Origin of the sequence: Nocardia sp. NPDC006044 (assembly GCF_042871115.1) — a bacterium.
GTDB lineage: Bacteria > Actinomycetota > Actinomycetes > Mycobacteriales > Mycobacteriaceae > Nocardia.
Window position 1 is genome coordinate 506,922 of the sequence record NZ_JBIAID010000002.1, and the last position, 57,671, is coordinate 564,592.

Genomic DNA, 57,671 nt, shown 5'->3' on the forward strand with positions numbered 1-57,671 from the left:
GTGCGCGGCGCGGCGATGATCTCCCCGATCAGGCGCGCGAACCGATCGACGAAGCCCTGCACCGTGTCCCGCTCGAACATGTCGGTGGCGTAGGTGAAGAACCCGGTGATGCCCTCGGGCTCGCCGGCGTCGCTGTATCGGTCGGTCGCGATCAGGTGTAGATCGAACTGCGAGAGCGCCGTGTCGATGTCCAGGCCGGCCACGGTCAGCCCCGGCAGTTCCAGCCCGGCCTGCGCCAGGTTCTGGAACGAAAGACCCACCTGGAACAGCGGATGCCGCGCCGTGGAGCGCACCGGGTTGAGCACCTCGACCAGACGCTCGAACGGCACATCCGCGTTGGCGAACGCCTGGATGTCGGTCTCGCGTTGCCGCGCAAGCAGTTCGGTGAACGGCTCGCCCGCATCGATCCTGCTGCGGAACACCAGCGTGTTGACGAACATGCCGATCAGGTCGTCCAGCACGGCCTCGCCACGGCCCGCCATCGGCGTGCCGATGGCGATGTCGTCGGTGCCCGAGAGCCGGGCCAGCAGCACCGCGAGCGCGGTGTGCACGACCATGAACAGCGTCGCGCCCTCGGTGCGGGCCAGCTCGATCAGCGCCTGATGGGTCTGCGCGTCGATGCGCAGCTCGACCTTGCCGCCGGCGAAGGACTGCACCGCGGGACGCGGCCGATCCGACGGCAGATCCAACTGATCCGGCAGTTCCGCCAGCGCGTCGCGCCAGTAGGCGACCTGCTTGGACGCCAGCGACTCCGGATCGTCCTCGCTGCCGAGCAGCTCGCGCTGCCAGATGCTGTAGTCCGCGTACTGCACCTCGAGCGGCGCCCAGTTCGGTGCCTCGCCGGCCGAGCGGGCGGCGTAGGCGATCATCAAATCGCGGGTCAGCGGGCCGACCGACGAGCCGTCACCGGAGATGTGGTGCACCACCATGGCGAGGACGTATTCCACGTCCGGTGTCCCGGGAGCGGAGCCTGCGGAGCGACCCGAAGAGCCGGCCTCCGATTCCGCTGTCTCCCCGGCGATCTGGAACAGCGCGACCTTCATCGGCACCTCGGTGGTGACGTCGAACATCGTCGACGTCAGTGCCACCACGGCGGATTCGATCTGCGCGGGCGCGACCACGCGCACCTCCAGCCGCGGCACGGCCTGGGCCGGCGGCAGGATCACCTGCACCGGACCGCTGTCGGTCTGCGGGTAGATGGTGCGCAGGATCTCGTGCCTGCTGACCAGGTCCGCGATCGCGGCACGCAGCGCGGCCACGTCCAGGGCACCGGTGAGCCGCACCGCGATCGGCACGTTGTAGGCCGCCGACTGGGTGTCGAACCGGTTGAGGAACCACATGCGCTGCTGCGCGAGCGAGAGCGGAATGTGGTCCGGCCGCTGGCCTGCCGTGAGCGCCCTGCGGCCGCCCGCGTCGGCGTGCTGCTCGACCCGGACCGCCAGCGCGGCGACGGTCGAGGCCTCGAACATCAACCGGACCGGCACCCGCGTGTTCAGCGCCTCACCGAGACGCGCCGCGACCTGCGTGGCCAGCAGCGAGTTACCGCCCCAGGCGAAGAAGTCGTCGTCGAGGCCGAGTCGCTTCGATTCCGCCCCTTCGCGATCCGAGATCCGCAGCACGTCGGCGAAGGTGTTCGCGACGATCTGCTCGATCGGCGTGACCGGCGCGCGGAACACCGCCTTCTCGAAGGTGGGCTGCGGCAACGCCTTACGGTCCAGCTTGCCGTTGGCGTTGAGCGGCAACGCGTCCAGCTGAACCAGCACCGAGGGCACCATGTACGACGGCAGCTCGGCGGCGAGCGCGGCCTGCAGTCCGCGCTTGTCGAGCTGGCCGGACCGCGGCACCACGTAGGCCACCAGGCGGTCGCCGATGCTCGGATCGGTGTGCGCGAGCACGGCGGCCGCGGTGATCGCCGGCTGCCGCAGCAGCGCGGCCTCGATCTCGCCGAGCTCGATGCGGAAGCCGCGGATCTTCACCTGGAAGTCGGTGCGGCCACGGTAATCCAGCTCCCCGGAGGCGTCCCACGCCACCAGGTCGCCGGTGCGGTACATGCGCTCGCCCGCCGCGCCGAACGGATCGGCGACGAACCGGTCGGCGGTCAGCTCGGGCTTGCCGAAGTAGCCGCGCGCCAATTGCGCACCGGCCAGGTACAACTCGCCGGAGACCCCGACCGGCACCGGCCGCAGCCTGGCGTCGAGTACATAGACGCGGCTGTTCCATTCCGGCGCGCCGATCGACACCGACAGCTCGTCGGCGTCGGTGACCAGGTGGCTGGTGATGGACACCGCGGCTTCGGTCGGGCCGTACAGGTTGAAGAGCTCGGCGTCGTTGTCGCGGCGGAACCGCTGCGCGGTCGCGGCCGGCAGCGCCTCACCGATGGCCAGCACCCGGCGCAGCGAAGGCGTCAGGCGGCCTGCGGATTCGGTGAGCAGCGAGTCCAGCATCGACGGCACCACGTGCAGCGTGGTGACGCCGGTCGAGCGCATCAACTCGTTGAGGTAGGCCGGATCGCGATGGCCGTCGGCCGCCGAGATCACCAGGCGCCCACCGGATGCGGCGGCGGTCCAGAACTCCCACACCGAGAGGTCGAACGTGGCCGCGGTCTTCAGCAGGATCGCGTCGTCCGCGCCGAGGCCGAAGGTCGCGATCTCCCACTGCAATTGGTTAGCGATCGCGGCGTGCGGCACCGCGACACCCTTGGGCTGACCGGTCGAGCCGGAGGTGAAGATCACGTACGCGGTGTTCGCCGGGGTCAGCGTGCCGCGGCGTTCGGTCGCGGTCACCGGGCTCGGCGCGAGCACGGTCAGGTCGAGCGCGTCGATCTGCACGGTTTCGGTTGCGGCGGTACGGAATCCGTCCCGGCCGGTGGTCAGCACGCAGACCGGTGCCGCGGTAGCCAGGATGTAGTCGGTGCGCTCGGCCGGCTGATCCGGATCGATCGGCACATACGCCGCACCGGATTTCGCCACCGCGTACATGGCGACCACGAGATCGGCGGACCGGCGGATGGCCAGCGCCACCCGGTCCTCCGGGCCGACGCCGCGCTGGATCAGGTAGCGGGCCAGGCGATTCACCCTGGCGTCCAGCTCGGCGTAGGCGAGCTCCTGCTGACCGGTGGGCTCGTCGGCGACGAGCGCGACCGCGTCCGGCGTCGCGGCCACCGCGGCGTCGAGCAGCGACACCAGCGTCGCGGCCCGGTCGACCTCGTGTGCGGTGTCGTTCCAGGTGCCGAGGATGCGGGTGTGCTCGTCCTCGGCCAGCAGGTCGATCTCGCCCACCGGCAGGGTGGCGTCGGCGACCACGGCGTCGAGCACGCGCACGAAGCGATCCGCGAAGCCCTGGACCGTGTCCTCGTCGAACAGGTCGATGGCGTAACCGAATTCGGTGATGATCTCGGCCGGCGTACCGTCCTCGGCGTAGCGGTCGTACAGCGTGACGTGCAGGTCGGTCTTGGCCAGCTGCGAGTCGAAGTTGACCGCGCTCACCGACAGACCCGGCAGTTCGAAGGTGGTCTCGGCCAGGTTCTGGAACGAAAGACCCACCTGGAACAGCGGATTGCGCGCGGTGGAGCGGACCGGGTTGAGCACCTCGACCAGGCGCTCGAACGGCACGTCGGCGTTGGCGAACGCCTCCAGGTCGCGTTCCTTCACGTCGGCGAGCAGGTCGGCGAACCGGTCGCCCGGCGCCACCCTGGTCCGGAAGACCAAGGTATTCACGAACATACCGATCAGGTCGTCGAGTTCACGCTCGCCGCGACCCGCGATCGGGGTGCCGACCGCGATGTCGTCGGTGCCGGACAGCCGCGAGAGCAGCACGGCGAGTGCGGCGTGCACCACCATGAACAGCGATGCGTTGTTGGCCCGCGCCAGCTCGTGCAGGCGGGCGTGCCGTTCCGGGGAGATCTCGAAGCGAATCGCCTTGCCGTGGAACGACTGCGCCGGTGGGCGCGGCCGGTCGGCGGGCAGTTCCAGCTGATCCGGCAGCCCGGCCAGCGCGCTCTGCCAGTAGGCGACCTGCTGGGCGGCCAGGGATTGCGGGTCGTCCTCGGAACCGAGCACCGCGCGCTGCCACAGCGCGTAGTCGGCGTACTGCACCGGCAGCGGAAGCCACTGCGGCACATCGCCTTGCACGCGCGCCACATAGGCGGCCATCACGTCGCGGGCCAGCGGGCCCATCGAGGAGCCGTCGGCCGCCACGTGGTGCACGGTGAACGCGAGCACGTGCTCGTCCGCGCTGATCCGGAACAGCGCCACTGCGAGCGGCACCTCGACGGTGACGTCGAAGGTGGTCAGCGCGAACGCGATGACCGCGTTGAGCAGATCGGCCTCGGTGACATCGACCGGGGTGAGCGCGGCCGCGGACTGCGCCGCGGGGCGGATCACCTGGTGCGGCCCCTCGGCGGAACGCGGGTAGGTGGTGCGCAGCACCTCGTGCCTGCCGAACACATCGCCGATCGCCTGCTCCAGCGCCGCGACATCCAGCGCGCCGGACAACCGCACGGCCAGCGGGATGTTGTCGACCGCCGAAGTGGTCGTGTCGAACTGGTTGAGGAACCAGTAGCGCTGCTGGGCCGGCGACAGCGGGATCCGCGCGGGGCGCTCCCCCGTCTCCAGCTTCGGCCGCTGCCTGCCGGACCCGGCATTGCGCTCGACCTGGGTGGCCAGCGCGGCCACCGTCGACGCCTCGAACAGGTCGCGGACCGCCAGGCGGGTGTCCAGCGCGGCGCCGAGCCGCGCCGTCACCTGGGTGGCCAGCAGCGAGTTACCGCCGAGTTCGAAGAAGTCGTCATCCAGGCCGACCCTGGCTACGCCGAGCACGTCGCCGAAGGTGCCTGCGACGATCTCCTCGATCGGGGTGGACGGCGCGCGGAACACCTTGGCCTCGAACACCGGCGCGGGCAGCGCCTTGCGGTCGAGCTTGCCGGAGGCGTTGAGCGGGAACGCTTCGAGCACCACCAGGGCCGACGGCACCATGTACGCGGGCAGCTCGCCGCCGAGTTCGGCGCGCACGCCGTCGAGGTCGATCGCCTGACCCGCGGTGGGGACGACATAGCCGACCAGCTGGTCGCCGAGGCGGTCGTCCGAGCGCACCACCACCACGGCCTGTGCGATGGAATCCAGTGTGGTGAGCGCGTTCTCGATCTCACCGAGCTCGATCCGCAGGCCACGCAGCTTCACCTGGAAGTCGGTGCGGCCCAGGTACTCCAGCTCACCTGTCGCGGTCCAGGTGACGAGGTCACCGGTGCGGTACATGCGCTCACCATCGGCGCCGAACGGATTGGCCACGAACCGATCCGCGGTCAGCTCCGGACGCGCGACATAGCCGCGAGCCAGTTGCGCGCCGGCGAGGTACAGCTCACCGGCGACACCGACCGGCACCGGGTGCAGGCGCGAATCCAGCACGTACACCTGGGTGTTGAACACCGGGGCGCCGATCGGCACGGACACCGCGTCGGCCTCGTCCACCTCGTGGAAGGTGACGTCGACGGCGGCCTCGGTCGGGCCGTACAGGTTGTGCAGGCGCGCGCCGGTCAGCTCCTGCATCCGCTGCGCGGTGGCCGCGGGCAGCGCCTCACCGGAGGCGAAAACGTTGACCAGACTGGTGCATTCGTCCGCGCGCTGCTCGGCGACGAACACCGAGAGCATGGACGGCACGAAGTGCGCGGTGGTGACTGCTTGCTCGGTGATCACCTGCACCAGGTAGCCGGGATCACGGTGACCGTCCGGCTTCGCGACGACCAGGCGGGCGCCGACCTGCAAGGGCCAGAAGAACTCCCACACCGACACATCGAACGTGGCGGGCGTCTTCTGTAGCACCACATCGGTACGTTGCAAGTCATACTCGGCCTGCATCCACACCAGGCGGTTGACGATCGCGCCGTGGCTCACCGCCACACCCTTCGGCCGACCAGTCGAGCCAGAAGTGAAGATGACATACGCGGTATTGGACGGGCGCAACGGCGCACGACGATCCGCATCGGTCACCGGCGAATCCGAGTACTTCGACAGGTCCAGGCCATCGATCTCAACGGCAGCCGTCTGACCCGCATCGAACTCATCGCGCGCGGTGGTCAACACGCAGACCGGTCGCGCGGTCTCGAGCACGTAGTGGGTGCGTTCAGCCGGGTGGTCGGGATCCAGCGGCACGTAGGCACCGCCGGCGACGCTGACCGCGTACATACCGACGACCAGGTCGATCGAACGCCGCATACCGAGAGCGACCATCGCGTCCGGGCCGACACCCAGCGAGATCAAATGCCGCGCAAGACGATTCACCCGCGCCGAGAACTCGGCATAGGACAGACCCGTCCCCTCGAACGTCAACGCGGTCGCGTCCGGCGTCCGCGCGACCTGCGCCTCGAACATCGACACCAACGTCGCCGACTCATCCACCGCGTGCGCGGTGTCGTTCCAACGCGCAACGACCTGTGCGTGCTCGGCCGAGTCCAGCAGTTCGACATCGCCGATCGCCACGGACGGATCCGCGACGACGGCGGTGAGCAGCCGGACGAGCCGTTCCGCGACCCGGGCGATCGTGTCCGCGTCGAACATGTCCGTCGCGTAGGCGAATTCGGCGGTCATGCCGTCGGCCGAGCCCTCGGCGTCGAACCGGTCGGACAGGCTCAGGTGCAGATCGAACTTGGCCGTCACCACGTCCAGCGGCACCCCGGCGACCTCGAGACCGGGCAGCTCGAACGAGGCCTCCCCGGTGTTCTGGAACGACAGCATGACCTGGAACAGCGGGTGTCTGGCCTGCGAGCGGGCCGGGTTGAGGATCTCGACCAGACGCTCGAACGGCAGGTCCGCGTGCCCGAAGGCGGCCAGGTCGCGATCCTTCGTGCGGGCGACCAGGCCGGCGAACGTGGCCGCGGGATCGACCTCGGTACGCAGCACGAGGGTGTTGACGAACATGCCGATGGCGTCGTCGAGCACGGCCTCGCCGCGACCCGCGACCGCGGTGCCGATGGCGATGTCGTCGCTGCCGGACAACCGGGCGAGCAGCGCGGCGAACGCGGCGTGCACCACCATGAACAGGCTCGCGCCGTGCTCTCTGGCCAGCGCGTTCAGCTCACGCAACAGCTGCGCGTCGAGCGAGAACTCGTACACCCCACCGCGATTGGACGCGACGGCGGGCCGTGAGCGGTCCGACGGCAGGTCGAGCTGATCAGGCAGCCCGGCCAGGCCGGCGGACCAGTAGGCGACCTGCTGCGCGATCAGCGAGGACGGATCGTCCTCGGAGCCGAGGGTTTCCCGCTGCCACAGCGCGTAGTCGGCGTACTGCACCGGCAGTGGCGGCCAGGCCGGGGCGTCGCCGCGCGAGCGGGCCGCATAGGCGATCATCACGTCGCGGGCCAGCGGCCGGACCGACCAGCCGTCGCCGGAGATGTGGTGCACCACGAAGACCAGCACGTGCGTATCGGGCTGCGAGCCGTCCATCGACCCGGCCACCCGGAACAGCTGGGCGCGCACCGGCACCTCGGCGGTGACGTCGAAGCCGGTCAGCACCAATTCGCTGACCCGGTCCTGGATTTCGGTCTCGGACACCTCGATCGGGGTCAGGTCGATGGTTTCCTGCCCGGCGGGCAGCACGACCTGAACGCCTTGGCCGTCGGCGGTTTCCGGGTAGACAGTGCGCAGCACCTCGTGCCGGTCGACCACGTCGGCGACCGCTTGACGCAGCGCGTCGGTGTCGAGCGAGCCGGTGAGCCGCACGGCCAGCGGGATGTTGTTGACCGCCGAGTCGGTGTCGAACCGGTTGAGGAACCACATCCGCTGCTGGGAGAGCGACAGCGGAATCCGGGCCGGACGCGGTCCTGCGACGAGTTCGCGGCGACGCCCGGTGCCCTGGTGCACCTCCATCCGGGCGGCCAGCGATGCCACGGTCGGCGCCTCGAACAGCATCCGCACCGGGACGCGGGTGTCCAGTGCCGCGCCGAGCCGGGCGACCACCTGGGTGGCGATGAGCGAGTTGCCGCCCAGTTCGAAGAAGTCGTCGTCGATGCCGACGGCGCGTTCGCCATCGGTGCCGGTGAGGCCGAGCACCTCGGCGAAGGTGTTCGCCACGATCTCTTCGATCGGGGTGGACGGGGCGCGGAATTCCCTTGCCTCGAAGGCGGGTTCGGGCAGCGCGCGCCGATCCAGCTTGCCGTTCGGGTTGAGCGGCATGGCGTCGAGCACCACGAGCGCGGCCGGGACCATGTAGGACGGCAGGCGGCCGGACAGGTGGGCGCGCAGCTCGTCCACGTCCACCGTCGCGCCGCCGGCCGGCACCACATAGCCGACCAGCTGGTCGCCGGTATGCGCGTCCGAGCGCACCATGGCCACCGACTGGGCCACCGAATCGTGTGCGGTGAGCGCGGTTTCGATCTCGCCGAGTTCGATTCGCAGGCCGCGCAGCTTCACCTGGAAGTCGGTGCGGCCGATGTAGACGATGGCGCCGGTGTCGTCGCGGGTGACCAGGTCACCGGTGCGGTACATCCGGGCGCCGCCGGCGCCGAACGGGTTGGCCACGAAGCGATCCGCGGTCAGGTCGGCGCGGCCGAAGTAGCCGCGCGCCAGCTGTGCGCCGGCCAGATACAGCTCACCGGCGACACCGGAGGGCACCGGCTTCAGCCGGGCATCCAGCACGTAGGCCTGGGCGTTCCATACCGGAAGACCGATGGGCACCGCGCCGGTGACGTCCTCGGCCACCGGGCCGTGCGTGGCGTGCACGGTGAATTCCGTCGGACCGTAGAGGTTGTACAGCTCCGCCGAACTGACCCGCCGGATCGCCTCGACCGCCTCGGCGGTGAACGCCTCACCGGCCACGAACAGCGTCCGCAGCGAGGCGAGCGCGTCGCTGCCACCGGTGACGTCGACATTGCCGGCGAACACGGTGAGCATCGACGGCACGAACGAGGTCATGGTGACGCGTTCGGCGGCGATCACGTCCGCGAGGTACTGCGGATCGCGATGCCCGTCCGCACTCGCGACCACGATGCGGCCGCCGGTGGTCATCGGACCGAACAGCTCCCACACCGACACGTCGAACGTGGCGGGCGTCTTGAACAGCACGATGTCGTCGGCGCCGATGCCGTATTCGCCGGTGATCCAGCGGATCTGGTTGACCACGGCGGCGTGCGGCACCGCGACGCCCTTCGGGCGACCGGTCGAGCCGGACGTGAAGATCACATACGCCGGATGCTGCGGCAGCAGCGGCGCGATCCGATCAGCGTCGGTGACCGGCTCGTCCGAGTAGCCGGACAGGTCCAGCTCGTCGATCGACAGCACGGTCCGCCCGTCGGCCTCGAACGCGTCGCGGGACGTGGTCAGCACACACACCGGATCCGCTGAATCCAGTACGTAATTCACCCGATCGGCGGGCTGGTCGAGGTCGAGCGGCACGTAACCGCCGCCGGCCTCGTGCACGGCGTACGCGGCGACCACCAGGTCGACCGAGCGCCGCAGGCCGAGGGCGACCAGCGACTCGGGGCCGACGCCGGCCTCGATCAGCTTGTGCGCCAACCGATGCACGCGAGCGCTGAACTCGGCGTAAGTAAGCGAGCTGCCGGTCGGATCTACGACCGCGATGGTGTCCGGGGTGGCCGCGGCCTGGTTCGCGAACTCGGCGACCAGTGTGCTCGGCGCACCGAGATCACGCGCGGTGTCGTTCCAGGCGCGCAGCGCCTGCTCGGTCTCCCGCTCGTCCAGCAGCGTGATATCGCCGATCGGCCGATCCGGTTCCGCCGCAAGCGCTCCCAGCAGGCGGGTGAACCGCTGTCCGAGCTCCGCCATCGTCTCCGGATCGAAAAGATCCGTGGCGTAGATGAATTCGGCGCTGATCCCGGCCGGCGCCGCGTGCGCGCCGTTCGCCGCGTGCGTCGCGTTCTTCTCCGACAGCGTCAGTTGCAGATCGAACTTCGCGGTGTCGATCGGCAATTCGACGCCGCTGACCGTCAGCCCCGGCAGTTCGAGGCTGTTCTGGCCGAGGTTCTGGAACGAGAGCAGCACCTGGAACAGCGGATGCCGCGCCTGCGAGCGGGCCGGGTTCAGGATCTCGACCAGCCGCTCGAACGGCAGGTCGGCGTGTCCGAACGCCGCGATATCGGTGGCGCGCACCGTGCGCAGCAGGTCGGTGAACGTCGCGCCGCTGTCGATCGGGGTGCGCAGCACCAGCGTGTTGACGAACATGCCGATCAGGTCGTCGAGCGCGCGCTCGCCACGACCGGCCACCGGGGTACCGATGGCGATGTCGTCCTCGCCGGAGAGGCGGGCCAGCAGCACGGCCAGCGCGGTATGCGTGACCATGAACAGCGTCGCGCCCCGGGTGCGGGCGAGTTCGGTGAGCCTGGCGTGGGTTTCGGCGTCGATCTCGAAGCTGTGCGTCGCGCCGCGACCGGAGGCGACCGCGGGCCGTGGCCGGTCGGTCGGCAGGTCGAGCTGATCGGGCAGTCCGGCCAGCGAGTTCGACCAGTACGCGATCTGCTGGGCGATCACCGATTCCGGATCGTCCTCGTCGCCGAGGACGGCACGCTGCCACAGCGCGAAGTCGGCGTACTGCACTTCCAGTGGCCGCCAAGCGGGTTCGCCGCCCTCGACGCGAGCGCCGTAGGCGGTCATCACATCCCGGGTGAGCGGGCCCATGGAGAAGCCGTCGGCCGAGATGTGGTGCACCACCAGGGCGAGAATGTGCTCGGTCGGGCTGACCTCGAACAATCTGGCCCGGAACGGGACCTCGGTGGTGACGTCGAACGCAGTCAGCACCAGCTCGGAAAGCCGTTGCGGCAGTTCGGCCTCGGTCACGTCGAAGGGCGCGAGATCCGGGATCACCTTGGCGGTGGGCACGGTCACCTGATGCGCGGCCCCGTCCACCTCCGGGTAGAAGGTGCGCAGCGACTCGTGCCTGGCCAGCACGTCGGCGACGGCGATCTGCAACGCCTGCCGGTCCAGCAGACCGGACAGCCGCACCGCGGCCGGGATGTTGTCCACCGCCGAGTCCGGATCGAACCGGTTGAGGAACCACATGCGCTGCTGCGCCAGCGACAGCGGCACCCGGTCGGGTCGCTGCTGCGGCGCGAGGGCCGCCCGCGCACCGGCGCCGGTATGGGTCTCCGCCCGGGCCGCGAGCGCGACCACCGTGGACGCCTCGAACAATTCCCGGACCCCGAGGTCGGCGTCCAGCGCGGCGGACAGCCGCGCGGCGACCTGGGTGGCGGTCAGCGAGTTACCGCCGAGCGCGAAGAAATCGTCGTCCAGGCCGACCCGATCCAGGCCGAGCACCTCGGCGAAGGTCGCCGCGACGATCTCCTCGACCGGCGTGGTCGGCGCGCGGAACACCGCGGCCTCGAACACCGGCGCGGGCAGCGCCTTGCGGTCGAGCTTGCCGGAGGCGTTGAGCGGGAACGCGTCGAGCACCAGCACCACCGACGGCACCATGTACGCGGGCAGCCGCTCGGCCAGGTCCTCGCGCAGGAGCTCGGTGTCCACCCGGACGTTCGGCGCGGGAACGACATACGCGACGAGCTGATCGCCGGTGTGCTGATCGCCGCGGACCACCACCACCGACTGGGCGACCTCGTCCAGCGCCGTCAGCGCCGTCTCGATCTCACCGAGCTCGATCCGCAGACCACGCAGCTTCACCTGGAAGTCGGTGCGGCCCAGGTACTCCAGCTCGCCCGTCGCGCTCCACGCGACCAGGTCACCGGTGCGGTACATGCGCTCGCCGGTGGCACCGTACGGGTTGGCCACGAACCGGTCGCTGGTCAGATCCGGGCGCGCGACATACCCGCGGGCCAGCTGAGTGCCCGCCAGATACAGCTCACCCGCGACGCCCACCGGAACCGGCCGCAGCCGCGAATCCAGCACGTACACCTGGGTGTTGAACACCGGCGCACCGATCGGCACCGTGTCGGTGTCGGAGTCGATGACCTCGTGGAACGTGACGTCGACCGCGGCCTCGGTCGGACCGTAGAGGTTGTGCAGCGCCGCACCGGTCAGCTCCCGCAGGCGATGCGCCGGCTTGGGCGGCAGCGCCTCACCGGAGGCGAACACCAACCGCAGCGAATCGCACTGCGCCGCAGCACCATCGGCGACGAACACGGCGAGCATCGACGGCACGAAGTGGGTGACGGTGATCCGCTCGCCACTGATGACCTCGGCCAGGTACGCCGGATCCCGATGCCCGTCGGGCTTCGCGACCACCAGTCGCGCACCGATCTGCAAGGGCCAGAAGAACTCCCACACCGACACGTCGAACGTGGCCGGGGTCTTCTGCAACACCGCGTCCGCGGCGTTCAGCTGGTAAGCGGACTGCATCCATACCAGGCGGTTGACGATCGCCGCGTGCGCGACGCCGACGCCTTTGGGCCGACCGGTCGAACCGGAGGTGAAGATCACGTACGCGGTGTTCGACGGGCGCAACGGCGACCGGCGATCCGCGTCGGTGATCGCGGCCTCGGACAACCCGCTCAGATCGAGCAGGTCGATCCGCACCTGTGCGGTATCGATGTCCAGGTCGGTACCCGAGGTCAGCACGCACACCGGATCTGCCGTGGCCAGAATGTATTCCGTGCGCTCGGCCGGATGATCCGGATCCAGCGGCACGTACGCGCCACCGGCGACGGCGACCGCGTACATGCCGACGACGAGATCGATCGAGCGCCGCATACCGAGCGCCACATACGATTCCGCGCCCACACCGCGGGCGATCAGCCAGCGGGCCAGCTGGTTCACCCGACCGGCGAACTCGTCGTAGGACAGATGTGTCCCCTCGAAGCTCAGCGCGGTCGCCTCGGGTGTGCGCGCGACCTGGTCGTAGAACATCGAGACCAGCGTCGCGGCCGAATCCACCTCGTGCGCGGTGTCGTTCCAACCGGCCACCACCAGCTCGCGCTCGGTGGCGTCGAGCAGCTCGATATCGCCCACCGGCACCGTCGGTTCGGTGGTGATCGCGGTCAGCACCCGGATCAGGCGATCGGCGATGCGCCGCACGGTCTGCTCGTCGAACAGGTCACGCAGGTAGCCCGCGCGGACCCGCAGCTTCGAGTCCAGCTGGGCGATCAGCGTCAGCGGGTAGTGCGTGGCATCGGCCGCGTCGAGGCCGACGACCGCCATGCCGTCGATGTCGGAGGCCTGCGCTTGCAGCCCCTCGGCATCCACCGGGTAGGACTCGAACACCACGAGCGTGTCGAACAGCCCGCCGATACCCGCGGCGGACTGGATGTCGGCGAGGCCGACGTAGTGGTGATCGAGCAGATCCGCCTGCTCGCCCTGGGTCCGGGCGAGCAGCTGCTGCGCGGACTCGGCCGGGTCGAAGCGCACCCGCACCGGCACGGTGTTGATGAACAGGCCGACCATCGACTCCACGCCGGACAGATCCGCCGGGCGCCCGGACACCGTGGTACCGAACAGCACGTCGTCGCGGCCGGTCATCCGGCCGATCAGGATGCCCCACGCGGTCTGCAGCACGGTGTTCGGCGTGACGCCGAGCGAACCGGCCAGCGCGGTGAGCCGCGCGGTGGCCTGCTCGCCGAGCTCGAAGAAGTACTCCCCGGACAGCGCGGTGATCTCACGTCCGGCATCCGGCCGGGCCAGCAGTGTCGGCTCGGTGACCCCGCGCAGCGCGTTCGCCCACGCCGCGACCGAGGCCGAATGATCCTGCTGCGCCGTCCATTCCAGGAAGTGCCGGTAGGACCGCACGGCGGGCAGCACGCTGGTGTCCGCGTGCGCCGCGTAGAGCACCAGCAGGTCCTGCATGAGCAGCGGCATGGACCAGCCGTCGAGCAGGATGTGGTGGTTGGCCACCACGAACTGCCAGCGGTCGCGCGCCACCTGGATCAGGGTGAACCGGATCAGCGGCGGCTCGGTCAGATCGAAACGCTCGGTGCGATCCGCGGCGATCAGGTCGTCACCGTTGCCCTGCTCGATCCGGTCGTGCTCGGACCAGGCGACCCGGACGCTGTCCAGGACCACCTGCACCGGGCTGCCGTCGCGATCGGTGACGAACGCGGTGCGCAGGTTCTCGTAGCGGTCGACCAAAGCCTGTGCGGCCGAACGCAACCGGGCCGCGTCCACCCGTCCGGTGAGGGTGAGCACCGCCTGCGCGGTGTACACGTCCACCGAGGTGGCGGCGAGCCTGGCGTGGAACAGCAGACCGGCCTGCAGCGCGGACAGCGGCCAGACGTCGGCCAGGTTCGGGAAGCGCCGCTCCCACCCGTCGATATCGCCTTGCGTGCTGCGCACCAGGGCGAAGTCGGACGGCGTGTGACCGCCCGTGCCGGTCGAATTGGCGTGCCGGGCAACCGCTTCCAGCGCGGTCGTCCACAGCTCGCCGAACTCGCGGACGGCGGCGGCGTCGAGCAGGGTCGAGGGGTAGCCGATGTTCGCGGTCAGCTTGTCGCCGGTGACGATCGCGTTGATGTCCAGCGGCGCCATCGCGGGCATGTCCGCGTCGTAGGCCCCGCCCAGCGCGCCCAGCTCGGCGGCCGGGATCCAGCCGAAGCCGCGCAGCGACTCGGGCACGTCTCCCTCGGACACCCGGCCGAGGTAGTTGAAGCTCACCTGGCCGGGCAGCTCGACCGGCAGCTCGGCGGCGGTCTCCGGGTTCAGGTAGCGCAGCAGGCCGTAGCCGACGCCCTTGTCCGGCACCGCGAGCAGCTGCTCCTTGATCGCCTTGACCGCTTGGCCGAGCGCGGGTCCACCGGCCAGCGCGGCATCGATGTCGATGCCGGACAGGTCGAAGCGGACCGGGAAGATCGCGGTGAACCAGCCGACGGTGCGGGACAGGTCCGCGCCGGGCACGATGTCCTCTTCACGGCCGTGGCCCTCCAGGCGGATGAGCAGCGAATCGCCGCGGGCGCCCGCCCGGCGTGCCCGCCATTTCGCGGTCGCCAGTGCCAGCGCGGTGAGCAGGCCGTCGTTCACGCCGCCGTGGAACAGCGCGGGCACCTTGGTCAGCAGCGCCTTGGTGACCTCGGCGGACACCTCGACCTGGAGCTTCTCGATGACACCCGAGGTGTCGACGGCCGGGTCCATCGGCCGCTCGGTGAGCAGCGGATCGGCCGCGTCGACCACCGAACGCCAATGCTCGAGTTCGGCGACCCGCTCGGCACTGCGCGCCTCCCGTTCGAGGGCGTGCGCCCAAGCGCGCATCGAGGTGGCCGGCGCGACCAGCTCGGGCTGCTGCCCCGCGGTGCGCTGGCCCCAGGCCGCGACGAAGTCCGGCACCAGGATGCGCCAGGAGACACCGTCGACCACCAGGTGGTGACCGACGACGATCAGTCGTCCGGCGCGTTCGCCGCTCGACGGCTCCAGCCAGACGAACCGGATTACCACGCCCGCAGCGGGATCCAGCAGATCCAGCGAGGAATCCAAAGCGGCCGAAGCGATCTCGATCAGCTCGGCATCATCGATACCGGCGTCGAAGGTGTGGTGGTCGACCAGCGCGTCCACCTCGACCGTGCCGGCGGCGGCGGTTTCGAGAATCCACTCGCCGTCGACCTGCCGCAGGCTCGACCGCAACATGTCGTGGCGGTCGATGACCGCGCCGACGGTCGCGACGATGCCCGCCCGGTCGATGCCGACCGGCAGCTCCAGCGCGAGGGTCTGGTTGAACCGCCCGAACGAACCGCGTCGCTCGGCCATGAACCGCACGACCGGGGTCAGCGGCATCGTGCCGACGCCACCACCGGGCAGCTCGGCCAGCACCACGGCCGAAGCCGCTGCGGCGTCGGCGGTTTCGGCGACCGCGGCCAGCCCGGCCACGGTGCGCTGCTCGAAGACGTGCCGCGGCGTGAACACCACGCCGCGCGCCTTGGCCCGCGACACCAGCTGAATGGAGACGATGCTGTCGCCGCCCAGTGCGAAGAACGAATCGTCGACGCCGACCCGCTCCACGCCGAGCACCTCGGCGAACACCTCGGCGATGGTCTGCTCGACCGGCGTGCGCGGCGCCCGGAACACGACCTCGGTCGCGAACACCGGCTCCGGCAACGCCTTCCGGTCCAGCTTGCCCACCGGGGTGAGCGGCACCCGATCGATCACCATGATCGCCGACGGCACCATGTAGGCGGGCAACCGGTCCTCGACGTGCGCGGTCAGCGCCGCGACATCGATCGAACGACCTTGCGCCGCAACCACATAGGCGACCAGCGAGGTAGCGCCCGCGGAACTCCTGTGCCCAACGGTGACCGCGAAGTCGACGTTCTCGTGCGCCGCGAGGGCCGCGTCGATCTCGCCGAGTTCGATTCGGAAACCGCGCACCTTCACCTGGAAGTCGGACCGGCCGACGTATTCGACCTCACCGGTGCGGGTCCAGCGGACCACGTCACCCGTGCGGTACATCCGGCCCCCGGCGACATACGGATTCGCCACGAACCGGTCCGCGGACAGCCCGGCCCGCGCGTGGTAGCCGCGGGCCAGCTGGATGCCCGAAATATAGAGCTCACCCGCGACACCCACCGGAACGGGCCGGAGCTGGGCGTCCAGGATCAGCGACTGCATGCCGCGGGTCGGGCCGCCGATGGTGACCAGATCGCCCGGCGTCAGCGGGTCGCTGATGTTGGTCATGATGGTGGTCTCGGTCGGGCCGTAACCGTTGTGGAAGCGTCGCCCGGAACCGTCCGGCGCGCCACCCCACTTGGTCACCAGATCGGCCGGGACCGCCTCGCCACCGGCCACGATCACCCGCATGCCGGCCAGCGCGGCCGGATCCAGCGAGGCGAGCACCGACGGCGTGATGAACGCGTGCGTGACCCGCTCGGCACGGATCAGTTCGGCCAGTTCCTCGCCGCCGTACACGCCGGGCGGGCAGACCACGAGGGCACCACCGCGGCCGATCGCGAGCAGGAACTCGAGGATCGACGCGTCGAAGCTCGGCGACGCGAAATGCAGTGCGCGCGTAGACGAGTCGACGTCGTACCGGGCGTTCTGCTCATCCCGGAAGTTGGCCAGACCGGCATGCGTGACCACGACGCCCTTGGGCACGCCGGTGGAACCGGAGGTGTAGATGACGTAGGCCGGATGTTCCGGCCGCACCGGACGCACGCGCTCGGCGTCGGTGATCGCGCCGGCGTCGACGCCGGACAGATCCAGTTCGTCGAGCACCAGCCATTCGACCGAGTCCGGCAGGTCGCCGCGCACGGACGTCACGGTCAGGCCGACCGGCGAGCCCGAGTCGGTGACCATGTGCGCGATGCGGTCGGCCGGGTAGGTCGGGTCGATCGGCACGAAGGCGGCGCCGGACTTGGCCACCGACCATTCGGCGAAATAGGAGTCGTCCGAGCGCGGCACGGCGACCGCGACCAGGTCCTCGGTGCCGAGGCCGCGCTCGATCAGCAAGCGGGCCAAGCGGTTCGAGCGTTCGTCCAGCTCCGCGTAGGAGATACTGCGCCCCTGGAACACCACTGCGGGTGCCGCCGGGTCGAGAGCGGCGGCCTCGGCGATCAGGTCCGGCAGCGTCCGCGCGGGCGTGGCCTCCGGGCCGGTGCGTGCGGTCAGGTCGGCCAGCTCCGCGGCATCGAGCACGTCGATCTGACCGACCGCGATGGCCGGGTTCGCGGCGATGGCCTCGAGCACCCGCTGCCAGCGCTGGGCGATCTCCGCCGCGGTCGACTCGTCGAACAGCTCGGTGGCGTAGGTGAGCGCCAAAGCCATTCCGGCCGTACCGGGTTCGCCCAGCTCGGACAGCGTGAACTGGAGGTCGAAGCGGGCGATGTTCTCTTCGAGATCGAGCGCGGACACCGACAGCCCGGGCAGCTCGAGGCTGGTGCGGTCCAGGTTCTGGAACGCGAGCATCACCTGGAACAGCGGGTTGCGCGCCTGCGAGCGTTCCGGGGCGAGCAGCTCCACCAGTCGCTCGAACGGCACGTCGGCGTTGCCGTACGCGTCCAGGTCGGTGCGCCGCACCCGATCCACCAGCTCGGTGAACGACTCGGCGGCGTCGATCCCGGTGCGCAGCACCAGGGTGTTGACGAACATGCCGACCAGGTCGTCGAGGGCCTGCTCGCCGCGGCCCGCGATCGGCGTGCCGACCGCGATGTCGTCCGCGCCGGACAGCCGCGACAGCAGCACGGTCAGCGCGCCGTGCATCACCATGAACAGCGACGCACCGCGTTGGCGCGCAATGTCTTCCAGCGCGGCGATCAGCTCGCCGGGCAGCTCGCGGTGCAGCGTCGCGCCGCGGAACGAGGCGATCGCCGGGCGCGGCCGGTCCGCGGGCAGGGTCAGCTCGTCCGGGATGCCGTCGAGGGCTCGCTGCCAGTGCGCCACCTGGCGCGCCATCAGCGAGTCCGGATCGTCCTCGGTGCCGAGGACCTCGCGCTGCCAGACCGCGAAGTCGGCGTACTGCACTGCCAGGGGCGCCCAGCCGGGCGCGCTGTCCTGGGTACGCGCGGAGTAGGCGAGCATCACGTCGCGGGTCAGCGGGCCCATCGAGAAGCCGTCGGCCGCGATGTGGTGCACCACGACGACCAGCACGTGCTCGTCCGGCCCGGCGCTGTAGAGCCGGGTGCGCAGCGGAACCTGTTCGGCCACATCGAATCCGGTGGTGACGAAGTCGGTCACCGCGGCGGTCAGCGCGGCCGGATCCACCTGCACCGGATGCAGGTCGAGCGCGATGTTCTCGGCGGGCACGATCACCTGGACCGGGGTGCCGCCGTGCTCGGGGTAGCGGGTGCGCAGCGATTCGTGCCTGCGCACCACGTCGGCCACCGCGAGCCGCAGCGCGGCCACGTCGAGCGCGCCGGTCAGGCGGATGGCGATCGGCAGGTTGTAGGCCGCCGAGGAGGTGTCGTACTTGTTGAGGAACCACATGCGCTGCTGCGCGAACGACAGCGGCACCAGTTCGTCGGCCTTGCGCGGCCGGGCGACCAGCCTGGCCCGCGCGGCCCCGTCGGCATGCGATTCCACCCGCGCGGCCAGCGCGGCGACGGTCGGCGCCTCGAACAGCGCGCGCACCGCCACCGTGGTGCCGAGCGCGGCGCCGATGCGGGACACCACCCGCGTCGCGATCAGCGAGTTGCCGCCGAGGTCGAAGAAGTCGTCGTCGACGCCGACCCTGGGCAGGTCGAGCACCTCGGCGAACACCGCGGCCACCGTCTCCTGCACCGGGGTGACCGGCGCGCGGAAGGCCCGCGACTGCACCGCGGGGGCGGGCAGCGCCCGGCGATCGAGCTTGCCGTTGACGGTCAGCGGAATCCACTCGAGCCGCACCAGCGCCGCGGGCACCATGTAGGACGGCAGCCGCTCGGCGGCGCCGTCGCGCACCCGGTCGAGCACCGGGACGACGTCGGGCTCGGCGACCACATAGGCCACGATCCGCTGGTCGCCCGGCTGGTCCTCGCGCACGATGACCGCCGCCTGGGCGATGCCCGGCTGGGCCAGGATCGCGGACTCGATCTCGCCGAGTTCGATGCGGAAGCCGCGGACCTTCACCTGATCGTCGGCGCGGCCGAGGTATTCGAGTTCGCCGAAGCGGTTCCAGCGCGCGAGGTCACCGGAGCGGTAGAGCCGCGAGCCCGCCGAGTCGGAACCCGCCAGGGGGTTGGCGACGAACCGGGTGGCGGACAGGTCGGGGCGGCCGAGGTAGCCGCGGGCCAATTGCGGTCCGGCGACGTACATTTCGCCGGCCACGCCGACCGGGACCGGCCGCAGCCGGTTGTCCAGTACGAACACCCGCAGCCCGGCGATGGCCCGGCCGACCACGCTGCCGGAGGCGGCGGCGATGGTCGCGGCGTCCAGCGCGCGGTAGGACACGTGCACCGTGGTCTCGGTGATGCCGTACATGTTGACCAGCAACGGGGCCGAATCACCGTGGCGGGCAATCCAATCCGAGAGCCTGCGCAGTTCGAGGGCCTCGCCGCCGAACACCACGTAGCGCAGCGCGAGCGGGGTGGCGTCGGGTGCGGCGTTGCGATCGGCCTCGGCCAGTTGGTAGAACGCCGACGGGGTCTGGTTGAGCACCGTGACCCGTTCCGCGCGCAGCAGTTCCAGGAACTGCTCGGGCGAACGCGAGGTGTAGTAGTCGACCACCACCAGCGTGCCGCCGAACAGCAGCGGGCCCCACAGCTCCCACACCGAGAAGTCGAAGGCGTAGGAGTGGAACAGCGTCCACACGTCGTCGGGGCCGAAGTTGAAGTCGCGATCGGTATTGGCGAACAGCCGCACCACATTCCGGTGCGCGACCGCGACACCCTTCGGGCGGCCGGTCGAACCGGAGGTGTAGATCACGTACGCGACATGATCGGGCGAGAGCGCCGCGTTGCGGTCCTCGTCGGTGATCGGCGCGTCGTCGGCGTCCTCGATGTTGCCGGTCTCCACGGCGAAGCCGTCCAGCACCACGCTCGGCAGGTCCACCGGCACCGTCACCTGGACCGTCGAGTCCAGGATCACGCTGGTCGGCTGGGAATCCGCGAGCACGAACGCGATGCGGTCGGCCGGGTAGGTCGGGTCGACCGGTACATACCCCGCGCCGGTCTTGACCACCGCGACCAGCGCGACGACCAGGTCGAGCGAGCGCGGCAGGATCACCGCGACCAGCGACTCCGGTCCCGCTCCGTCCGCGATCAGCCTGCGCGCCAGCACATTCGCGCGCCGATCCAGTTCGGCGTAGGTCAGCTGCTCGACACCGAATCGAGCGGCGACCCGGTTCGGGTGCGCGGCGACCGCCGCGTCGAACACGGTGACCAGGGTGGCGTGCGCATGCGCCACGGCGTCCATTCCGGACGACACCCAGCGCTGCGAGACGTCGAGGCGCTCGGACTCGCCGAGCAGGTCGATGTCGCCGACCGCGATCTGCGGGTCCTCGGCGATGGTGTGCAGCACGCGCACCAGCCGGTCGGCGAACGAGGCCACCGTCTCCGGATCGAACAGCTCGGTCGCGTAGTTCCAGGACAGCGCCAGCCCGCCGTCCGCGGCCTCGCCGACGGTCAGCTGCACGTCGAACTTCGCTGTGCCCGCATCGAATTCGACCACGTCGAGGTCGAGGCCGGGCAGCTCGACGGTGCCCATGTCGGCGGCCGAGGCCGCCTCGAAGGTCAGCGCTACTTGGAACAGCGGGTGGTGCGCCTGCGAGCGGGCCGGACTGATGACGTCCACCAGCCGCTCGAACGGCACGTCGGCATTGCCGAACGCGGCCAGGTCGGTCCGGCGCACCTGCTCGAGCAGTTCGCTGAAGGCGGCGGCGGGATCGATCTCACTGCGCAGCACCAGCGTGTTGACGAACATGCCGACCAGGTCGTCCAGTGCCTGCTCGCCACGGCCGGCGATCGGGGTACCGATGGCGATGTCGGAGCTGTTGGACAGCCTGCTCGCCCACGCGGCCAGCGCCGCGTGCACGACCATGAACAGCGTGACCCCGCGCTGCCTGGCCAGCTCGGCCAGCGCGGCGTGCAGCTCGGCGTCGACCGAGAAGTTGTGCGTGCCACCGGCATTGGAGGCGATCTCCGGGCGCGGCCGGTCGGCGGGCAGCTCGATCTGATCGGGCAGATCGCGCAGTTGCTCGACCCAGTACGCGATCTGCTGGGCCGCGACCGATTCCGGGTCGTGCTCGACGCCGAGCACATCGCGCTGCCACAGCGCGTAGTCCGCGTACTGCACCTCCAGCGGCGCCCAGGCGGGCGTCTCGCCGCGGGTGCGCTCGCCGTAGGCGACGACCACATCGCGCAGCAGCGGCCGCAGCGAGAAGCCGTCGGCGCTGATGTGATGCATGACCAGCACCGCGACGTGGTTGCGCTCATCCAGGCTGAGCAGGCTTGCGCGGAAAGCGATCTCGCGGGTCACGTCGAAGTGGTAGCTCGCCAGCTCGACAATGCGGGCAGACAGTTCGGCCGCGGTCACCGGCTCGGCGACGACCTCGGAGGACACCTCGGAGACGGACAGGATGCGCTGGTAGCCAGTGCCTTCCACCTCGGGGTAGACGGTGCGCAGCGCCTCGTGGCGGGCCAGCACATCGCCGATCGCGGCGTTGAGCGCCGCGACATCGAGGTCACCGGTCAGCCGGATCGCGACCGGGATGTTGTTGACCGCGGTGCGGTTGTCGAACCGGTTGAGGAACCACATCCGCTGCTGGGCCAGCGACAGCGGCACCAGGCCGGACCGCTCCTGGGGCACCAGCGGCGCCCGGCCGCCTTGTCCCGCAGCCGTTTCCACGCGGGCGGCCAGCGCGGCGACGCTCGACGCCTCGAACAGCGCGCGCACCGGAACCTGCGTGTCCAGCGCCTCGCCGAGTCGCGCGGCCACCTGGGTGGCGACCAGGGAGTTGCCGCCGAGTTCGAAGAAGTCGTCGTCCAGGCCGACCCGCTCGGCGCCGAGCACCGCGGCGAAGGTATCGGCGACGATCTCCTGCACCGGCGTGACCGGGGCGCGGAAGGTCTTGGCCGCGAACGTCGGTGCGGGCAGCGCCCGCCGGTCCAGCTTGCCGGACGGGTTCAGCGGGAACGCGTCGAGTTCCACGTAGGCCGAGGGCACCATGTACGCGGGCAGCTGCGCGCCGAGCGCGGTCTTGACCGACTCGGCGTCGAAGGCCCGGTCCGGGTCGCCGACCACGTAGGCGACGAGCTGATCGCCGGTCCGTTCGTCGGTGCGCACCAGCACCACCGCCTGGGCGACGGATTCCAGTGCGGTGAGCGCGTTCTCGATCTCACCGAGCTCGATCCGCAAGCCACGCAGTTTGACCTGGAAGTCGGTGCGGCCCAGGTACTCCAGCTCGCCGTCCACGGTCCAGGAGACCAGGTCGCCGGTGCGATACATGCGCTGGGCCTCGCCGAACGGGTTCGCGACGAACCGGTCGGTGGTCAGGTCCGGGCGGGCCACATAGCCGTGCGCCAGCTGCGCGCCGGCCAGGTACAGCTCGCCGGGCACCCCGACCGGAACCGGTCGCAGCCGCGAATCCAGCACGTACACCTGGGTGTTGAACACCGGGGCGCCGATCGGCACCGAGCTGGTGTCCGCCTCGGTCACCTCGTGGAAGGTGACGTCGACGGCGGCCTCGGTCGGGCCGTACAGGTTGTGCAGCCGCGCACCGGTCAGCGTGCGCAGCCGCTGCGCGGTGACCGCGGGCAACGCCTCACCGGAGGCGAAAACATTACGCAGACTGACGCATTCGCCCACGCGCTGCTCGGCGACGAACACCGACAGCATGGACGGCACGAAATGCACCGTGCTGACCCGCTCTTCGATGATCAGCCGGGCCAGGTAGGCGGGATCACGGTGGCCGTCCGGCTTGGCGATCACCAGGCGCGCACCGACCTGCAAGGGCCAGAAGAACTCCCACACCGATACGTCGAAGGTCGCGGGGGTCTTCTGCAGCACCACGTCGTAGGCGGCCAGGCCGTACTCCGCGTGCATCCAGACCAGGCGGTTGACGATGGCCGCGTGCGAGACCGCGACACCCTTCGGGCGGCCGGTGGAGCCGGAGGTGAAGATGACGTACGCGGTGTTGGCCGGGCGCAGCGGCTTGTGCCGGTCCGCGTCGGTCAGCGGTGCGTCGGAGAACTCGGACAGGTCCAGCTGATCGATGCGCACCTGGCGGGAGCCGGTGGACTCCAGGTCGGAGCCGGAGGTCAGCACGCAGACCGGGCGGGCGGTGTCGAGGATGTAGTCGGTGCGCTCGGCCGGGTGGTCCGGATCCAGCGGCACGTACGCGCCACCGGCGGCGTTCACCGCGTACATGCCGACCACGAGGTCGATCGAGCGTCGCATGCCCAGGGCGACATACGATTCCGGGCCGACGCCGTTCTGCTTCAGCCAGCGCGCCAGGCGGTGCACCCGCGCCGCGAACTCGGCGTAGGACAGACTTGTCCCCTCGAAGGTCACCGCGTGTGCCTCGGGCGTCCGCGCGACCTGGGCCTCGAACAGCGAGACCAGCGTCGCCGCGGCATCGCCGACCGGCGAGGTCAGCGCCGCGTCCACCGGGAATTCGGTGTCGTTCCACCGCTGCACGACCAGCTCGCGCTCGGCCACGTCCAGCAGCTCGATATCGCCCACCGCCGCGGTCGGCTCGGCGGCCACGCCGGCCAGCACGCGCAGGAAGCGCTCGGCGAAGGTACTCGCGAACCCGCCGTCGAAAAGATCGGTGGCGTAAAGCAGTTCGGCGTCCATCGACGCCTCGGTGCCCTGCACCTCGCTCAGCGTGAGCTGCAGGTCGAACTTCGCGGTCGGCTGATCGATGCCGAGTTCGGAGACCAGCAGGCCGGGCAGCTCGAGCGAGGCGCGGCCGAGGTTCTGGAACGACAGCATCACCTGGAACAGCGGATGCCGCGCCTGCGAACGGGCCGGGTTGAGCACCTCGACCAGCCGCTCGAACGGCACGTCGGCGTGTGCGAAGGCCTGCAGGTCACGCTCGCGGACCTGGGCGAGCAGGTCGGTGAACGACGCGTCGGTGTCGACCTGCGCGCGCAACACCAGGGTGTTGACGAACATGCCGACCAGGTCGTCCAGCGCCTGGTCACCACGACCGGCCACCGGAATGCCGATGGCGATGTCGTCGGAGCCGCTCAGCCGGGCCAGCAGGGCCGCGAAGGCGCTGTGCACCACCATGAACAACGTGGTGCCGTGCGCGTGCGCGACCCGGTTCAGCTCGTCGATCAGCTCGCCGGGCACCCGGAACCGGTGTGTCCCGGCCTGATACGACGCGACCGCGGGCCGCGGCCGTCCGGCCAGGCGCAACTCGTCGGGCAGGCCGTCGAGCGCAGTGCGCCAGTAGTCGAGCTGCTCGGAGATCACCGAGGTCGGATCGTCCTCGGAGCCAAGGGTTTCCCGCTGCCACAGCGCGAAATCCACGTACTGGACCGCGAGCGGCGGCCAGCCCGGCTCGGACGCCGAGGTGCGGGCCACGTAGGCAGTCATCAGGTCGCGGACCAGCGGCCGCATCGAGAAGCCGTCCGTCGCGATGTGATGCACCACCACGACCAGCACGTAATCCTGGTCGCCGAGCCGGTAGGCACGCAGCCGCACCGGCGGCTCGGCGGTCACGTCGAAACCGCGCTCGACGAATTCGTAGAGGGCGCCGAGCAATTGGCCCTCGGCGACCGGGAAGACCTCCAGGTCCGGGATCGCCCGGGTCGCGGGCAGCACCCGCTGGTAGGCGACGCCGTCCTGCGACGGGTAGACGGTGCGCAGCGATTCGTGCCGCGCGACCACGTCGGCGACCGCGCCGCGCAGCGCGGCCAGATCCAGCGCGCCCTCCAGCCGCACCGCGGCCGGAATGTTGTTGGCGGCCGAGTCGGCGTCGAAGCGGTTGAGGAACCACATCCGCTGCTGCGCCAGCGACAGCGGCGGGCGCTCGGGGCGCACCTGTGCCGTAAGCGCCTGGCGCGCACCGGTTCCGGCTCGCGATTCGACGCGGGCGGCCAGGGCGGCCACGGTCGGCGCCTCGAACAGCACACGCACGCCGACCTCGGTGTCCAGCGCCGCGCTCAACCGCGCGACCACCTGGGTGGCGACCAGCGAGTTGCCGCCGAGCTCGAAGAAGTCGTCGTCCACGCCGACGCGCGGCACGCCGAGCAGGTCGGCGAAGACCTCCGCGACGATCTCCTCGATCGGCGTGGCCGGGGCGCGGAACTGCTTGGCCTCGAACACCGGCGCGGGCAGCGCCCGGCGATCGAGCTTGCCGCTGGCGTTGACCGGGAAGGAGCCGAGCACGACCAGCGCGGCCGGAATCATGTAGCCGGGCAGCAGACCGGCCAGCGCCAGCTTCACCGCGTCGGTATCGATGACCGAACCCGATTCTGCGACAACGTAACCCACCAGCTGATCGCCGGCGTGCGCGTCGGTGCGCACCACGACGACCGACTGCGCGACACCGGGCTGGGCCAGCAGCGCGGCCTCGATCTCGCCGAGCTCGATCCGCAGACCACGCAGCTTCACCTGGAAGTCGGTGCGGCCCAGGTACTCCAGCTCACCGGCCGGGGTCCAGGTGACGAGGTCACCGGTGCGGTACATCCGCTCCCCCGCGCCACCGTACGGATTGGCGACGAAGCGATCCGAGGTCAGATCCGGGCGGCCGAGGTAGCCGAGCGCCAGCTGATCGCCCGCGAGATAGAGCTCTCCCGCGACACCCGGTGCCACGGGGTGCAGACGGGCGTCGAGCACGAAGACCCGGGTGTTCCACACCGGGGAGCCGATCGGCACCGAGACCGAATCCACCTCCGTCACTTCGTGATACGTGACGTCGACGGCGGCCTCGGTCGGGCCGTACAGGTTGTGCAGCTTGGCGCCGGTCAGCTCGCGCAGCCGCTGCGCGGTCGGCGCGGGCAGCGCCTCACCGGAGGCGAACACCTGCCGCAGCTGCGAGGACGGATAACCGTCCGCGTCGCCGTGCTCGTTGCCGAGGGTGGACACGAACACCGACAGCATGGACGGCACGAAATGCGCCGTGGTGATGCCGTGTTCGGCGATGATCTGCGCCAGGTACACCGGGTCGCGGTGCCCGTCCGGCTTCGCCACGACCAACCGCGCGCCGGTCTGCAAGGGCCAGAAGAACTCCCACACCGACACGTCGAAGGTGGCGGGCGTCTTCTGCAGCACCGCGTCGCCCGAACCGATCGGGTACTCGTGCTGCATCCACAGCAGCCGGTTGACGATCGCGGCATGGCTCACCGCCACGCCCTTCGGCCGGCCGGTCGAACCCGAGGTGAAGATGACGTAGGCGGTGTTGCCCGGCCGAAGCGGCTGGGTCCGTTCGGCATCCGTGATCGGGGCGCCGCTGGAGGCGGCCATGCCCGGCACGCCCTCGATGCCCTCGATCGCGATGACCGAGACCTCGCGCTGCAGATCGATGTCGAACCCGTCCGCCGAGCGGTACAGGATCATCCGCGGACGCGCGGTGTCGACGATGTGGTTGATCCGGTCGGCGGGCTGGTCCGGGTCCAGCGGCACGTACGCCGCGCCGGTCTGCAGCACCGCGTACATCGCGATGACCAGTTCGTTGGAGCGCCGGATCGACAGGGCGACCAGTGTTTCCGGGCCGACGCCCGCCTTGATCAGCTGCCGGGCGATGCGGTTGGCCCGCACCTGTAGCTCGCGGTAGGTGAGCCGCTCTTCGTCGAAGACCAGGGCCACCGCGTCCGGCGTGGCCGCGGCCTGCGCGTCGAACAGCGAGACCAGGGTCTCGGCAGGCACCCGGTGTGCGGTGTCGTTCCAGTCGACCAGCACCTGCGCCTGCTCGTGCGGCGCGAGCAGATCGATGTCGCCGATCGGCACGTTCGGGTCGGCGGTGACCGCCGCCAGCACCCGGTCCAGCCTGCGCGCGAACGCGGCCACCGTGCCCTCGTCGAAAAGGTCCTCGGCGTAGGAGAATTCGGCCGACATGCCGGCCGCGTCGCCCAGTTCGTCCTGGGTCTCCTGCAAAGTCAGTTGCAGGTCGAACTTGGCCAGGCGGGCGTCGTAGTCGACGCCGTTGACCGAGAGTCCGGGCAGTTCGAGGCTGGCCTGCCTGGTGTTCTGGAAGGTCAGCATCACCTGGAACAGCGGATGCCTGGCCTGCGAGCGGGCCGGGTTGAGCACCTCGACCAGCCGCTCGAACGGCACGTCCGCGTGCGCGAACGCGTGCAGGTCTTTCTCCCTGGCCTGCGCGAGCAGGTCGGCGAAGCTGGCCGCGCCGTCGACCTCGGTGCGCAGCACGAGCGTGTTGACGAACATGCCGATCAGGTCGTCCAGCGCGGCCTCACCGCGACCGGCCACCGGCGTGCCGATGGCGATGTCGCCGGTGCCGCTGGCCCGGGCGAGCAGCACGGCCAGCGCGCTGTGCATGACCATGAACAGCGAGGCGTTGTGCCTTCGGCCCAGATCGACCAGCGCGCGCTGGGTCTCACCGGAGATCACGAACGGGTAGGTGCCGCCGCGATAGGACGCCGCCGCGGGGCGCGGCCGGTCCGAGGGCAGCACCAATTCGTCCGGCAGGTCCGCGAGTTCGCGCGTCCAGTAGCGAATCTGGTTGGCGATCAACGAACTCGGGTCGTCCTCGGAACCGAGCACCTCGCGCTGCCACAGCGCGTAGTCCGCGTACTGCACGGGCAGCGCCGACCAGGCCGGCGCCTCCCACGAGGTACGCGCGGCGTAGGCGACCATCACGTCGCGGGCCAGCGGGCCCATCGACCAGCCGTCGGCGGAGATGTGGTGCACCACCATACCGAGCACGTACTCGGTCTCGCTGATCTCGAAAAGCCTTGCGTGCAAAGGCACTTCGCTGGTCACGTCGAACGCCATGGAGGCGAGCTGGACCAGGTGGTCGATCAGGTTGTGCTCGGTGACCGGGATCGGCGTCAGGTCGGGCACGATCTGCGCCGCGTCCAGCACCACCTGCACCGGGCCGGTCTTGGTCTCCGGGAACACGGTGCGCAGCGACTCGTGCCGGTCGATCACGTCGATGACCGCCACCTGCAGCGCGGCCACGTCGAGATCGCCGGACAGGCGGATGGCGACCGGGATGTTGTTCACTGCGGACGCGGTATCGAACCGGTTGAGGAACCACATGCGCTGCTGCGCGAGCGAAAGCGGCACTTCCTCCGGGCGGACCCGGGCGACCAGCGCCTTGCGCGCACCGTCGCCGGCGTGCGACTCCACCCGGGCCGCGAGCGCGGCGACGGTGGACGCCTCGAACAGCATGCGCACCGGGACGCGGGTGTCCAGCGCGATGCCGAGGCGGGAGGCGACCTGGGTCGCGATCAGTGAGTTGCCGCCGAGCTCGAAGAAGTCGTCGTCCACGCCGACCCGGTTGATGCCGAGCACCTCAGCGAAGATCTGCGCGACGATCTCCTCGATCGGCGTTGTGGGCGCACGGAATTCGCGCACCTCGAACACCGGCGCGGGCAGCGCCTTCCGGTCGAGCTTGCCGGACGGGTTGAGCGGCAACGCCTCCAGCACCACGATCGCCGACGGCACCATGTAGGCCGGCAGCGTGCGATGCAGGGCGTTCTTGATGTTGTCGATGTCGACCGGGCCCGCCGGGGTGACCACGTAGGCGACCAGCTGATCGCCCGCGACGGTGTCCAGCACGAGCACGACCGCCTGGGTGACGGCCGGGTGGTCGAGCAGCGCGGACTCGATCTCGCCGAGCTCGATGCGCTGACCGCGGAACTTCACCTGGAAGTCGGTGCGGCCGATGTACTCCAGCACGCCCGCCGTGCCGACCTCGGGGTCGTGCGGCTCGACCCAGCGGACCAGGTCACCGGTGCGGTAGAGGCGGGTGCCGGGCGCGCCGAAGGGGTTGGCGACGAAGCGTTCCGCGCTCAGATCGGAGCGGCCGTGGTAGCCGCGGGCGGTCTGCACGCCGCCCATGTACAGCTCGCCGGGCACGCCGACCGGGACCGGCGCCAAGCCCGCGTCGAGCACGTAGGCCTGCGCGTTCCACACCGGGCGCCCGATCGGCACCGAGGTGGGAGCGACCTCGTTGAGGTGCCATGCGGTCGCGTGCACGGTGAACTCGGTCGGGCCGTACAGGTTGTGCATCGCGGCGGTGGAGAACTGCCGGAACGCGGCGACGGTGGCCGGCGGCAGCGCCTCACCGGCGACGAGAACCGCACGCAGCGAAGCACATTCGACGCTGGACGCGGCACCGGCGAACACCGAGAGCATGGACGGCACGAACGAGGTCATGGTGACCTGGTGCCGCCCGATGATCTCGGACAGGTATATCGGATCGCGGTGCCCGTCCGGCGCGGCGATCAGCATGCGCGCGCCGACGGTCAAGGTGCCGAACAACTCCCAGACCGACACGTCGAAGGTGACCGGGGTCTTCTGCAACACCACATCAGCCGGGCTCATGCGGTATTCGCCGGTGATCCAGGCGATCTGGTTCAGCACACTGGCGTGGCTGACCGCCACGCCCTTGGGCCGGCCGGTGGAGCCGGAGGTGTAGAGCACGTACGCGGTGTTCGCCGGGCGCAGCGGTGCGCGACGCTCGGCGTCGGTGACCGGTCCGTCGCCGAACTCGCTCAAATCCACGGCGTCGACGGCGATCACCGGGCAGTCGGCAGACTTCACGTCATCGGACAGCGTGGTCAGCACGCAGACCGGTGTCGAGTTCGCCAGCACGTAGTCGGTGCGCTCGGCCGGATGATCGGGGTCGATCGGCACGTAACCGCCGCCCGCGGTCATGGTGGCGTAGATGGCGATCAGCATGTCCACCGACCGGCGGATGCCGACGGCGACCAGCGACTCCGGGCCGACCCCCTCGGCGATCAGCTTGCGCGCCAGGCGATTCACCCGCGCCGAGAACTCGGCGTACGACAGCTGGACCTGCGGGCCGAATTCGCCTGCGCTGCGGGTGCCGCCGTCGAACAGGACGGCAATGTCGTCCGGGCGCAGGCGAACCTGTTCCTCGAACAGCTCGAGCACGGTCGCCGCGGGCAGTGCGTGCGCGGTCTGGTTCCAGCCGGTGAGCACCGTGGCGCGCTCGGCGTCGTCCAGGATGTCGATATCGCGCACCGCGGCCTGCGGCGTGCCGACCGCGGCCTCGAGCACGCGCAGGTAGCGGCGGGTGAATTCGGTGACCGTCGCGGCGTCGAACAGGTCGGTGGCGAAGGAGACCACGGCGGCCATGCCGGCCGGTTCGCCTTGCGCGCCACGTTCTTCGGTGACGGTCCATTGCAGGTCGAACTTGGCGATGTCGACCTCGAGCTCGTCGGCGGTGACCGAGAGCCCGGGTAACTCCAGGGTCGCGTGCGACATTTCCTGGAACGACAGCATCACCTGGAACAGCGGGTGCCGCGCCTGGGAGCGGGTCGGGTTGAGCACCTCGACCAGCCGCTCGAACGGCACGTCGGCGAACGCGAACGCGGCGAGGTCGGTTTCCCTGGTGCGGGCGAGGAATTCGGTGAACGGCTCGCTGCCGTCGACCTCCGAGCGCAGCACCAGGGTGTTGACGAACATGCCGATCAGGTCGTCGAGGGCCTGCTCGCCGCGCCCGGCGACCGGGGTGCCGATGGCGATGTCGTTGGTGCCGGACAGGCGGGCGAGCAGCACGGCCAGGGAGGCGTGCATGACCATGAACAGGCTGACGCCCTGTGCCCGCGCCAACGCCGAAAGCTGTTGGTGCAGTTCGGCGTCGATGTCGAAGGCGACCCGGCCGCCGCTGAAGCTCTGCACCGGCGGGCGCGGGCGGTCGGCGGGCAGGTCGAGCTGATCGGGCAGTCCCGCCAAAGCCCTGCGCCAGTAGGCGATCTCGCGCGCGGCCATGGAACCGGGGTCGGACTCGGCGCCGAGCAGCTCCCGCTGCCAGACGCTGAAGTCCTGGTACTGCACCGGCAGCGGCGCCCAGCTCGGCGCCTGTCCCGCGGCCCGCGCGAGGTAGGCGGCGGCGACGTCGCGAGCCAGCGGGCCGAACGAGAAACCGTCCGCGGCGATGTGGTGCACCACGAAGGCGACCGCGTAATCGGCGGTGCCGTTGTCCCGGCCGCCGGTCACCGCGTAGACCCGGACCCGGATCGGCAGTTCCCGCGACACATCGAAGCCGGTGGACGCGAACGCGGTGAGCACACCGTGCAACGCGGCCTCGTCGATCGGCTCGACCGCGATGCCGAGATCGACCTGGTCGACCGGCAGCACCTGCTGGTAGCCGCCGTCGCCGGACTCGGGGAAGATCGTGCGCAGCGACTGCTGGCGCGCGACCACATCGATCAGCGCGGCCTGCAACGCGTCCAGGTCGACCTCGCCGCGCAACCGCACCACGAACGGCAGGTTGTAGGCGGGCACGGTCGAGTCGAACTGGTTGATGAACCACATCCGCTGCTGCGACAGCGACAGCGGCACCCGCTCGGGCAGCTGCTGGGCCACCAGCGGCGGCCGGGCGCCCTCGGTCTGGCTCGCGTTCTCCGCGCGGGCGGCGATCCCGGCCACGGTCGGGGACTCGAACAGCGCCCGCACCCCGATCTGGGTGCCGAACGCCACCCCGATCCGCGACACCACCTGGGTCGCGACCAGCGAGTTGCCGCCGAGATCGAAGAAGTTGTCGTCGATGCCGATGCGGTCCTGGCTGAGCACGTCGGCGAAGATGCCCGCCACGATCTGCTCGGCCTGGGTGCGCGGGGCGCGGAAGCTCGTCGCGTCCACGCTGAACACCGGCTCCGGCAACGCCTTCCGGTCCAGCTTGCCGGAGGTGTTGAGCGGGAACGCGTCCAGCACCATGATCGAGGCCGGCACCATGTAGCTCGGCAGCTTCTCGGCGGCGAACCTGGTCAGCTCGGTCGGATCGACCGAATGACCCGGCGCGGGAACCACATACGCCACCAGCTGCTGACCGGTCGCGGTATCCATCACCAGCACAACGGCCTGACTGACCGCGGGGTGCGCGAGCAGATCGGTCTCGATCTCACCGAGCTCGATCCGCTGACCACGGAACTTCACCTGGAAGTCGGTGCGCCCGATGTATTCCAGCGTGCCCGCGTCGTTCCACCGCACCAGGTCACCGGTGCGGTACATGCGTTCGCCGTTGTCCGACAACGGATTCGCGACGAAGCGATCCGCGCTCAGATCCGGCCGGCCGCGGTAACCGCGCGCCAGCTGACGGCCACCGAGGTAGAGCTCACCCGGCGCGCCGATCGCGGCCGGTCGCAGCCGCGAATCCAGCACGTAGACCGAGACATTCCACTCCGGGATGCCGATCGGCACGGTCACCGTGTCGGCGGCGGTCGCCTCCCAGTACGTCACCGAGACCGCGGCCTCGGTGGGGCCGTACAGGTTGTGCAGGCCCGCCGAGGTGATCGCCCGGAAACCGGCGGCGGTCTCCGGCGGCAGCGCCTCGCCGATCACGAAAACCGCACGCAGCGTGGCACATTGCGCCCGGGTCGCGTGCGCGACGAACACCGTGAGCATGGACGGCACGAAGTCGGTCACGGTGACCCCGTGCCGCTCGATCATCTCCGCCACATACAGCGGGTCCCGATGACCGTCGGGCGAGGCGATGACCAGCTTCGCCCCCACCAGCAGCGGCAGGAAGTAACCCCACAGCGACACGTCGAACGTGGTCGCGGTCTTCTGCAGGTACACGTCATCCGCGGTGAGCCGGTACTCGTCGAGCATCCACAGCTGCTGGTTGACGATCGCGTGATGGGTGACCGCGACGCCCTTGGGCCGCCCGGTCGAACCCGAGGTGTAGATGACGTAGGCGGTGTTGTCCGGGCGCAGCGGCGCGAGCCGGTCCGCGTCGGTCACCGGCGCCGCGGAGAACTCCGACACGTCCAAGGTGTCGATCCGCACCTGCCGCACCGCATCCGGCAGTTCCAGCTCATCGGCCGAGAGCCTCAGCACACAGACCGGTGCCGCGGACTCGAGGATGTAGGCGGTGCGATCGGCCGGATGATCCGGATCGATCGGCACGTACGCGCCACCGGCCTTGAGCACCGCGTGCATGCCGATGACCAGCTCCAGCGACCGCCGCATGCCCAGCGCGACCAGCGATTCCGGGCCGACGCCGTCGGCGATCAGGAACCTGGCCAGCCGATTGACCCGCGCGTCGAACTCCGCGTAAGTGAGGGTCGCGCCCTCGAAGTCGAGCGCGATGTTGTCCGGCGCCACCGGCATCTGCGCATCCAGCAGCGCCGACAGCGTGGTGTCGGGCACGTCCTGGTCGGAGTCGTTCCACTCCAGCAGCGAGCGCTCCCGCTCCTCGGCGGTGGTGACGTCCAGCGCCCAGACCGCAGCGTCGTCCGCGGCCGCGAGGAACCGGTCGAAGAACTCCAGGAAGCGCGAATGATGGCGCTGCGCTTCGGCTTCGGTGTAGAGGTTCGGGTTGGTCTCGAAGTCGATGTGCGAGCGGGTGCCCGCGACCGACTGGTAGAAGTTGACGCCGAGATCCTCGATGCTGCCGGTGGACAGCACGTGCAGCTGGCCGACCATCGGGCCCATCACCAGCTCGTCGTGGAACAGCATGATGTTGACCCACGGGCCGAAGAACTCGGTGGTCACCACGCCGTCACCGGCGGTGTCGCGGCGGATGTCCTCGTGCCGGTAGCGCTGGTGCCGCAGCGCGCCGGACACCTCGACCGTCACCTGCTTGAGCAGTTCGCCGACCGTCGTGTCGTGCCCGACGTGCAGCCGCAGCGGCACGATGTTCGACGACACACCACCCGAGCGGCGCATCGCCGCGGTGGTGCGCGCGGTCACCGGCAGGCTCAGGATGACGTCCTCGACGCCGTTCCACTGCGCCAGATACCCGGCGAACGCAGCGAGCAGCAGTCCGGCCGGCGACGAATCATGGCGCTGTACAGCCGCTTCCAGCAGCGCGTTCTGCTCGTCCGACAGCGCCGCGCTGGCGATCCCATTGATCGCGGCGGGCGGGGCGGACCGGCCGGTCAGGCTGGTGCCGTCCTCCAGCCCCGCGACCCGCTGGGTCCAGTACTCCTTGTCCGAGCTGAACCGCGTGCTCTCGCGGTAGGCCATTTCCTGGTCGTAGAGCGTGCGCAGGTCGGTGGCCTTGGAGGCGGCGGGCTCGGTGCCGTTGGTGTACGCGGTGTAGAGCTCGGCGATCCGGTTCAGGTTGGTCATCGCGCCGAAGCCGTCGAGCGTGACGTGATGCGCCCTGGAGTACCAGTACCAATGGTCGTCGGCCAGTTGCAGCGCCGCGACCGCGATCAGGCGATCGGTGGTCAGATCCATCGGCCGGCTGTACTCGGCCCGCATCCACGCCATCGCGGCCGCGGCCGGATCGGCCTCGGCGCGCAGATCTACATAGGTGACCTTGTCGTAGTCGGCGATGCTGTGATCGACGTACTGCAACGGCTCGCCGTCGCGTTCGATGATGCGCAGGAAGCCCGAACCGAGCTCGTGCGAGGCGTCGATGCTGGCCTGTTCCAGGATCTCGACATCCAGCGCGCCGTGCAGATCCACGTACTGCGCGATGTTGACCGGCACCTGCGGGTCGACATGCTGCGCGTACCAGATGCCCAGCTGCGCAGGAGACAGCGGGAAGTAGCCCGAACCAGCGTCCGCCCGTTCGTCACCAGCTTCGCCGTTTCCGCCGAAATCCAGCCGGTCCAACCGTAACCTCGCTTCCGGAACACCACGCAAGCGCTCCCCGACGACACCCGGACAGGACGCTCACCTATCCCAGCGTGGCGCCCGCGTCTCGGGGTTCAGTTCTCTAATCAATCAGGCAAAAAAAGCTCATTGGCACTATCTGTCCGCCAGGGTGACCTTGTTACATAGGCGCGACCGCGCCCACTACCCACCGACCGGCGATGCCGGGAATCTCGCTGCAGATCACCGAACCAATCTACCGTCGTCGCCCGCACCGAACCAACCAACCTCGATAGCTGACCGACATCATCACAGGCAGTCGAGTTGTCGGCACTTTGCGGGCCTCATGTTGCAGACCTCACATCCTGCGCGACGCGCTGCGCGGGCGACGCGGCGGGTCACCGATGGCGGGTGCGCGCCGGGTCGTAGAGGTGGGATTCGGCACACGACACCGGGTCCTCGAGGGCCTTGCCGACCAGGATGATCGCGGCCTGCCGCAGCTCGGCGGCCTCGACCTGATCGGCGATGCCGGCCAGGGTGCCGCGCAGGATCAGCTGGCCGGGCTGGCTGGCGCGATACACCACGGCGACCGGGCAGTCGGGGCTGTAGCCGGCGACCAGTTCGGCGGCCAGCGTGCGGATTCGGGTGATCGCCAGGTGCAGCACCAGGGTGGCGCCGGTGGCCGCGAAGTTGACCAGGGCCTCGGACTCGGGCATCGCGGTCGAGCGGGCCTGGGTCCGGGTCAGCACGACCGACTGCACGACCTCGGGGACGGTGAGTTCGGTGCCGAGCAGCGCGGCCGCGGCGGCGTAGGCGGGGACGCCGGGGGTGACGTCCCAGGCGATGCCGTGCGCGTCGAGCCTGCGGGTCTGCTCGGTGAGGGCCGAGTAGATCGACGGGTCACCCGAGCACAGCCGGGCTACGTCCTGGCCCGCCCGGTCCGCGCGCACCAGATGCTCGGTGATCTGGTCGAGGTTCAGGTGCTGGGTGTCGATCAGTTCGGCGTCGGGTGCGCAGTGCGCGAGGACCTGCGGGTCCAGATAGGTGCCCGCGTACAGGCACACCGGCGACGAGCCGAGCAGGGCGACCGCCCGCACGGTCAGCAGGTCGGCCGCACCCGGCCCGGCGCCGATGAAGTGCACGGTCATGCGGGTGAGTGTATTCAGGTGGTTCCGGGTCAGGCCGTCGCGTCGAAGTGGGCGATCACCTTGCTCGGGCGCAGCCGGACGACGAGTTCGCCGGGGACGCCGTTGCGCTTGCCGAATTCCTCGGCGCGGTCGGCGCCCATGTAGCGGCCGCCGATCTCGGTGGCGGTGCGGACCAGTTCCGCCGGATCCTCGGACAGGGTGACGGTGCCTTGCAGTTGCACCGACGGGTACGGCTCGGCCTCGACGTCGACGATCACCGCGATCCGGCCGTCGCGCGCGAACGCCTTGCCCTTGGCCGTGTTCTTGCCCGTGTTGAAGACCAGTTCGTCACCCTCGAGCACGAACCAGACCGGGGTCACCATCGGCCGGCCGTCGGCGGCGACGAACGCGACCTTGCCCGTCCGCGTGCCCGCGGACAGGAACTCGCGCACCTGTGGATCGGAGAGAGATGCCATTGCTTCACCCTAGGCGCAGGCAGGCGACCGGACGGGGCAGCCGCGGGCGCATGTCGCGCTCAGATCGCGCCTTGCTCGCGGGCGCGGGCGACGGCCGAGGTACGCGAACGGACACCGAGTTTCGCGTAGATGTGCACCAAGTGGGACTTGACCGTGGTTTCGCTGAGGAACAGCTCCTTGGCGATCTCCCGGTTGGACCGGCCGTCGGCGACCAGCCGCAGCACCTCGATCTCGCGGGCGCTCAGGGTGGTGTCGGCGCGGCGCACCCGGGTCATCAGCTTCGAGGCCACCGCGGGCGACAGCACGCTCTCCCCCGCCGCCGCCGAGCGCACGGCGGCGAGTAGTTCGGTGGGCGGGGTGTCCTTCAGGATGTAGCCGCAGGCGCCGGCCTCGATCGCGCCGAGGATGTCGGCGTCGGTGTCGTAGTTGGTCACCACCAGGACATTCGGCGGTTGCGGGAGCGCACGCAGCTCGGCGGTGGCGTCCGCGCCGGAGCGGCCGGGGCCGAAGCTCAGGTCCATCAGCACCAGATCCACCGGGGTGGTGGCACAGAACGCGACGGCCGCCTCGCCGGACGGCACGTCGCCGACGACGGTGATGTCGTCGCCGCCGTCGAGCAGTGCGCGCAGGCCGGCCCGGACGATGGCGTGATCGTCGGCCAGCAGCAGGCGGATCATGCGGGCGCTCCCGGTTCGGCCGAATCCGGTTCGGGTGCGGCGGGTTCGAGGGGGAAGGCGACGGTGACGGCGGTATGTCCCGGTTCCGATTCCACGGCCATGGTGCCGCCCTGCTGTTCTACCCGGGAGCGCATGGCGGCGAGGCCGAACGAGCCGGATGGCGAATGGTCGAGCACGTCCGGCGCGATGCCGATGCCGTCGTCCACCACATCCAGGATGACCTCGGCGTCGGCGTAGGTCAGGGTCAGGCGCATGCGGTCGGCCTTCGCGTGTCGCACGACGTTCGAGACCGCGCCCTGGGCGATGCGGACCAGGGCCGCCTCGGTCGGCATCGGCAGCCGTTCGGGCGTGCCCTCGACCACCAGTTGGGTGGCCAGGCCGGGGGCGTTGGCGCGCAGGCAGATTCGCTCCAAGGCTTGCGCGAGAGATTGGCCGTCGAGTGCGGCGGGGGCCAATTCGGCTATCAGCCTTCTGGTCTCGGCCAGGTTCTCCGCGGCCGTTTCCCTGGCCAGTCGAATCTGTTGCAGAGCAGGGTGATCCGGCGCGGACTGCTCCGCGGCGTGCAGTAGCAGTTGGATGCTGCTCAAGCCCTGGGCGACGGTGTCGTGGATCTCCTGCGCCAATCGCTCGCGCTCGGACAGCTTGCCCGCCGTGCGCTCCCGTTCCGCGAGTATCGCTCGGGTGCTGAGCAATTCGTCGATCAGCCGCTGCCGTTCGGCGGATTCACGGAACAGCGCTTGATAACCGAGGCCGATGCCGACCGCGACCGCCGCGCCGAAGACCGGGCCGACCGCGCCGGCCACCGACCAGCCGCGGTGCACCCCGAAACCCACCACGGCGATCGCGGTCGCGGCGGCCACCGCCGCCAGACTCCACGGGCGCGGGAGCAGATGCAGGTAGAGGAAGAAGAGGCCGAACGCCAGATAGCCGGCGTCGGGAGCGAGCACGACCACGCAGAGCCACCACAGGGTCAAGGCGGTCAGCCAGATGGCGATCCCGCCGCGGCGACCGCTCAGCAGGTGACCGGCGAAGTAGGTCGCCAGAAAGCCCACGGTGAGCGCCACCACCGGGATCGGGTGCGGCGCGCCGGGCAGCAGCGCACGCACCGCGATCACCACCGCCAGCGCCGTCATCAGCACGTGCAGTCCGAACCGCAGCGCGGTGAAGACGGGCGTGAGCGGGGACGAGTGCACCTAGCCAGCTTATGTGCGGCTACCCCGGCGGCATCCATCGAAAGGTGTAAAACGCCACCCACCGTTCGATGGTGCGCCTTTCCTTCCCGCGCGCGATGGCCGCGGGCCCTGGGCGCGGAACAGTGAAGCCATGTTCGTCGCACTCCGAGATCTGCGCGCCGCCCGCGGCCGTTTCCTGCTCATCACCCTGGTCGTCACGCTGGTGGCCCTGCTGGTGAGCTTCCTCAGCGGGCTCACCGCCGGGCTCGCGCACCAGAACATCTCGGCCGTCGAATCGTTCCCCGGCGACACCGTCGTCTTCGCCGACACCGGCGCCGCGCCGTCGTTCGACGCCTCCGCGCTGACCGCCGAGCAGGTCGCCGCCTGGCAGGCCGCGGCGGGCTCGAACGGCACCGTCGACCCGATCGGAATCAGCCACGGCAAGGTCGATCCGCGCGGGCGCGCGTCGGTGCAGGTCGCCTTCTTCGGCACCACCGGAACCGCTTTCGGCAACCGGTCCGCAACCGAGAACGGAAGCGTGGTGCTCAGCACGGGTGCGGCCAAGGATCTGGGCGCGAGCGCAGGCGACTCCGTCACTGTCAATGGCCGCGACTTCACCGTGGCGGCGGTACGCGGGGACGACTGGTACAGCCACACTCCGGTGGTTTGGACGACCCTCGCGGACTGGCAAGCGATGAGCCCGCGCTCCGGTGCCGCCACCGTGCTCGCGGTCTCGGGCGTACCGAATCAGGCAGCGGTGAACGCCACCGCGCACACTCGGACGACCGACCCATCCGGCGCGCTGTCCGCGCTCAGCGCCTACCAGGCCGAGAACGGCTCGCTGACCCTGATGACCGTGCTCCTGTTCGCCATCTCCGCCTTGGTGATCGGCGCGTTCTTCACCGTCTGGACCGTCCAGCGCATGCCGGACATCGCGACCCTCAAAGCTCTGGGCGCCACCTCCGGCTCGCTGGTCCGGGACGCACTCGCGCAGGCCGCGATCGTCCTGGCCGCCGGCGTGGCCGTCGGACTGGGAATCACCGTCACCGCGGCCGCTTTCCTCGGCGACGCACTTCCCTTCGTCCTGAGTCCAGCGACCACCCTGCTCCCCGCCGCGGCCCTCATCGTCCTCGGCCTGCTGGGCGCCGCCTTCGCCCTCCGCTTCCTCTTCACCACCGACCCGCTGACCGCGCTCGGCGCGGGACGCTGACTCGGCATCACCCAAGACTCGTTGACGCACTGGAGCTTTCGACCTATGACCACCGCCCTGACCCTCGATGACGTCACCCTCACCTACCCCGACGGAGCGGGCAGACTCACCGCGCTGGACCACGTCGGTTTGCGCGTCGCGGGTGGCGAGATCGCCGCGATCACCGGTCCGTCCGGCTCGGGCAAATCCAGCCTGCTCGCCGTCGCGTCCACGTTGATCCGCCCCGACTCGGGTCGCATCGATCTCCGAACCCCTACCGGCAGTGTCGATCTCGCCACGGTCGGCCGCCGCGAAGCCGCCGGACTACGCCGCACCTCCATCGGCATCGTCTTCCAGCAACCGAATCTGATTCCCGCCCTCACCGCCGTCGAACAGCTCCAGGTCATGTCCCATCTGGGCCAGCGGCTGCATATCCCGGCTCACCGGCGCCACGAAATACGCACCCGGGCAATGGAACTCCTCGACGCGGTCGGACTGGCCGACCAGCACGCCAAGCGCCCAGCCCAGCTCTCCGGCGGTCAACGGCAACGCGTCAACATCGCCCGCGCCTTGATGAACAACCCTGCCCTGCTCGTCATCGACGAACCCACCAGCGCTTTGGACACCGAGCGCGGCGCCGCCATCATCGACCTGATCCTCACCATCGTCCACGACCACAACGCCGCGACCCTCCTGGTCACCCACGACCGCACCCACCTGCACCGGATGACGGCCGTCCACACCATGACCGATGGCCGCCTGACCCAGAACTCGGACGTTCCAGCACAATTCGTCCCGCGCCCGGCCTGAGCCCGCACAGAATCACCCGAGGTAGCCGAGCAGAGCGTCCTGTTCACGGAAGACCTTGGCGCGCAGGCCGTCCACGAAGGCGGCTACTTCCGGTCGGCGGAGCGTCTCGGCGCGGGCGACCAGCCAGTAGGCGAGCTGGACGGAGACCTCGGCGGGGAGGACGCGGACGAGATCGGCATGCCGGTCGGCCATGAAGCACGGAAGCAGGCCGATACCCGCGGCGGCCCGGGTGGCTTCGACGTGCACGAAAACGTTGGTGGAGGTGACGGATTCGCGCATCGCCGGGGCGAAGCTGGATGCCAAGTCGAGGTCGTCCACCTGGAGCATGGAGTCGATGAAGTAGACCAGCGGGTGCCGGGCCAGGTCTTCGATGGCCGCGGGAGTTCCGTGTTCGCGCAGATAGTCTCGGCTGCCGTAGAGGCCGAGGCAGTAGTCGGAGAGGCGAATGGCCGTGGCGCGGTGAACCTGTGGTTCGCCGACGACCACCTCGAGGTCCAGGCCCGAGCGCTGGGTGGAGGCGCGCCTTGTGGTGGCGACGATTTCGACGGTGATCTTGGGATGCCGGCGCTGGACCTCGGCGGCCGCTGGGGCGGCGAGATAGGCGCTGAAACCGTCGGTGGCCGAAATCCGGACCACGCCTTCCAATACCCGGCTGCCGTCGGCGTCGGCGGCGAGGGACTTGACCGCGGACTCGACGACCTCGGCTGCCGCCAGTGCCTCCTTGCCGAGTTCGGTGAGTTCCCAGCCGCCGGCGGCGCGGGTGAGCACCCGCCCGCCGAGCGTGTGTTCCAGCGCGGCGATCCGCCGCGAGATGGTGGTGTGGTTGATGCCGAGTTCCTCGGCCGCCGACACGAAACGACCCGATCGGCCGACGGCGAGCAGCACCAGCAGGTCGTCCGCGCTCGGCCGGCGAGCAGACCCCGCGGAACCGACATTCATATCTGCATCCTCGCAGATACGTACTGCACATCTAGTCATTGCGGACAAACCGATCTGCACTAATACTTCGTTGCAGCCGAGTTTGTGGGGGCCATCACATCTACACCCTGATGTGACCCCTGGCACGAAGGAGAGTTCGATGAGCGTGCGCAGTGCATTGTGGCCCAGCGACCCGGGCGGGGTGCCGACCGGCCTGAGACGGGTGGTCGCCGCATCGATGGCGGGCACGGTCGTCGAATGGTACGAGTTCTTCCTCTACGGCACCGCCGCCACGCTGGTGTTCAGCAAGGTGTTCTTCGCCAAGGGCACCAGCGATCTGGACGCGATCCTCGCCGCCTTCGTCACCTACGCCGTCGGCTTCGCCGCACGCCCGCTGGGCGGCATCGTGTTCGGGCACTTCGGCGACAAGTACGGCCGCAAGAAGCTGCTGCAATTCAGCCTCATCCTGGTCGGCGCCTCAACGTTCCTGATGGGCTGCCTGCCTACGTTCGGCCAGATCGGTTACTGGGCGCCGGCCCTGCTGGTCGTGCTGCGCTTCATCCAGGGCTTCGCCGTGGGCGGCGAGTGGGGCGGCGCGGTTCTCCTTGTGGCCGAACACAGTCCGAGCCGCAGCCGCGGTTTCTGGGCGAGCTGGCCGCAGGCCGGGGTGCCGATGGGGAACCTGCTGGCGACGGTCGTGCTGCTGGCGCTGACCACCTGGCTGTCGGACGCGGCCTTCCTCAGTTGGGGCTGGCGCGTTGCCTTCTGGCTGTCGGCGGTGGTCGTGCTGGTCGGCTACTACATCCGCACCAAGGTCACCGACGCGCCCATCTTCGTTGCCGCGCAACAGGAATTGGAGCAGATCAAGGCGACCTCGCTGAGCGTCGTCGAGGTGCTCAAGCGCTACCCGCGCGGCGTGCTCACCGCCATGGGCCTGCGGTTCGGCGAGAACATCCTGTACTACCTGGTCGTCACCTTCACCATCACCTACCTCAAGGTGCAGGTGCACGTCGACACCAAGGTCATCCTCTGGTGGCTGCTCGCCGCGCACGCCGTGCATTTCGTGGCCGTCCCGCTGGTCGGGCGGCTGTCCGACCGCTTCGGCCGGCGGCCGATCTATCTGATCGGTGCGGTCACCGCCGGCACCTGGGGCTTCTTCGCCTTCCCCATGATGGACAGCGGGCACAACGCGATCATCCTGTTCGCCATCATCATCGGCCTGGTCTTCCACGCCTTCATGTACGCCGGACAGCCCGCGATCATGGCCGAGATGTTCCCCACCCGCATGCGGTATTCCGGTGTGTCCCTTGGTTATCAGGTCACCTCGATCGTGGCCGGATCGCTGGCGCCGATCATCGCGGTCCGCCTGCTGAACACCTACAAGTCCGCGGTGCCCATCGCCATCTACCTGGCCATCGCCGCGGCCGTCACGGTCGTCGCGGTCTACTTCGCCCGGGAAACGAAAGGTCTTGATTTGGAAACCGTCGACCTCGCCGATGCCGACTACCTGGCCGGCCGGCCCGCCGCGGTGGCCGCCAAATGAGCGACCTCACCGGCCGTTCCGCCCTCATCACCGGCGGCGCCAGCGGAATCGGCGCCGCCTGTGCGCGGGCCCTGGCCGCCCGCGGCGCGCAGGTCACCATCGCCGATATCGACGAGGTCGGCGCGAAGGCGCTGGCCCGCGAGCTCGACGGAAAGTCCTGGGCGGTAGACCTGCTCGAAGCCGACGAACTGGAAACGCTCGAGCTCGAGATCGACATCCTGGTGAACAACGCCGGGGTGCAAAGCATCAGCCCGATCGAGGACTTCGCCCCGTACCAGTTCCGCACCTTGCTCACGCTGATGGTCGAGGCGCCGTTCCTGCTCATCCGCGCGGCCCTGCCGCACATGTACCGGCAGGGCTTCGGCCGGATCATCAATATCTCGTCGGTACACGGACTCCGGGCCTCGGAATTCAAGTCCGCCTACGTGACCGCCAAGCACGGCCTCGAAGGCCTGTCCAAGGTCACCGCGCTGGAGGGCGGCAGGCACGGCGTCACCAGCAATTGCGTCAGCCCGGGCTATGTCCGAACGCCGTTGGTGGACAAGCAGATCGCCGATCAGGCCAAGGCGCACAACATCCCCGAGCAGGAGGTACTGGAGAAGATCCTGCTCACCGAGAGCGCGATCAAGCGCCTGGTCGAGCCGGAAGAGGTGGCCTCGCTGGTGAGCTGGCTCGCCTCGGCGGACGCGGGCATGGTGACCGGCGCCTCCTACACCATGGACGGCGGCTGGAGCGCTCGATGATCGAGCCCTCACCCCAAGGCGGACAACGCCATTCGGCGCAGCACGGGCCTGGCCCGCACGGCCGTCGCGGTGCTCGCACTGTGCGGGGTGGAGTTGATCAGCCCGAAGGCGGCGTGGGCCTGCACCCGCGCCGTCTCCTCGGGTAAGCCGGGATGCAGCTCACGCAGCACCGCGACCCAGATCTCCACATACTGGCGCTGGGTCCGGCGCAACTCCCGGCGAGCGGTGGCGGGCACGTTCTCCAGATCGCGGTCCTGGATCCGGATCAGGTCCGGATCGCCGAGCGCGAAGTCGAGGTGGAAGTCGACCAGACCGTCCAGCGCCTCGGCCGCGCCGGCGGTGCGCGCGACCACCGCCTTACCGCCGTCGAGCAGGCGCTGGCTGACCCCGACGAGCAGTTCGACCAGCAGAGCTTCCTTGTTCGGGAAATGACGGTAGACCGCGGGACCGCTGATGCCGACGGCCGCGCCCAGGTCGTCCAGGCGCATGCCGAGGAAGCCGCGGTCCGCGATGAGCCTGGCCCCGGCGTCGAGGAGTTGCTGCCGGCGCTGCGCCTTCAACTGTTCGCGGCGGGTGGGCGTGGCGGGGTCAGTGCTGGTCACACGCGCTCCTTTCGCCCTACCTGGACATCTCGGTTAACCAAGATTAACCTGGATTCCAGTTATCGGCGACTAACTGGACCGCCCGTCGCCGCTCATCGAGTCGTTCCGCGACGCTGACCCACAAGGATCACGTGATGACAGTTACCGAAGCGGCCGTCGACAACCGAGTCGCCCACAAGGCGCTGGTCGACGACCTGAGCGCCCGGCTGGCCGCCGCCGCGCTCGGCGGGTCCGCGAAGGCGCGGGACCGCCACGTCGCGCGCGGCAAGCTACTACCCCGCCAGCGGGTGGATCAACTGCTCGACCCCGGCAGCCCCTTCCTCGAGCTCTCCCCGCTGGCCGCGACCGGGATGTACGGCGACGAATCCCCCGGCGCCGGGATCATCACCGGCATCGGGCGGGTGTCCGGCCGCGAGTGCGTGATCGTGGCCAACGACGCCACCGTCAAGGGCGGTACCTACTACCCGATGACGGTGAAGAAGCATCTGCGCGCGCAGGAGATCGCGCTGCAGAATCAGCTGCCGTGTCTGTACCTCGTCGACTCCGGCGGCGCCTACCTGCCCGAGCAGGACGAGGTGTTCCCCGATCGCGAGCACTTCGGCCGCATCTTCTACAACCAGGCGAATATGAGCGCCAAGGGAATTCCGCAGATCGCCGCGGTGCTCGGCTCCTGCACCGCGGGCGGCGCGTACGTGCCCGCGATGAGCGACGAGGCGGTGATCGTGCGCAATCAGGGCACGATCTTTCTCGGCGGCCCGCCGCTGGTGAAGGCCGCGACCGGCGAGGTGGTCAGCGCGGAGGACCTCGGCGGCGGCGAACTGCATTCGCGCACTTCGGGTGTCACCGACCATCTGGCCGAGGACGATCAGGACGCGCTGCGCATCGTGCGCCGCATCGTGGCGACCCTCGGCCCGCGCCCGTCGAGCCCGTGGGCGGTACTGCCGCCGGTGGCGCCCGCGGCTCCCGAGTCGGAGCTGTACGACGTGGTGCCGGTAGACCTGCGCACCCCGTACGACGTCCGCGAGGTGATCCACCGCCTGGTCGACGGTGACCCGAACGGGGACAGCGCTTTCCACGAGTTCAAGGCCGAGTACGGCAAGACCCTGGTCACCGGTTTCGCGCACATCCACGGCCACCCGGTCGGCATCGTCGCCAACAACGGCGTGCTGTTCAGCGAATCCGCCATGAAGGGCGCGCATTTCATCGAACTGTGCGACAAGCGCAAGATCCCACTGCTGTTCTTGCAGAACATCACCGGCTTCATGGTCGGGCGCGACTACGAGGCGGGCGGCATCGCCAAGCACGGCGCGAAAATGGTCACCGCGGTGGCCTGCGCGCGGGTGCCGAAGCTGACCGTGGTGATCGGCGGATCCTACGGCGCGGGCAACTATTCGATGTGCGGGCGCGCGTATTCGCCGCGCTTCCTGTGGATGTGGCCGAACGCCCGGATCTCGGTGATGGGCGGCGAGCAGGCAGCCTCCGTCCTGTCGACGGTGCGCGGCGATCAGCTCGACAGCTCCGGGCAGCCCTGGTCGGCCGAGGACGAGGAGGCGTTCAAAGCGCCGATCCGCGACCAGTACGAGAGCCAGGGCAACCCCTACTATTCGACGGCCCGGCTCTGGGACGACGGCGTCATCGACCCGGCAGACACCAGAACCGTCCTCGGACTTGCCCTTTCGGTGTGCGCGCAGGCGCCGCTCGAACCCGTTTCCTACGGCGTATTCCGGATGTGAGCGCGATGCTGAACAAGTCTCATCCTGTCGGGTTCGACACCGTCCTCGTGGCCAACCGCGGCGAGATCGCGGTGCGGGTCATTCGCACGTTGCGTGCCATGGGCATTCGCTCGGTCGCCGTCTACAGCGACGCCGACGCCGGCGCCCGGCACGTGCACGAGGCCGACACGGCCGTGCGGCTCGGCCCGGCCGCAGCGCGCGAAAGTTACCTCGCCATCGACAAAGTCGTGGACGCCGCGGTGCGCACCGGAGCCCAAGCGGTGCACCCCGGATACGGATTCCTCTCCGAGAACGCCGCTTTCGCCGCGGCGCTGGCGGACGCGAACATCGTCTTCCTCGGCCCGCCCGCCCGGGCGATCGAGGTCATGGGCGACAAGATCGCGGCGAAGAACACCGTCGCCGCCTTCAACGTCCCCGTCGTGCCGGGTATCGCGCGGCCCGGCCTGACCGACGCCGACCTGATCGAGGCGGCACGCGAGGTCGGCTACCCGGTGCTGGTCAAGCCCTCCGCCGGCGGTGGCGGCAAGGGCATGCGGCTGGTCGAGGACCCGGAGCAGCTGCCGGAGGCCCTGCTCAGCGCGCGCCGCGAGGCCGCGTCCGCGTTCGGCGACGACACCCTGTTCCTGGAACGCTTCGTCACGCGCCCGCGGCACATCGAGGTGCAGGTGCTCGCCGACCAGTTCGGCAACGTGCTGCACCTCGGCGAACGCGAATGCAGCCTGCAGCGCAGGCACCAGAAGGTGATCGAGGAGGCCCCGTCCCCGCTGCTCGACGCCGCGACGCGGGCCCGGATCGGCGCCGCCGCCTGCAACACCGCGCGCAGCGTCGACTACGTCGGCGCGGGCACGGTCGAGTTCATCGTCTCCGCCGACCGGCCGGACGAGTTCTTCTTCATGGAGATGAACACCCGGCTACAGGTCGAGCACCCGGTCACCGAGCTGGTCACCGGCGTCGACCTGGTGGAATGCCAGGTCCGGGTGGCGGCCGGGCAGAAGCTCGCGGTGGAGCAGGACGAGATCCGGATGATCGGGCACGCCATCGAGGCCAGGGTCTATGCCGAGGATCCCGGCCGCGGGTTCCTGCCCACCGGCGGCACGGTGCTCGATCTCGTGGAACCCGAAGGCGTTGGCATCCGGGTGGATTCGGGGCTGCGCGCCGGCACGGTGGTCGGCAGCGACTACGACCCGATGCTGTCCAAGGTCATCACCCACGGCGCCGACCGGACCGCCGCGATCGCGAAACTCGATCGGGCACTGGGCGATACCGTGCTACTCGGGGTGACCAGCAATATCGAGTTCCTGCGCTTCCTGCTCGCCGACCCGGATGTCGCGGCGGGACACCTGGATACCGGGCTGCTCGACCGCCGGGTCGCCGACTTCCACCCCGCTCCCGTGCACGACGAGCTGTTCCTGGCCGCTGCCGCCTATCGCTGGCTGCGGCGCTGGCCGACGACGCCCAGCGATCCCTGGCAGGTCCCGTCCGGCTGGCGCATCGGCGACGCCGCCCCGACCTCGATCCGGCTGACCGGCGGCGACCGGACCGAGCACGTGTACCTCACCGGCACTCCCGCCGCCGCGACCGCACGCCTCACCGAGGGCGAATCGGCGTCGCTCGCCGCGGCATTCGCCGGCAACCTGCTGACGTTGACCCTCGACGGCATCCGGCGCGAGTACCGGATCGCCGAATACGACGACCAACTGTGGCTCGCCGGACCCACCGGCGTCGCGATGCTGCGCGAGGTCGCCGAGGCGAGCGTGCGCGGCGCCGCCGAACACGTCGGCGACGCCGAAATAAAAAGCCCCATGCCGGGTTCGGTGATCGCGGTGCAGGCCGACACCGGCACGCAGGTGGCCGCGGGCGCGCCGGTGGTCATCGTGGAGGCGATGAAGATGGAGCACTCGCTCACCGCACCCATCGCCGGAACCGTCGAGATACTCGTGACACCCGGCACCCAGGTGCGCCTCGATCAGGTACTGGCCCGCATCATCGCGACGCCCGCCGAAGACTCGAATCCCGCCGAGCGCGAAGGAAACCCAGCATGACCGACTTCCTGTCCACCGGCACCCTGCCGCAGGAGTACCGCGACCTCGCCCTGACCGTGCGCGACTTCGCCCGCACGGTGGTCGCTCCGGTCGCCGCCGAACACGACGCGAAGCACACCTTCCCGTACGAGGTGGTCTCCGGCATGGCCAACATGGGCCTGTTCGGCCTGCCGTTCCCCGAGGAGTACGGCGGCATGGGCGGGGACTACTTCGCCCTGTGCCTGGCCCTGGAGGAGCTCGGCAAGATCGACCAGAGCGTGGCCATCACCCTGGAGGCCGGCGTCTCGCTCGGCGCGATGCCGATCTACCGCTACGGCAACGACAAGCAGAAACAAGAATGGTTGCCGCAGTTGACCAGCGGGCGTTCGCTCGCCGCGTTCGGGCTCACCGAACCCGGCGCGGGCAGCGACGCGGGCGGGACCAAGACCACCGCGATCGCCGACAGCGGCGACTGGGTGATCAACGGCAGCAAGCAGTTCATCACCAACTCCGGCACCGACATCACCACCCTGGTGACGGTGACCGCGGTGACCGGCCAGGCGGGCGGCAAGAAGGAGATCTCCACCATCCTGGTGCCCACCGACACCCCCGGTTTCGTCGCCGAACCCGCCTACAACAAGGTCGGCTGGAACGCCTCGGACACCCATCCGCTCAGCTTCACCGACGTCCGGGTGCCCGAGGAGAACCTGCTCGGCGAGCGCGGCCGCGGCTACGCCAACTTCCTGCGCATCCTGGACGAGGGCCGGATCGCCATCGCGGCGCTCGCGGTCGGCGCGGCGCAGGGCTGTGTCGACGAGAGCGTGCGCTACGCCAAGGAGCGCGAGGCGTTCGGTCAGGTCATCGGCCGCAATCAGGCCATCGCGTTCAAGATCGGCCGGATGGAGGCGCGGGCGCACACGGCCCGCACCGCCTACTATGACGCCGCAGCGCTGATGCTGGCCGGCAAGCCGTTCAAGAAGCAGGCGTCCATCGCCAAGCTGGTGGCCAGCGAGGCGGCCATGGACAACTCCCGCGACGCCACCCAGATCTTCGGCGGCTACGGGTTCATGAACGAATACCCGGTGGCCCGGCACTACCGGGACAGCAAGATCCTCGAAATCGGCGAGGGCACAACGGAGGTGCAGCTGATGCTGATCGGACGGGAGCTCGGGCTATGACCGAAACCAACAGCTTGCGCCGAGTCGTGCAGACCGGCATGTGGTTCGAGGAACTCGAGACCGGCGTGCTGTACGAGCACCGGCCGGGCCGCACCATGACCGAGACCGACAACGTGCTGTTCAGCACGCTGACCATGAATCCGCAGGGGCTGCACATCGATGCGGCCTACAGCGAGGCCCAGGAGCCGTTCCACCAGCGCCTGGTCAATTCGCTGTTCACCCTCGGCACCATGGTCGGCCTCGCGGTGGCGCACCTGACCCAGGGCACCACCGTCGCCAATCTCGGCTTCACCGAGGTGAAGTTCCCGGCGCCGCTGTTCCACGGGGACACCGTGTACGCCGAAACCGAGGTGCTGGACAAGCGGGTGTCCAAGAGCAGGCCGGGCGAGGGCATCGTCACCTTCCGGCACACCGCGCGCAACCAGCACGGCGCCGTCGTCGCGGTCGCGGTGCGCAACGCGATGATCCGCCTGCGGCCCGAGTCCGGCCAGTCATGACCTGGACGATGCCGGGGCCCGCGTGGTTGTTCTGCCCGGCGGATCGGCCGGAGCGTTACGAAAAGGCCGCCGCCGCCGCGGATGTGGTGATCCTCGACCTCGAGGACGGGGTCGCCGCCGGGGACAAGGCCGGCGCGCGCAAGGCGCTCGTCGAGACGCCGCTGGATCCCGAGACCACGTTCGTCCGGGTCAACGCGGCCGGAACCGATGAGCACGCCCTCGATCTGGCCGCGCTGGCCGAGACCCACTATCGGCGCGTCATGCTGCCGAAATGTGAATCGGCCGAACAGATCACGACGCTGGCCGGGTACCAGGTGCTGGCGTTGATCGAATCCCCGCTCGGCGCGGTGACGGTCGGCGACTCGATGACCGCGGACAACGCGATCGGCGTGATGTGGGGTGCCGAAGACCTGGTCGCCGGGCTCGGCGGCCAGTCGAGCAGGCACGCCGACGGCGGCTATCGCGATGTGGCACGCCATGTTCGGTCCACCTCGCTGCTCGCGGCCAAGGCGTACGGGAAGTTCGCGCTCGACTCGGTGTACCTCGACATCCGCGATCTCGACGGCCTGCGGGCCGAGTCGCTGGACGCGGTCGCCGTTGGGTTCGACGGCAAGGTGGCCATCCATCCCGGTCAGGTGCCGGTGATCCGCGCGGCCTACGCGCCGTCGGAAACCGACATCGATTGGGCCCGAAGGGTACTCGGCGAAGTGCCCAAGCATCGCGGCGTGTTCGCCTTCGAGGGCCGCATGGTCGACGCCCCCGTCCTGCGACATGCCGAGCAGATCGTGCGGCGCGCCGAGCGCGCCTGACCACCAGTTCGAACAGCCAGGAGGAACGCGGTGCAACCACAGTGGGTGCCGACCGAGCAGGATATCGCCGACGCCAGGATCACCGACTTCGCGAAGTTCGTCGAGTCCCGCACCGGCGTCGTCGCGCCGGACTACTACACGCTGTGGCAGTGGTCCGTCGACGAGCCCGCCGAATTCTGGCACGCGGTATGGGACTACTTCGAGCTCGGCGAGATCGCGGGCGAGGTGCTGGCGAGCGCCGAAATGCCGGGCGCGCAATGGTTCCCGGGCACCAGGCTGAACTATGTCGATCAGCTCATCCGGCAGTTCCGCAGCGACCGGCCCGCGATCATCGGGGTCACCGAGGACGCGCCGCCGCGCGAAGTGTCCTGGGCCGAATTGATCGACGACACCGCGGCCCTGGCCCGCACCCTGCGTGACATGGGCGTGCGGCCGGGCGACCGGATCGCGGGTTATCTGCCCAACATCCCGGAGACCGTCGTCGCGTTGCTCGCGACCGCCAGCATCGGCGCGGTCTGGAGCGCCTGCGGCCAGGACTACTCGGCCAAGGCCGCCCTGGACCGGCTCGGCCAGCTGGAGCCCACCGTGCTGATCACCGTGGACGGCTATCGCTTCGGCGGCAAAGCGCACGACAAGCGCGAGGACATCGCCGCGCTGCAAGCCGGCCTCGGCACCCTGCGCGGCACGATCGCCGTCTCCCGGCTCGGGCTCGAGGTCGCGGACGCGACCGCGTGGACCGACGCGATCGCCTACGACGAGGCAGCGCCCGCCGTGATCACCACGGAGCCGGTCGATTTCGATCATCCGCTGTGGATCGTGTTCTCCTCGGGCACCACCGGGCTGCCCAAGGGCATCGTGCACGGCCACGGCGGCGTGCTGGTCGAGCACCTCAAAGCCGTTGCGCTGCAATCGGACATCGGCCCCGCCGACACCTTCTTCTGGTACACCAGCCCCAGCTGGATGATGTGGAACTTCCAGGTCTCCGGCCTGCTGACCGGCGCGACCATCGTCTGTTACGACGGCAGCCCCACCTACCCGGCGCCGGACGCGTTGTGGCGCATCGCCGCCGAGACCGGGACCACCGTGCTGGGTACCAGTCCCGGCTACGTGCTCGCCTGTATGAAGGCGGGCGCCGTGCCGCGCAGCGAGCACGACCTGTCCGCGCTGCGCACGGTCGGCATCACTGGCGCGTCGCTACCCACCTCGTCGGCCCTCTGGCTGGGCGCGAACACCGGTGACCACGTCCAGGTCAACTCGCTCAGCGGCGGGACCGACGTGGTCTCGGCCTTCATGGGCGGCGCCCGCACCGTCCCGGCGTGGCCGGGCGAGCTGTCGGTGCGCTTCCTCGGCGCCGCGCTGGAGTCCTTCGACGGCTCCGGGCAACCGGTCCGGGACGAGGTCGGCGAGCTGGTGATCACCAAGCCGATGCCGTCCATGCCGGTGCGCTTCTGGCACGACGCCGACGGAAAGCGTTATCACGACGCCTATTTCGACATGTACCCCGGCGTGTGGCGGCACGGTGACTGGATCACCATCACCGACCGCGACTCCATCGTCGTGCACGGCCGCTCGGACTCGACGCTCAACCGGCACGGCATCCGCATGGGCAGCGCCGACATCTACCAGTCCGTCGAACGTCTCCCCGAGATCGCCGAGGCCCTGGTGATCGGCGCCGAACAGCCGGACGGCGGGTACTGGATGCCGCTGTTCGTCGTGCTCGCGCCCGGCGCCGAACTCACCGACGAGCTGAAGACCCGGATCAACAGCACCATCCGCACCGAGGTCTCCCCGCGCCACGTCCCGGACGAGATCCTGCTCGCCCCCGGCATCCCGCACACCCGCACCGGCAAGAAGCTCGAGGTGCCGATCAAGAAGCTGTTCCAGGGCGCCGACGCCGCCCGGGTGGTCGAACGCAGCGCGGTCGACAACCCGGACCTGCTCGACTGGTACGCCACGCAACGCCCCAACGGCGGCGGCGCGTAGGCCGGGCCGAGCGGGTCTCGTCGAGTACGGTTGCTATGCCGCGTTGTAGACCGTGCGGCATAGATCTCCTAGCGTGGTATGAAACAGGTTCGTCTCATACTCAACGAAGGTGGCACCGTGGCCGCACATGATGTCCGGGAGAGTGACGAGACCACCGCGTATCCGCCGGGGTCGCGGTTGCCCGCCTTCGTGCAGAGCATCCTTTTCCAGCTCGATCGCCAGCGCTTCGTGCCCGCCGTAGCGCGCCGGTACGGCGACGTCTTCACGCTGCGCATCCCGCCGGTCGCCGACCGTGCCGTGGTGTTCTCCCGCCCGGAGCACATCAAGGAGATCTTCGCGGGCAACCCGCGCGACCTGCACGCGGGCGAGGGCAACCAGATCCTCGGCGTCGTCATGGGCCCGCATTCGCTGCTGCTCACCGACGAGGACGAGCACGCGCGCGCCCGGCGACTGCTGATGCCCGCCTTCAACGGCTCCGCGCTGCGCGACTACCGCGACCTGGTCGCCGACATCGCTGTCGCCGAAATCGACCGCTGGACACCGGGTTCCACGCTGACCACGCTCGACCGGATGAACGCGCTCACCCTCGAGGTGATCATCCAGGTGGTGTTCGGGGTGTCCGACGAGCGCACCCGCGCCGAGCTCGCGCCGCGGCTGCGGCGAATCGTCCAGCTCAACCCCTTGATCTTCGTCGGGATCAAGTCACCCATGCTCCGCCGCATCGGGCCGTGGAAGCGGTTCGCGGAGAACATGAGCGCGGTCGACGCCCTGCTCTACGCCGAGATCGCCGCTCGGCGGCACGCGCCGGACCTGGCCGACCGCACCGACGTGCTGTCCCGGCTGCTGCACGCGGGCACCGGCGACGACCACGACCCGCCGCTCACCGACGCCGAGCTGCGCGACCAGCTCATCACGCTGCTGCTCGCCGGACACGAGACGACCGCGTCCGCGCTGTCCTGGGCGCTGTACGAGATCGCGACGCATCCCGACATTCAGGAGGCCGCCGTCACCGCCGCGCGCACCGGCGACGACAAGTACCTCGAGGCGGTGATGAAGGAGGCGATGCGGCTGCACGTCATCATCAACGGCACCAACCGAAAACTGACCAGGGACATGACCGTCGGCGGTCGCCGACTGCCCGCGGGCACGGTGGTGAACACCTCGATTCTGCTCGCGCACCGCAGCCCCGAAAACTACCCCGACCTCGCGGTCTTCCGGCCGGACCGCTTTCTCTCCGGCGAGGTGGCCCCGAATACCTGGCTGCCCTTCGGCGGTGGGGTCCGGCGCTGCATCGGCGCGGGCTTCTCCCTCATGGAGGGCACCACGGTGCTGCGGGAAATCCTTGTGCGCCATTCCCTTTCGCGACCCGAGGGCGCGGAGCCGGAACGCGGGAGGACCCGCAACATCACCACGGTCCCCGAGCGCAAGGCGCGCCTGGTGATCACGCCGCGCGACTGATCGCGACACCGGATCCGATCCGGCCTGCTGTGGCGGCCCTCACCTGCGCCGGCCCACGCCTACGGGTCCGGTCTGGGGCCGCCGTCTTCCGGCAGGTACCGCCCCGATTCCGGGTGACCTGGGGCACCCGGCCGGTTCGGCGACCGCCCCGTACCGAGCCGTAGCCCGTCCCACCTGCCCGGATAAGTACGATGTCCGCATGAGTGTCGACAATCGCCGCACGGCGCGGAAGGCGAGCACCGGCGACTCGGCACCCCGGGAGATCCGGCGCAGGCCGAAAAATCGACGGGCCCAGATCGCCGCCGCCTCGGCCGCCGCGTTCGGCGCGCTCGGCTATCACGGCGTCAGCATGGAGGACATCGCCACCGGGCTCGGTATCAGCTCGGCCGCGCTGTACCGCCACTATCCGAGCAAGTACGCGCTGTTCCGGGAGGAATTGCTGCGGGTCGGCCGGGCCATGACCGATGCGGTCGAGCTGCCCGCGGAGGCGGCCGCGTGGTCGCCCGAAGCACGGCTGCGTCATGTGCTGGACGCGCTCATCGCGATAACGATCGAGAACCGGCCGACCGTCACCCTGGTGCGCTGGGAGGGCCGCTACCTCGAATCCGAGGATCTGTCCACGCTGAACGACCAGCAATTCGCCGTGCTGGGCGCGCTCGGCGACCAGCTCGCCGAGCTGCGACCGGAACTGACCGAGGACGACATCCGGGTGCTGCGCATGGCATTGCTGAGCACGATCACCAGCATCGCCGACCATCACGCCACGCTGCCGGCGAAATCCCTTGCCCGGCTGTTGAGTTCGGCCTGCCAGCCGATCATCGGCACCGAACTGCCGGCGGAATGTCCCGCCGAGCCGCCCCGGGTGGTCGAGATCCCGGACTCGTTCAAACACGAACTGCTGCTGCGCAAAGCGGTGGAGCTGTTCCACGAGCGCGGGTACCCCAATGTGAGCGTGGAGGACATCGCCACCGCCGCAGGGCTTTCCGCGGCTTCGGCGGTGTACCGGTTCTACCGTGGCAAGAGTGATCTGCTGGCCGCGGCGTTTCGCCGTGCGGCGGAACGGGTTTCGGCTGCGGTCGGTCCGGCGGTCGCGACGGCGGCTAGCCCGGAGGGCGCCCTGACCACGCTGATCGAGCAGTACGTCGCCGGGTCATTCGCCGAGCGTGCGCTGACCTACGTGTATTTCACCGAGTTCCAGCATGTTCCGGCGGAAGAACGCACGGTACTGCGAAACATCCAGCGGCTCAGCGTCGAGGAGTGGGCGCGGCTGCTGCGCGAGGTGCGGCCGGAGCTTTCGCCCGCCGAGGCGCGCTTCCTCATCCACGCCGCGTTCGCGCTGGTGGTGGATCTGGGTCGCGCGTTCGACAACCAGCCGATGGCGGCGCCCGAGCGGGTGCGCCTGTTGATGCAGGTCGTCCTCTTTGGGCGTCCCGCCGCAGTGTGAGCACCCGGGCAGACAGGCGCTACCGGAGTACCGACCGGTCGTTTATGTTACGCGCTATTCCTTTTTGAGTAATCGCAAGAGTATGAGGTAGCAACCCAAATCATACCTCCAATTGTGACCTAGCATTCAGTTTGGTTCCAAGCGCTCGAGACTCCGTTGCCGAGCGCCCGATTCGGCTACCATCGCGGCATGGGTGCCCAGGAAGGCCGCGCCGCGGACAAGGCGTCCGACGGATCCGCCGCGCGTGTGGTCCGGCGGCGGCCGCGCGATCGGCGGGCGCAGATCGCGGCCGCGTCCGCGGAGGCGTTCGGGTCGCTCGGCTACCACGGCGTGAGCATGGAGGACATCGCGTCCCGGCTCGACATCAGCTCGGCCGCGCTCTACCGCCACTATCCGAGCAAGTACGCGCTGTTCCGCGAGGAGGCCCTGCGGCTCGGCGGACTCAGCGAAGCGGCGGTACGCCTGCCGGACTCGGCGCGCGGCCTGCCTGCCGAGGCACGGCTCGGTCAGGTGATCGATGCGCTGATCGCGTCCTCGATCGCCAACCGGCGCAGTGCCGCGCTGCTGCGCTGGCAGCGCCGCTACCTGGAGGACGACGACGCCGCGATCCTGGATAGCCAACTGGCACAGGTGACCTCGGTGCTCATGGCGCTGCTCGCCGAGACCAGGCCGGAGCTGGACAAGGCGGATCGTGCCGTGCTGTCGGCCGCGATACTCAGCGTGCTCAGCAGCATCGGCGATCACCACGTATCGGTTCCGCTGCGGGCGTTGACCACGCTGCTCGGCACCGCCTGCCGCGCGGTCGCGGGCTACACCCTGCCGCCTTCCGCCGACCACGCCGAACCCCTTGTGGCAACGGAGATTCCGTTGACCTTCAAGCACGAGCTGTTGCTGGCACGGGCGATCGAGTTGTTCCATGAGCGCGGATATCCGAACGTGAGTGTCGAGGACATCGCCATCGCGGCCGGGTTGCCTGCCTCGTCGGCGGTGTACCGCTTCTACCGCAGCAAGGGCGATATCCTCGCGGCCGCGTTCCGCCGTGCCGCGGACCGGGTTTCGGCCGCGATCGGTCCGGCGGTCGCGGCGGCGGACGGCCCGGCGCAGGCGCTGACGACGTTGATCGAGCTGTACGTGGCCGGGTCGTTCGCCGAGCGGGAACTGACCTTCGTCTACTACGCCGAGATCAGCAATGTGCCCGCCGACGACCGGACGGTGCTGCGAAACATCCAGCGGCTCAACGTCGAAGAGTGGGCGAAGCTGCTGGTCGGCGTCCGCCCCGAGCTGTCCGCCGCCGACGCCAGGCTGCTGGTGCACGCGGCGCTGGCCCTGGTCGTCGATCTGGGGCAGCGCTTCGGCTCCGACGACCCGGTGTGCTCGCGGCAGCGGGTGGTTCATCTGATGCGGGTCGTCCTCTTCGGTCCCGACGCCGGGTAGCTACGGCCGCGGCGGCGTGGCCAGCGGCGAGTTCACCTTGTTCACCAGCCAGCGGTCGCCGATCTTTTCCAAGCGCATCACCATGGACAGCTGGCCGGGCGCGGGCTTGCCCTGGGTGCCCATGCTGGTGATGGTCTGGCCGATCACCACGATGGCCTCGGCCGAGCTCTCGTCGCCGGTTTTGATCGCGCACTGCACGTCGTTGACCTTCGACACCACCTCGCCCTGGGTGAGCACCTCGCGCAATTCCTTGCTGGTGCTGTCGAATTGCTTCTTCCAGTCGCCGGTGGCGCCGTCAAGCACGGCGGCGAAGTAGTCGTCCAGCTTCTTCGCGTCGTAGTCGGCCAGGATCGGCGCGTACCGGCAGGCGGCGGCGCGCGCATCCGCGTTCGCGTCGATGGTGGCCTTGTTGCCCTTGTTCTGGAGATAGAAGAAGACGGTCGACGCGATTGCGGCACAGAGGAATACGGCCGTTGCCACCTGTAGTACGAGTCGCCCGGTGTGGCCCGGAACCAGTCGTAGCCGCTTGCGGGAGGTAGGGGCTCGGTCCACATCGGTTGAAACTTGCTCAGCCGCAACACCCTTGGACTCGACCGGCGTCGGTTCCTCGGGTGGTGCGGCGGTGTCGCCATCGTTGTCGTGCATCGGATGTGCTCCTATCTGCCAGGTGCGGGTCGGGACAGCTCGTTGCCGGTGACGCCGGGTGGCGGGCCGGATCCGTTGTCCGGCACGTTCGGCCGGGGCGCGTTCGCCGAACCGCGAACCTGGAGCGCCGGATTGCTGGTGACGCAGTAGTTGTAGAGCCGCACCCTGGTGTCGACGGTCTTCGTCGTCGGCACCACGGGCACGGTGTCGTAGTCGCAGCTCGGGCGCGGCCACGGGTCGACCAGGGTGTGGTAGGCGTTGTCGTGCGCCGGCACGCCGATCGC

The 57,671-nt window shown here is 69.7% G+C and carries 22 protein-coding genes (2 of these 22 cut by a window edge); 13 read left to right on the forward strand and 9 right to left on the reverse strand.

Going from position 1 to position 57,671, the window contains the following annotated elements; genetic code table 11:
- From ACFYO1_RS20020 to ACFYO1_RS20040, 5 genes are all read right to left on the reverse strand, one after another.
- On the reverse strand, positions 1-34,949 hold the 5' portion of the coding sequence (locus ACFYO1_RS20020; protein WP_387232891.1) for a non-ribosomal peptide synthase/polyketide synthase. The gene continues 8,731 nt to the left of window position 1, outside the view; the window shows 34,949 of its 43,680 coding nt (coding positions 1-34,949); its start codon is at positions 34,947-34,949; the stop codon falls past the left edge of the window.
- A 377-nt stretch (positions 34,950-35,326) separates the two neighbouring features.
- The gene (cobM, locus tag ACFYO1_RS20025) at positions 35,327-36,076 is read right to left on the reverse strand and encodes a precorrin-4 C(11)-methyltransferase (RefSeq protein WP_387232894.1); all 750 of its coding nucleotides are present in this window, start codon (positions 36,074-36,076) and stop codon (positions 35,327-35,329) included.
- A gap of 29 nt (positions 36,077-36,105) precedes the next feature.
- Positions 36,106-36,531 carry a PPOX class F420-dependent oxidoreductase gene (locus tag ACFYO1_RS20030; RefSeq protein WP_387232897.1) on the reverse strand — a complete coding sequence of 142 codons (426 nt, stop codon included), beginning with the start codon at positions 36,529-36,531 and terminating at the stop codon, positions 36,106-36,108.
- A 59-nt stretch (positions 36,532-36,590) separates the two neighbouring features.
- Entirely contained in the window at positions 36,591-37,208 is a 618-nt protein-coding gene (locus ACFYO1_RS20035) for a LuxR C-terminal-related transcriptional regulator (RefSeq protein WP_387232900.1), read from the reverse strand.
- Positions 37,205-38,401 carry a sensor histidine kinase gene (locus tag ACFYO1_RS20040; protein ID WP_387232903.1) on the reverse strand — a complete coding sequence of 399 codons (1,197 nt, stop codon included), beginning with the start codon at positions 38,399-38,401 and terminating at the stop codon, positions 37,205-37,207. Before ACFYO1_RS20040 ends, ACFYO1_RS20035 begins: the two co-directional genes overlap by 4 nt.
- A 130-nt stretch (positions 38,402-38,531) precedes the next feature.
- Between ACFYO1_RS20040 and ACFYO1_RS20045 the strand changes: the two genes are divergently transcribed.
- Together ACFYO1_RS20045 and ACFYO1_RS20050 are read left to right on the forward strand one after the other, a co-directional pair.
- The gene (locus ACFYO1_RS20045) at positions 38,532-39,590 is read left to right on the forward strand and encodes an ABC transporter permease (protein WP_387232906.1); all 1,059 of its coding nucleotides are present in this window, start codon (positions 38,532-38,534) and stop codon (positions 39,588-39,590) included.
- A gap of 45 nt (positions 39,591-39,635) precedes the next feature.
- Positions 39,636-40,379 carry an ABC transporter ATP-binding protein gene (locus ACFYO1_RS20050; RefSeq protein ID WP_387232908.1) on the forward strand — a complete coding sequence of 248 codons (744 nt, stop codon included), beginning with the start codon at positions 39,636-39,638 and terminating at the stop codon, positions 40,377-40,379.
- A 12-nt stretch (positions 40,380-40,391) separates the two neighbouring features.
- On the opposite strand, the gene ACFYO1_RS20055 is transcribed toward ACFYO1_RS20050, so the two are convergent.
- Positions 40,392-41,357 carry a LysR family transcriptional regulator gene (locus ACFYO1_RS20055; RefSeq protein ID WP_387232911.1) on the reverse strand — a complete coding sequence of 322 codons (966 nt, stop codon included), beginning with the start codon at positions 41,355-41,357 and terminating at the stop codon, positions 40,392-40,394.
- Positions 41,358-41,457: 100 nt separating this feature from the next.
- On the opposite strand from ACFYO1_RS20055, the gene ACFYO1_RS20060 reads away from it, so the two are divergent.
- Complete coding sequence (locus ACFYO1_RS20060; protein WP_387232913.1) at positions 41,458-42,840, forward strand: MFS transporter; 1,383 nt, start codon at positions 41,458-41,460, stop codon at positions 42,838-42,840.
- Complete coding sequence (locus ACFYO1_RS20065; protein ID WP_387232916.1) at positions 42,837-43,583, forward strand: 3-hydroxybutyrate dehydrogenase; 747 nt, start codon at positions 42,837-42,839, stop codon at positions 43,581-43,583. The genes ACFYO1_RS20060 and ACFYO1_RS20065 overlap by 4 nt, the downstream gene beginning before the upstream one ends.
- Positions 43,584-43,591: 8 nt before the next feature.
- Here ACFYO1_RS20065 and ACFYO1_RS20070 read toward each other — a convergent pair whose 3' ends face one another.
- On the reverse strand, positions 43,592-44,185 hold the full coding sequence (locus ACFYO1_RS20070; RefSeq protein WP_387232918.1) for a TetR/AcrR family transcriptional regulator: 594 nt from the start codon (positions 44,183-44,185) through the stop codon (positions 43,592-43,594).
- 134 nt (positions 44,186-44,319) lie between these two features.
- Between ACFYO1_RS20070 and ACFYO1_RS20075 the strand changes: the two genes are divergently transcribed.
- The 9 genes from ACFYO1_RS20075 (at position 44,320) to ACFYO1_RS20115 (ending at position 56,742) form a co-directional block, all read left to right on the forward strand.
- Positions 44,320-45,918, forward strand: a complete 1,599-nt coding sequence (locus tag ACFYO1_RS20075) for a carboxyl transferase domain-containing protein (RefSeq protein ID WP_387232921.1) — start codon at positions 44,320-44,322, stop codon at positions 45,916-45,918.
- 5 nt (positions 45,919-45,923) lie between these two features.
- Positions 45,924-47,960 carry an acetyl/propionyl/methylcrotonyl-CoA carboxylase subunit alpha gene (locus tag ACFYO1_RS20080; protein WP_387232924.1) on the forward strand — a complete coding sequence of 679 codons (2,037 nt, stop codon included), beginning with the start codon at positions 45,924-45,926 and terminating at the stop codon, positions 47,958-47,960.
- Positions 47,957-49,117 carry an acyl-CoA dehydrogenase family protein gene (locus ACFYO1_RS20085; protein ID WP_387232927.1) on the forward strand — a complete coding sequence of 387 codons (1,161 nt, stop codon included), beginning with the start codon at positions 47,957-47,959 and terminating at the stop codon, positions 49,115-49,117. Before ACFYO1_RS20080 ends, ACFYO1_RS20085 begins: the two co-directional genes overlap by 4 nt.
- On the forward strand, positions 49,114-49,614 hold the full coding sequence (locus ACFYO1_RS20090) for a MaoC family dehydratase (protein ID WP_387232930.1): 501 nt from the start codon (positions 49,114-49,116) through the stop codon (positions 49,612-49,614). The genes ACFYO1_RS20085 and ACFYO1_RS20090 overlap by 4 nt, the downstream gene beginning before the upstream one ends.
- Complete coding sequence (locus ACFYO1_RS20095; RefSeq protein WP_387232933.1) at positions 49,611-50,423, forward strand: HpcH/HpaI aldolase/citrate lyase family protein; 813 nt, start codon at positions 49,611-49,613, stop codon at positions 50,421-50,423. Before ACFYO1_RS20090 ends, ACFYO1_RS20095 begins: the two co-directional genes overlap by 4 nt.
- Positions 50,424-50,453: 30 nt before the next feature.
- The gene (locus ACFYO1_RS20100) at positions 50,454-52,406 is read left to right on the forward strand and encodes an acetoacetate--CoA ligase (RefSeq protein WP_387232935.1); all 1,953 of its coding nucleotides are present in this window, start codon (positions 50,454-50,456) and stop codon (positions 52,404-52,406) included.
- A 117-nt stretch (positions 52,407-52,523) separates the two neighbouring features.
- Entirely contained in the window at positions 52,524-53,864 is a 1,341-nt protein-coding gene (locus tag ACFYO1_RS20105) for a cytochrome P450 (protein ID WP_387232938.1), read from the forward strand.
- Between the two features lie 199 nt (positions 53,865-54,063).
- Positions 54,064-55,308: a TetR/AcrR family transcriptional regulator gene (locus ACFYO1_RS20110; protein ID WP_387232943.1), complete on the forward strand. Its 1,245-nt coding sequence runs from the start codon at positions 54,064-54,066 to the stop codon at positions 55,306-55,308.
- Positions 55,309-55,497: 189 nt separating this feature from the next.
- Complete coding sequence (locus ACFYO1_RS20115; protein WP_387232946.1) at positions 55,498-56,742, forward strand: TetR/AcrR family transcriptional regulator; 1,245 nt, start codon at positions 55,498-55,500, stop codon at positions 56,740-56,742.
- On the opposite strand, the gene ACFYO1_RS20120 is transcribed toward ACFYO1_RS20115, so the two are convergent.
- Positions 56,743-57,387, reverse strand: coding sequence for a hypothetical protein (locus tag ACFYO1_RS20120; protein WP_387232949.1), 645 nt, complete (start codon positions 57,385-57,387; stop codon positions 56,743-56,745).
- 11 nt (positions 57,388-57,398) lie between these two features.
- Positions 57,399-57,671 carry the 3' portion of an MCE family protein gene (locus tag ACFYO1_RS20125; protein ID WP_387232952.1) on the reverse strand. It continues 906 nt past the right edge of the window, so 273 of the gene's 1,179 nt are visible here — the last part of the coding sequence; its start codon lies beyond the right edge, outside the window; the stop codon is at positions 57,399-57,401.

What these genes read in the sequence shown, in the direction of transcription:
- ACFYO1_RS20085 (WP_387232927.1), top strand. Translation starts at nt 47,957, where the DNA reads ATGACCGACTTCCTGTCCACCGGCACCCTGCCGCAGGAGTACCGCGAC.
- ACFYO1_RS20095 (WP_387232933.1), top strand. Translation starts at nt 49,611, where the DNA reads ATGACCTGGACGATGCCGGGGCCCGCGTGGTTGTTCTGCCCGGCGGAT.
- cobM (WP_387232894.1), bottom strand. Translation starts at nt 36,076, where the DNA reads ATGACCGTGCACTTCATCGGCGCCGGGCCGGGTGCGGCCGACCTGCTG.
- ACFYO1_RS20075 (WP_387232921.1), top strand. Translation starts at nt 44,320, where the DNA reads ATGACAGTTACCGAAGCGGCCGTCGACAACCGAGTCGCCCACAAGGCG.
- ACFYO1_RS20080 (WP_387232924.1), top strand. Translation starts at nt 45,924, where the DNA reads ATGCTGAACAAGTCTCATCCTGTCGGGTTCGACACCGTCCTCGTGGCC.
- ACFYO1_RS20115 (WP_387232946.1), top strand. Translation starts at nt 55,498, where the DNA reads ATGGGTGCCCAGGAAGGCCGCGCCGCGGACAAGGCGTCCGACGGATCC.
- ACFYO1_RS20045 (WP_387232906.1), top strand. Translation starts at nt 38,532, where the DNA reads ATGTTCGTCGCACTCCGAGATCTGCGCGCCGCCCGCGGCCGTTTCCTG.
- ACFYO1_RS20090 (WP_387232930.1), top strand. Translation starts at nt 49,114, where the DNA reads ATGACCGAAACCAACAGCTTGCGCCGAGTCGTGCAGACCGGCATGTGG.
- ACFYO1_RS20050 (WP_387232908.1), top strand. Translation starts at nt 39,636, where the DNA reads ATGACCACCGCCCTGACCCTCGATGACGTCACCCTCACCTACCCCGAC.
- ACFYO1_RS20055 (WP_387232911.1), bottom strand. Translation starts at nt 41,357, where the DNA reads ATGACTAGATGTGCAGTACGTATCTGCGAGGATGCAGATATGAATGTC.
- ACFYO1_RS20110 (WP_387232943.1), top strand. Translation starts at nt 54,064, where the DNA reads ATGAGTGTCGACAATCGCCGCACGGCGCGGAAGGCGAGCACCGGCGAC.
- ACFYO1_RS20060 (WP_387232913.1), top strand. Translation starts at nt 41,458, where the DNA reads ATGAGCGTGCGCAGTGCATTGTGGCCCAGCGACCCGGGCGGGGTGCCG.
- ACFYO1_RS20030 (WP_387232897.1), bottom strand. Translation starts at nt 36,531, where the DNA reads ATGGCATCTCTCTCCGATCCACAGGTGCGCGAGTTCCTGTCCGCGGGC.
- ACFYO1_RS20035 (WP_387232900.1), bottom strand. Translation starts at nt 37,208, where the DNA reads ATGATCCGCCTGCTGCTGGCCGACGATCACGCCATCGTCCGGGCCGGC.
- ACFYO1_RS20120 (WP_387232949.1), bottom strand. Translation starts at nt 57,387, where the DNA reads ATGCACGACAACGATGGCGACACCGCCGCACCACCCGAGGAACCGACG.
- ACFYO1_RS20065 (WP_387232916.1), top strand. Translation starts at nt 42,837, where the DNA reads ATGAGCGACCTCACCGGCCGTTCCGCCCTCATCACCGGCGGCGCCAGC.